General features: G+C 58.2%; 50 protein-coding genes and 2 pseudogenes (2 of these 52 cut by a window edge). 21 read left to right on the plus strand and 31 right to left on the minus strand.

Annotation, left to right across the window (positions count from 1 at the left end; translation table 11 throughout):
• Positions 1-131, plus strand: partial view of an alpha/beta fold hydrolase gene (locus CWM52_RS00875; protein WP_165785329.1) — the 3' end only. The gene continues 1,381 nt to the left of window position 1, outside the view; 131 of the gene's 1,512 nt are visible here — the last part of the coding sequence; its start codon lies off the left edge, out of view; the stop codon is at positions 129-131.
• Between the two features lie 65 nt (positions 132-196).
• A complete protein-coding gene (gene pagP / locus CWM52_RS00880) occupies positions 197-772 on the plus strand; it encodes a lipid IV(A) palmitoyltransferase PagP (RefSeq protein WP_100682468.1) in 576 nt (191 codons plus the stop codon).
• A 29-nt stretch (positions 773-801) separates the two neighbouring features.
• Here pagP and CWM52_RS00885 read toward each other — a convergent pair whose 3' ends face one another.
• The 3 genes from CWM52_RS00885 to CWM52_RS00895 are packed head-to-tail and all read right to left on the minus strand — an operon-like array spanning position 802 to position 5,911.
• On the minus strand, positions 802-1,725 hold the full coding sequence (locus CWM52_RS00885; protein WP_165785330.1) for an acyltransferase: 924 nt from the start codon (positions 1,723-1,725) through the stop codon (positions 802-804).
• A 38-nt stretch (positions 1,726-1,763) separates the two neighbouring features.
• Positions 1,764-4,826 carry an efflux RND transporter permease subunit gene (locus CWM52_RS00890; RefSeq protein ID WP_100682369.1) on the minus strand — a complete coding sequence of 1,021 codons (3,063 nt, stop codon included), beginning with the start codon at positions 4,824-4,826 and terminating at the stop codon, positions 1,764-1,766.
• Complete coding sequence (locus CWM52_RS00895; RefSeq protein ID WP_100682370.1) at positions 4,826-5,911, minus strand: efflux RND transporter periplasmic adaptor subunit; 1,086 nt, start codon at positions 5,909-5,911, stop codon at positions 4,826-4,828. Before CWM52_RS00895 ends, CWM52_RS00890 begins: the two co-directional genes overlap by 1 nt.
• Positions 5,912-6,442: 531 nt before the next feature.
• Here CWM52_RS00895 and CWM52_RS00900 point away from each other — a divergent pair.
• Positions 6,443-6,874: a universal stress protein gene (locus tag CWM52_RS00900; protein WP_100682371.1), complete on the plus strand. Its 432-nt coding sequence runs from the start codon at positions 6,443-6,445 to the stop codon at positions 6,872-6,874.
• 50 nt (positions 6,875-6,924) lie between these two features.
• The gene (locus tag CWM52_RS00905; protein WP_100682372.1) at positions 6,925-9,612 is read left to right on the plus strand and encodes a cation-transporting P-type ATPase; all 2,688 of its coding nucleotides are present in this window, start codon (positions 6,925-6,927) and stop codon (positions 9,610-9,612) included.
• 134 nt (positions 9,613-9,746) lie between these two features.
• Here the strand turns inward: CWM52_RS00905 and CWM52_RS00910 are convergent, their stop codons facing one another.
• Both CWM52_RS00910 and ldcA read right to left on the minus strand, forming a co-directional pair.
• Positions 9,747-11,480 (minus strand): potassium/proton antiporter, encoded by a 1,734-nt coding sequence (locus CWM52_RS00910; RefSeq protein ID WP_100682373.1) that lies wholly within the window; start codon positions 11,478-11,480, stop codon positions 9,747-9,749.
• A 92-nt stretch (positions 11,481-11,572) separates the two neighbouring features.
• Positions 11,573-12,487 carry a muramoyltetrapeptide carboxypeptidase gene (ldcA, locus tag CWM52_RS00915; RefSeq protein WP_100682374.1) on the minus strand — a complete coding sequence of 305 codons (915 nt, stop codon included), beginning with the start codon at positions 12,485-12,487 and terminating at the stop codon, positions 11,573-11,575.
• A 95-nt stretch (positions 12,488-12,582) separates the two neighbouring features.
• On the opposite strand from ldcA, the gene emtA reads away from it, so the two are divergent.
• Positions 12,583-13,194, plus strand: a complete 612-nt coding sequence (emtA, locus tag CWM52_RS00920) for a membrane-bound lytic murein transglycosylase EmtA (RefSeq protein WP_100682375.1) — start codon at positions 12,583-12,585, stop codon at positions 13,192-13,194.
• Between the two features lie 86 nt (positions 13,195-13,280).
• On the opposite strand, the gene CWM52_RS00925 is transcribed toward emtA, so the two are convergent.
• The 3 genes from CWM52_RS00925 to CWM52_RS00935 form a co-directional block, all read right to left on the minus strand.
• On the minus strand, positions 13,281-15,401 hold the full coding sequence (locus CWM52_RS00925; protein ID WP_100682376.1) for a TonB-dependent siderophore receptor: 2,121 nt from the start codon (positions 15,399-15,401) through the stop codon (positions 13,281-13,283).
• Positions 15,402-15,650: 249 nt separating this feature from the next.
• Positions 15,651-16,442, minus strand: coding sequence for a methyltransferase domain-containing protein (locus tag CWM52_RS00930; protein WP_100682377.1), 792 nt, complete (start codon positions 16,440-16,442; stop codon positions 15,651-15,653).
• A gap of 102 nt (positions 16,443-16,544) precedes the next feature.
• Positions 16,545-18,290, minus strand: a complete 1,746-nt coding sequence (locus tag CWM52_RS00935) for an alpha,alpha-trehalase (protein WP_100682378.1) — start codon at positions 18,288-18,290, stop codon at positions 16,545-16,547.
• A gap of 218 nt (positions 18,291-18,508) precedes the next feature.
• Here CWM52_RS00935 and CWM52_RS00940 point away from each other — a divergent pair, with 218 nt between their 5' ends.
• The 5 genes from CWM52_RS00940 to CWM52_RS00960 all read left to right on the plus strand — a co-directional run bounded on the left by CWM52_RS00940 (position 18,509) and on the right by CWM52_RS00960 (position 23,564).
• The gene (locus CWM52_RS00940) at positions 18,509-19,402 is read left to right on the plus strand and encodes an alpha/beta hydrolase (protein ID WP_100682379.1); all 894 of its coding nucleotides are present in this window, start codon (positions 18,509-18,511) and stop codon (positions 19,400-19,402) included.
• 205 nt (positions 19,403-19,607) lie between these two features.
• Positions 19,608-21,047, plus strand: coding sequence for a circularly permuted type 2 ATP-grasp protein (locus tag CWM52_RS00945; RefSeq protein WP_100682380.1), 1,440 nt, complete (start codon positions 19,608-19,610; stop codon positions 21,045-21,047).
• Positions 21,041-21,970: an alpha-E domain-containing protein gene (locus CWM52_RS00950; protein WP_100682381.1), complete on the plus strand. Its 930-nt coding sequence runs from the start codon at positions 21,041-21,043 to the stop codon at positions 21,968-21,970. The genes CWM52_RS00945 and CWM52_RS00950 overlap by 7 nt, the downstream gene beginning before the upstream one ends.
• Positions 21,967-22,782, plus strand: a complete 816-nt coding sequence (locus CWM52_RS00955; RefSeq protein ID WP_100682382.1) for a transglutaminase family protein — start codon at positions 21,967-21,969, stop codon at positions 22,780-22,782. Before CWM52_RS00950 ends, CWM52_RS00955 begins: the two co-directional genes overlap by 4 nt.
• A 17-nt stretch (positions 22,783-22,799) precedes the next feature.
• Positions 22,800-23,564 (plus strand): proteasome-type protease, encoded by a 765-nt coding sequence (locus CWM52_RS00960; protein ID WP_100682383.1) that lies wholly within the window; start codon positions 22,800-22,802, stop codon positions 23,562-23,564.
• Here the strand turns inward: CWM52_RS00960 and CWM52_RS00965 are convergent.
• Positions 23,516-24,214 (minus strand): annotated as a pseudogene (locus tag CWM52_RS00965) (AraC family transcriptional regulator); the annotation flags it as partial. The gene CWM52_RS00960 and the pseudogene CWM52_RS00965 overlap by 49 nt on opposite strands.
• A gap of 1 nt (position 24,215) precedes the next feature.
• Between CWM52_RS00965 and CWM52_RS00970 the strand changes: the two are divergent.
• Entirely contained in the window at positions 24,216-25,064 is an 849-nt protein-coding gene (locus CWM52_RS00970; protein WP_227521248.1) for an MFS transporter, read from the plus strand.
• A gap of 14 nt (positions 25,065-25,078) precedes the next feature.
• Here the strand turns inward: CWM52_RS00970 and CWM52_RS00975 are convergent, their stop codons facing one another.
• Genes CWM52_RS00975 through CWM52_RS00995 form a run of 5 tightly spaced genes read right to left on the minus strand, consistent with a single transcriptional unit; the run spans position 25,079 to position 30,110 of the window.
• Entirely contained in the window at positions 25,079-26,164 is a 1,086-nt protein-coding gene (locus CWM52_RS00975; RefSeq protein WP_100682384.1) for an ABC transporter ATP-binding protein, read from the minus strand.
• Entirely contained in the window at positions 26,151-27,113 is a 963-nt protein-coding gene (locus tag CWM52_RS00980) for a carbohydrate kinase family protein (RefSeq protein ID WP_100682385.1), read from the minus strand. The genes CWM52_RS00975 and CWM52_RS00980 overlap by 14 nt, the downstream gene beginning before the upstream one ends.
• 2 nt (positions 27,114-27,115) lie before the next feature.
• A complete protein-coding gene (locus tag CWM52_RS00985; RefSeq protein ID WP_100682386.1) occupies positions 27,116-27,955 on the minus strand; it encodes a carbohydrate ABC transporter permease in 840 nt (279 codons plus the stop codon).
• Entirely contained in the window at positions 27,945-28,853 is a 909-nt protein-coding gene (locus CWM52_RS00990) for a carbohydrate ABC transporter permease (protein WP_100682387.1), read from the minus strand. The genes CWM52_RS00985 and CWM52_RS00990 overlap by 11 nt, the downstream gene beginning before the upstream one ends.
• Positions 28,854-28,862: 9 nt before the next feature.
• Positions 28,863-30,110, minus strand: a complete 1,248-nt coding sequence (locus CWM52_RS00995) for an extracellular solute-binding protein (RefSeq protein WP_100682388.1) — start codon at positions 30,108-30,110, stop codon at positions 28,863-28,865.
• A gap of 211 nt (positions 30,111-30,321) precedes the next feature.
• Here CWM52_RS00995 and CWM52_RS01000 point away from each other — a divergent pair, with 211 nt between their 5' ends.
• The gene (locus tag CWM52_RS01000; RefSeq protein WP_100682389.1) at positions 30,322-31,494 is read left to right on the plus strand and encodes an ROK family transcriptional regulator; all 1,173 of its coding nucleotides are present in this window, start codon (positions 30,322-30,324) and stop codon (positions 31,492-31,494) included.
• Between the two features lie 73 nt (positions 31,495-31,567).
• Here the strand turns inward: CWM52_RS01000 and CWM52_RS01005 are convergent, their stop codons facing one another.
• Positions 31,568-32,011 (minus strand): 6,7-dimethyl-8-ribityllumazine synthase, encoded by a 444-nt coding sequence (locus CWM52_RS01005; protein ID WP_100682390.1) that lies wholly within the window; start codon positions 32,009-32,011, stop codon positions 31,568-31,570.
• A 580-nt stretch (positions 32,012-32,591) separates the two neighbouring features.
• On the opposite strand from CWM52_RS01005, the gene CWM52_RS01010 reads away from it, so the two are divergent.
• A complete protein-coding gene (locus tag CWM52_RS01010; protein ID WP_227521249.1) occupies positions 32,592-33,446 on the plus strand; it encodes a fatty acid desaturase in 855 nt (284 codons plus the stop codon).
• Positions 33,436-34,230: pseudogene (locus CWM52_RS01015) on the plus strand (phosphate/phosphite/phosphonate ABC transporter substrate-binding protein). Before CWM52_RS01010 ends, CWM52_RS01015 begins: the two are co-directional and overlap by 11 nt.
• Before the next feature lie 135 nt (positions 34,231-34,365).
• Here the strand turns inward: CWM52_RS01015 and CWM52_RS01020 are convergent.
• Together CWM52_RS01020 and CWM52_RS01025 are read right to left on the minus strand one after the other, a co-directional pair.
• Positions 34,366-35,064 (minus strand): RluA family pseudouridine synthase, encoded by a 699-nt coding sequence (locus tag CWM52_RS01020; protein ID WP_100682391.1) that lies wholly within the window; start codon positions 35,062-35,064, stop codon positions 34,366-34,368.
• Between the two features lie 154 nt (positions 35,065-35,218).
• Positions 35,219-36,253 carry a malate/lactate/ureidoglycolate dehydrogenase gene (locus CWM52_RS01025; protein ID WP_100682392.1) on the minus strand — a complete coding sequence of 345 codons (1,035 nt, stop codon included), beginning with the start codon at positions 36,251-36,253 and terminating at the stop codon, positions 35,219-35,221.
• Positions 36,254-36,556: 303 nt separating this feature from the next.
• Here CWM52_RS01025 and CWM52_RS01030 point away from each other — a divergent pair, with 303 nt between their 5' ends.
• Genes CWM52_RS01030 through CWM52_RS01040 form a run of 3 tightly spaced genes read left to right on the plus strand, consistent with a single transcriptional unit; the run spans position 36,557 to position 39,282 of the window.
• On the plus strand, positions 36,557-37,588 hold the full coding sequence (locus tag CWM52_RS01030; RefSeq protein WP_100682393.1) for an ABC transporter substrate-binding protein: 1,032 nt from the start codon (positions 36,557-36,559) through the stop codon (positions 37,586-37,588).
• A 1-nt stretch (position 37,589) separates the two neighbouring features.
• Complete coding sequence (locus CWM52_RS01035; RefSeq protein WP_100682394.1) at positions 37,590-38,444, plus strand: ABC transporter ATP-binding protein; 855 nt, start codon at positions 37,590-37,592, stop codon at positions 38,442-38,444.
• Positions 38,416-39,282 carry an ABC transporter permease gene (locus CWM52_RS01040; RefSeq protein WP_100682395.1) on the plus strand — a complete coding sequence of 289 codons (867 nt, stop codon included), beginning with the start codon at positions 38,416-38,418 and terminating at the stop codon, positions 39,280-39,282. Before CWM52_RS01035 ends, CWM52_RS01040 begins: the two co-directional genes overlap by 29 nt.
• 190 nt (positions 39,283-39,472) lie before the next feature.
• Here the strand turns inward: CWM52_RS01040 and gap are convergent, their stop codons facing one another.
• Together gap and CWM52_RS01050 are read right to left on the minus strand one after the other, a co-directional pair.
• On the minus strand, positions 39,473-40,483 hold the full coding sequence (gap, locus tag CWM52_RS01045; RefSeq protein ID WP_100682396.1) for a type I glyceraldehyde-3-phosphate dehydrogenase: 1,011 nt from the start codon (positions 40,481-40,483) through the stop codon (positions 39,473-39,475).
• A gap of 78 nt (positions 40,484-40,561) precedes the next feature.
• A complete protein-coding gene (locus tag CWM52_RS01050) occupies positions 40,562-41,542 on the minus strand; it encodes a GlxA family transcriptional regulator (protein ID WP_100682397.1) in 981 nt (326 codons plus the stop codon).
• Positions 41,543-42,006: 464 nt separating this feature from the next.
• Here CWM52_RS01050 and CWM52_RS01060 point away from each other — a divergent pair, with 464 nt between their 5' ends.
• The 4 genes from CWM52_RS01060 to CWM52_RS01075 all read left to right on the plus strand — a co-directional run bounded on the left by CWM52_RS01060 (position 42,007) and on the right by CWM52_RS01075 (position 46,218).
• Positions 42,007-43,248, plus strand: coding sequence for a PocR ligand-binding domain-containing protein (locus tag CWM52_RS01060; RefSeq protein ID WP_206057657.1), 1,242 nt, complete (start codon positions 42,007-42,009; stop codon positions 43,246-43,248).
• 2 nt (positions 43,249-43,250) lie between these two features.
• Positions 43,251-44,303 carry a response regulator gene (locus tag CWM52_RS01065; RefSeq protein WP_100682400.1) on the plus strand — a complete coding sequence of 351 codons (1,053 nt, stop codon included), beginning with the start codon at positions 43,251-43,253 and terminating at the stop codon, positions 44,301-44,303.
• 133 nt (positions 44,304-44,436) lie between these two features.
• Positions 44,437-45,627 carry a methionine adenosyltransferase gene (metK, locus tag CWM52_RS01070; protein ID WP_100682401.1) on the plus strand — a complete coding sequence of 397 codons (1,191 nt, stop codon included), beginning with the start codon at positions 44,437-44,439 and terminating at the stop codon, positions 45,625-45,627.
• Between the two features lie 12 nt (positions 45,628-45,639).
• Positions 45,640-46,218: a BMC domain-containing protein gene (locus CWM52_RS01075; protein WP_100682402.1), complete on the plus strand. Its 579-nt coding sequence runs from the start codon at positions 45,640-45,642 to the stop codon at positions 46,216-46,218.
• 194 nt (positions 46,219-46,412) lie between these two features.
• Here the strand turns inward: CWM52_RS01075 and CWM52_RS01080 are convergent, their stop codons facing one another.
• The 12 genes from CWM52_RS01080 to CWM52_RS01135 form a co-directional block, all read right to left on the minus strand.
• A complete protein-coding gene (locus tag CWM52_RS01080) occupies positions 46,413-47,240 on the minus strand; it encodes an MIP/aquaporin family protein (protein ID WP_100682403.1) in 828 nt (275 codons plus the stop codon).
• A gap of 94 nt (positions 47,241-47,334) precedes the next feature.
• Positions 47,335-48,252 (minus strand): glycyl-radical enzyme activating protein, encoded by a 918-nt coding sequence (locus tag CWM52_RS01085; RefSeq protein ID WP_100682404.1) that lies wholly within the window; start codon positions 48,250-48,252, stop codon positions 47,335-47,337.
• A gap of 108 nt (positions 48,253-48,360) precedes the next feature.
• Positions 48,361-50,904: a glycyl radical diol dehydratase GrpM gene (grpM, locus tag CWM52_RS01090; RefSeq protein WP_100682405.1), complete on the minus strand. Its 2,544-nt coding sequence runs from the start codon at positions 50,902-50,904 to the stop codon at positions 48,361-48,363.
• A 78-nt stretch (positions 50,905-50,982) separates the two neighbouring features.
• The gene (locus CWM52_RS01095; protein WP_100682406.1) at positions 50,983-51,558 is read right to left on the minus strand and encodes a DJ-1/PfpI family protein; all 576 of its coding nucleotides are present in this window, start codon (positions 51,556-51,558) and stop codon (positions 50,983-50,985) included.
• Positions 51,559-51,568: 10 nt separating this feature from the next.
• The gene (locus CWM52_RS01100; protein WP_100682407.1) at positions 51,569-51,868 is read right to left on the minus strand and encodes a hypothetical protein; all 300 of its coding nucleotides are present in this window, start codon (positions 51,866-51,868) and stop codon (positions 51,569-51,571) included.
• A 25-nt stretch (positions 51,869-51,893) separates the two neighbouring features.
• Complete coding sequence (locus CWM52_RS01105) at positions 51,894-53,396, minus strand: aldehyde dehydrogenase family protein (RefSeq protein WP_100682408.1); 1,503 nt, start codon at positions 53,394-53,396, stop codon at positions 51,894-51,896.
• Positions 53,397-53,437: 41 nt separating this feature from the next.
• The gene (pduB, locus tag CWM52_RS01110; RefSeq protein ID WP_100682409.1) at positions 53,438-54,223 is read right to left on the minus strand and encodes a propanediol utilization microcompartment protein PduB; all 786 of its coding nucleotides are present in this window, start codon (positions 54,221-54,223) and stop codon (positions 53,438-53,440) included.
• 21 nt (positions 54,224-54,244) lie between these two features.
• Positions 54,245-54,526 (minus strand): propanediol utilization system shell hexameric protein GrpH, encoded by a 282-nt coding sequence (gene grpH, locus CWM52_RS01115; protein ID WP_004863596.1) that lies wholly within the window; start codon positions 54,524-54,526, stop codon positions 54,245-54,247.
• Between the two features lie 203 nt (positions 54,527-54,729).
• A complete protein-coding gene (gene tdcD / locus CWM52_RS01120; RefSeq protein WP_100682410.1) occupies positions 54,730-55,941 on the minus strand; it encodes a propionate kinase in 1,212 nt (403 codons plus the stop codon).
• 27 nt (positions 55,942-55,968) lie between these two features.
• Positions 55,969-56,478, minus strand: coding sequence for a GlcG/HbpS family heme-binding protein (locus tag CWM52_RS01125; protein ID WP_100682411.1), 510 nt, complete (start codon positions 56,476-56,478; stop codon positions 55,969-55,971).
• Positions 56,479-56,495: 17 nt separating this feature from the next.
• Positions 56,496-56,768 (minus strand): EutN/CcmL family microcompartment protein, encoded by a 273-nt coding sequence (locus CWM52_RS01130; protein WP_004863583.1) that lies wholly within the window; start codon positions 56,766-56,768, stop codon positions 56,496-56,498.
• Positions 56,750-57,108, minus strand: partial view of a hypothetical protein gene (locus tag CWM52_RS01135; protein ID WP_100682412.1) — the final stretch only. Its footprint extends 397 nt past the window's final position; the window shows 359 of its 756 coding nt (coding positions 398-756); its start codon lies off the right edge, out of view; its stop codon occupies positions 56,750-56,752. The genes CWM52_RS01130 and CWM52_RS01135 overlap by 19 nt, the downstream gene beginning before the upstream one ends.

Raw genomic sequence — 57,108 nt, forward strand, 5'->3', positions numbered from 1 at the left:
CCGCAACCCTCAGCGTAGGGCTGGATACGCTGATGCGCGTGACCTCTAATCCGTTCTTTCCGTTTATGATGGCGCGTATTGAGCAACATATTCACGGCGCTTTGCCGTCTGCGCCTGAATCGGGATTATAATGCACAGGAGCTCCGTTTATTTCTCGGGCTGAATGATTAACGTTGATTTTTTTAAGGAAAAAACTATGCAACATTGTCGGCTGGTGGTGTGGGGTACCCTGATTATTTGCGCTACGGCGGTCCAGGCTGAAGATCATGTCTACGGTGAACAGCGCATCATCGGCTGGTGGGACTGGCTCCAAAATGATGTTTCGCAAACCTGGAATCAGCCGCAAAATTATGACCTGTATCTGCCGTTTCTCAGTTGGCACAACCGCTTAACCTACGATAAAGAGAAAACCGACAACTACAATGAGATGCCCTGGGGCGGCGGCTTCGGCGTCTCTCGCTATCACGATGATGGCGACTGGAGTTCGCTGTACGCCATGATGTTTAAGGATTCGCATAACAAGTGGCAGCCGATAATCGGCTACGGCTGGGAGAAGGGCTGGTATCTGGATAGCCGCCAGGATTTCCGCCTTGGTCTCGGCGTGACCGCCGGGATCACCGCCCGTGATGATTTCGCGAATTACGTCCCCTTACCGATAATTCTGCCTTTATTTTCCGCAAGCTATCAGCGGCTGAGCGTACAGTTCACCTATATTCCCGGCACCTACAATAACGGCAACGTCCTGTTTGCCTGGCTGCGCTATGGTTTTTAAACCCGGCCGCCAGGGAGGGCGCCGGTAATTTAAAGGGTGATCACTTTTTTAGCGACGGAGTGGGATAGCACCAGCATTGAAATCAATACCGAGACGACAAACGTCAGGACAATCAGCATTAATTTTGTGGTCAGCGAACCGATAGGGATAAGGGCGCTCAGCAGATGAAAAATGGAGTAATGGAGGATATAAACCCCGGTCATCGTTTTGCTGACTGCCGCCAGGATACTCTCTTTAAACTCGCTGTTTTTACGGAAACGGACGCCGTTGGCCGCAATCACCAGCGCGACCACCAGAATATAAATTTGTGAACCGGTGAGAATGAACGCATTTCTGTCGGCCTTGAACAGGGCGAAAAAGAAATGACGCTCGTAAAACCAGGTGAAAAGATAAATAAAGGGTATGGCGCACATCGTGGCTTTGATAACGCTATCGCGGTTAAGCCAGCGCACCACCAGCGGGTCGTTAAACAACTGGCCGGTTAAATAGAACAACAGCCAGGTCCACAGACGATACTGCGGTGGCAAAGTTAGCGGATGAACGTTGGGCCAAAGGACCGCCAGCAGGTCGTAGCCATAGCAGAAAAGCAGTAACACAAACACCACGCTAAAGAAGACCCTTCTGCGCAGGCTTAGCCACTCGACCAGCGGGTGGAAGGTATAAATCACGATAAAGGCGAAGACAAACCATGGCTGGATAAGATAGCCGCGCTGGTAGGGCTCAAAGAGGTAGTAAATCGTCATCCAGAAAAGAAAGACGATCACCACGCTTTTAATTTTCCCCATCTGCCAGCTCGCGTTATGTCGGGACTGAGCATCGAGATAGCCCGCCACCACAAAAAACAGCGGCGTGGCGATGGTCGAGATAAAGGTCAGAAAACCGAGGATCCAGTGATAGTCGTAATCATACCGATCCCAGGTGTTATAGATGGTAAAGAAGGTGACCGCCGTCATGCATCCCAGCGTTTTAATAATATTTAACCCGGTGGTGTTCATTGTGGTTGCCGCATATCCTTAGGGTGAAAACAGGCGTAAATAACCGGAAGAACCAGTAGCGTCAGAATGGTCGCAAAACCCAGCCCGAACATGATAACCACCGCCATACTCTGGAAGAAGACGTCCAGCAGCAGCGGCGCCAGCCCGAGCACGGTGGTAAAGGCCGTGAGCAGTATAGGGCGTAAGCGCGAGGTTGCCGCATAGATAATTGCCTCGTGCTGCGGTTTTTCCTGTTTTTGTTGTTCAATCTCTTCAACCAGCACGATGCCGTTACGGATAAGCATGCCGCTCAGGCTAAGCAAACCGATAAGCGCCATAAAGCCGAAGGGAATGCCGGTGATTAAAAAGCCCGGCGTCACGCCGATCAGCGCCAGCGGCACGGTCAGCCAGATGGCAACGGCATTTTTCAGCGAGCTGAACATCAGCACGGTGATGACGAACATCACCAGATAACCTAATGGCAGGGTGGTGAACAGCCCCTGCCGCGCTTCGCTGGAGTTCTCCGCATCGCCTCCCCACTCAATACTGTAGCCATGCGGCAGACTGAGCGCGTTAATTTGCGGCTGGACTCGCGCCAGAATATCGCCCGGGGTTTGATGGCTCAGTGGGTCGGGGTCGGTCATCACCGTGAGGACGCGGCTGCGGTCGCGGCGGAGAATTAACGGGTCTTCCCATTCGAGGTTAAAGCCGCTGACGACGTTGCTCAGCGGAATGTACTGCTGACGGCTCTGGCTCCACACCAGGACGTTTTTCAGATGGTTGGCATCCTGACGTTCGGTGGCCGGCGGGCGTACCACCACCGGCAGCAGATCGGCGCCTTCACGATACAGCCCGACGCGGCTACCGCTGAAATTCATTTGTAGCGCACTGTCGATATCTTGCTTATCCACCCCCAGCTCGCGGCCGAGGACCGGCGAATACTGCGGACGGATGGTTTTACTGCGGTTTTGCCAGTCGTTACGCACGCTGCCGACGGCCGGATCCGCCGCAAGGATCGTGCTGACCTGGCTGGCTATCAGCCGCAATCTGTCGGGATCAGGGCCTTTAATACGCACCTCGATGGCGCTATCGCTGGATGGACCAAACATCACCCGCTTGCTGCTGGCATTCACCTGCGGATAGTGGCGGGCAATATAGGCATCGACGTGGCGAGTGAGGGGGTCAATGCTGCGCTGGTCAGCCATGCGCACCATGATCTGCGCATAGTTGCTGTACTGCCGCTGGCCGCTGTAGGTAAGGATGAAGCGCATGCTGCCCTGACCGATGGTCGCCACGGTAGTGACCACGCCCGGCTGGCCGTTAATCGCGGTTTCGATATCGCTGGTCATTTTTTCGGTGGCGGCGATATCGGTGCCGTAGGGCAGCCACAGGTCAACAAAGAAGACAGGCGTATTGGATGACGGGAAAAAGTTCTGTCGTACCGAGCCAAATCCCCAGACCGCGCCGACCAGCAGCGCGGCCATCACCGTAAGGGTGACGGTTTTTTGCCGCAACAGGGCGTTGAGGATCTGCTGATAGCTGCGGTAAAAGCGTCCGCGATAAGGATCGGCCTCAGCGGCTGGCGTCGGGGATGCCGCGCCTTTAAACAGCCACCATTTGATCAACACCGGGGTAATGGTGAGCGCCGAGAACCAGCTGAGCATCAGGGAGATGAGCAGCACCTGGAACAGCGATTTACAGTATTCCCCCGTCGAGTCCTGTGACAGACCGATAGGCGCGAAGGCGAGGATGGCTATCACGGTCGCCCCCAGCAGGGGCAGGGCGGAACGACGGATAACGTAGTTGATGGCGTTCAGCAGCGTTGACCCCTGCTGGCGGGCAATCAGCACGCCTTCGACAATCACGATGGCGTTATCGACCAGCATGCTGAGGGCGATAATCAGCGCGCCTAGCGAGATCCGCTGCAGCTCAATGCCCCACAGGTACATAATCAGCAGCGTGCCCAGCACGTTGAGGGCCAGCGAAAACGCAATAATAATACCGCTGCGCACGCCCATAAAGATCAGCAGAACGCCGACGACAATGGCCAGCGCCATTAAGAAATTAGTGATAAAGCCGTTAACCGAGTGGCCGACTTCAGCCGCCTGATCGTAGAACAGATCGAGGTGAATCCCGGCGGGTTTTTCCGCCGACATTTGTGCCAGTCTGGCCTCCAGCGCGTGGCCCACATCGATGACGTTGACGCCGGGAATGAACGAGACGCCCATGGTCACCGCCTGGCGGCCGTTGGCGTGGTAGAGGCTGGTCGGGGATTCGCTCAGGCCACGCGAGATGGTGGCAATATCCCGCAGCCGGGTCGCCGCCCCGGTGCCGTGCGGGTTGATCGGCAGATCGCCCAGTTCGTCGATATTCTCAAATTCCCCGGTCGGATGCAGGCGAATGGACTCGCTACCGGATTTAATCTCCCCGGCGCTGGAAACGACGTTCAGGCGGCTGAGAATGGCGGAAAGCTGGTTTAGCGTAATGCCGCGGGCGGCCATTTTGGGTAAAGAGATATCAATATTAATCTGCTGGGGGAGTGCACCGCCGATGGCGACCTTGCCAACGCCGGGCACCAGTACCAGTTCCCGACGCAGCTGCTCGGCATAACGGACCAGCTCGGGATTGGTAAAACTGTCGCCGGAAATGGCAAAGAAAAAGCCAAACACGTCGCCGAAATCATCGTTCACGAAGGGGGTGACCACGCCCGGAGGGAACAGACGGGCCGCATCGCCCACCCTGCGCCGCAGCTCATCCCAAATTTGCGGCAGCTCGTTGGAGTGGTAATTCGAGGCGATATTCACCGTAATCTGCGAGAGCCCGTTGGACGAAATAGAGCTGACGTTATCCAGATAAGGCAGCTGTTGCAGGGCATTTTCCAGCGGCAGGGTGACCTCTTCTTCGACCTGTTGCGCCGAAGCGCCAGGATAGTGGGTAATGACCACCGCCGTTTTAATGGTAAAGGCCGGATCTTCCAGACGGCCGATATTGAGCAGGGCGAAAATACCGCCAATGCCCAGCAGCAGAATGGTTAACCAGATGCGAACGGGATTATTAATAAACTGACGAGAGATATCCATTAAAGTCCTCGTTCACGCGTCCAGATTCGAACCGGCTGTTGGGCATGCAGTTCGCTTACGCCAGCCGCCACAACGCGCTCGCCGGCGCTGAGCCCGTCGGTAATAACCACCCCCTGGGTGGTGACCTGCCCGACGCTCACTTTGCGATCCTCAAGATGCAGCTGTTCGCCATCGCCCTTAATCACCCACACGTGCGGCTCATTGCGCGGATGATTATCGGGATTGAACACCGCCTCGACCGGCACCACCAGCGCCTCGCGACCGGTGTTGGCGGGCAGATTCGCCAGATTCACCGTCACGGTCCCGCTGACGCCGCCCACCGCGGGGAAATCGGCCGGACGCGGCATGGTCAAAATCACCTGCCACGTCAGGGAATGATTGTCGCTGCTGCCGGAATGCTCTTTGTACTGAGCGGTAAACTGGCGATCCGGCAGGGCGTTGATTTTCACTAGCGGACGATACTGCGCGTTGCGAATATCAAAGGCGCTAAACAGATTTTCCGGGATGCTAAAGACCACGTCGAGCAGATCGCTACGCGTCAGGGTCACCACGGTCTGCCCGGCGGCCACCACCTGGTGATTGCGCACCGGTACGCTGGCCGCTACCCCGCTAAACGGCGCCTTTAGCGTCAACTGGTCGAGTTCTTCGCGGGCAATTTTCAGCGCGGCATTTGCCGAGTCGCGGCTGGCGCGCTGGATGTCCATTTCTGCTTTTGAAATAGCCTGGCGACCGGCGAGGGTCTGAAAGCGGTCAAACTGCCGCTGCGCGAGCGTGGCGGCAGTTTGTCGTTCATTGAAACGCTGTTGGGCTTCCCGCGCGTTGAGACGGGCGAGGACCTGTCCTTGCGTAATGTTGGCGCCCTGGCGCACATCGAGCGATTCCACCAGGCCGCCGCGTTTAAATGAGAGATCCGTAGAGTCCCCGGATTCGATGCGCGCGGGGAAAACACGCTGCTGTGAATCCCCGACCGCAGTCACCTCAGCGGCTTTCACCATCCGTGGCAGCGGTGTAACCTGCGGCGCTTTCTGGTCGCAAGCTGTTGTTATCAAAATAACAACAGGAATGAGAGAAAAATAACGGTTCACTGTATTCCCCGCAAAGCTAAAAGATTTATTTTACATATTGGTTACAACCGGCGGATTTATTCAGCCAGGGCAGAGACGACGAGATAGGTGAATAATCCTGTCGCCGTACAGGCAATGATTGCCAGGGCGATAAACAGGCTCAGGCGAACCAGACTATAGCCAAACATCGCTCCTCCTTTAGTGATGGATATATAGTAAGTAAATCCTCATATACCTAATTATGGGGTGGTTTTTGTAATCGTTACAGCTCCTGATTATGAGGATAGTCGTAGAAAAGCGGAAATGTTAAAAAGAGTAAAAATCGCCCTGATGTCGACGCTTTGGCGGCGTTTTCAGCCGAATTGACTGAAGGGGGGTATCTCAGTGATATTTTTCAATATATTAATTGGTGGCTTAATCATGTTAACCGTCCTGTGCTACGTTTAATCATACCGATTATTGTGCCAGCTTTGTTCCTGAGATTTTTTCCGCAACACGTGTCGTAGGAAGTTGTTCGCCATCTATTCTATTGGTAATAAAAGGATTGTCTGTATGTATAAAAATATTCTGGTCCCGGTTGATGTCTTTGAGATTGGCCTTGCCGACAAGGCGCTATCCCACGCTCAGTTTCTTGCGCAGAGCGCTTGCGGGAAAATTCACCTGTTGCACGTAAATCCTCTGTTTTCCCCGGTGCTGACGCGTGGATTTATTTCTGATGCGCGAAAAATGGAAGACTATCTGGTTAAAAACGCTGAGGAAAAACTTGCCGGGTTGGCCAAAAAGTCCACCCTGCCGGAAAGTGACATCCAGATTCATGTCCGTAGCGGCAATGTTCGCGATGAAGTGATCAAACTGGCTGACGAGCTGCAGGCGGATGTGGTGATTATTGGCTCGCGAAACCCCAATATTCAGACCCATTTGCTGGGTTCTGAGGCGGCAGGCATCGTTCGTTATGCCCACGTGCCGGTTTTTGTCGTGCGTTAGGGGCGGCCTGATGCTGTTCTGATTTCCGTTACAGGAGTGAGGAGATAACTATGAGTACAGACAAACCGGCTGGCCCGTTCTATAAGCTTTCCGTCGATGAAACCCTGACCCGCACCAACAGTTCCTCCGAAGGTATTAGCAGCGCAGAAGCGGCCTCGCGACTCCAGCAGTACGGCGAGAATGCGTTACCCCAAAAGCCAGGCAAACCCGCGTGGCTCCGTTTCCTGGCCCATTTCAACGATGTCCTGATTTATGTCCTGCTGGCGGCCGCGCTGCTGACTGCGGTCATGGGGCACTGGGTCGATACTCTGGTGATTCTGGGCGTCGCGGTGATCAATGCCCTGATTGGACATATTCAGGAAAGTAATGCGGAAAAATCGCTGCAGAGCATTCGTAATATGCTGGCCAGCGAGGCGGTGGTGATCCGCCAGGGGAACCATGAAACGGTAGCGACTACCGCGCTGGTGCCGGGCGATATCGTGGTGATCCGCGCGGGCGACCGAATCCCTGCCGACCTGCGGGTTATCGAAGCCCACAACCTACGCGTGGAAGAAGCGATACTCACCGGCGAGTCGACGGTGGTGGAGAAAAGCACCGAGGCGCTGAGCGGAGATCTTCCCCTCGGCGATCGCACCAACCTGCTGTTTTCCGGTACCACGGTCAGTTCCGGCGGTGGTAAAGGCCTGGTGGTGGCGACCGGCGGCGATACCGAACTGGGCCATATCAACCAGATGATGGCGGATATTGAAAAGCACCGTACGCCGCTGCTGGTACAGATGGATAAGCTCGGCAAAGCCATCTTTATTATTATTCTGGTGATGATGGCCGCGCTGTTCGTCTTCAGCCTGCTGTTCCGCGATATGCCGGTTTCAGAGCTGATGCTCTCGCTGATTAGCCTTGCGGTGGCCTCGGTGCCGGAAGGTTTGCCGGCGATTATCTCGATCATTCTCTCTTTAGGCGTGCAGACCATGGCGCGGCAGAAGGCGATCATTCGTAAGCTGCCGACCGTTGAGACCCTCGGGGCGATGACGGTAATTTGTTCGGATAAAACCGGGACGCTGACCATGAACGAGATGACGGTTAAAGCCGTCATTACGGCGGATACCGTCTATCGGGTGGAAGGCGATAGCTATGAACCGATAGGCAATATCCACCCGGTCGACGGGGCCGGGCCGGTTGTGGTGGCGCCCGGTACGCTGCTTGAGCGCTATTTGAGAACCATTGACTTATGTAATGACAGCCAGCTTATCAAGGATGAAAGCGGGTTATGGAAAATTACCGGCGGCCCGACGGAAGGGGCGCTGAAGGTGCTGGCGGCGAAAGTCGCGCTGCCGGCGGTGGCAACCGAATTGCGCAGCAAGATCCCTTTCGATTCGCAATATAAATATATGTCGACGCTCTATCGGATCGGTAATGAAGAGATGATCTTAATCACCGGCGCTCCGGATGTGCTGTTCCGGCTTTGTCAGCAGCAGCAGACGGAGGAGGGCCTGCAGCCGCTGAATCAGCCCTACTGGGAAGCAAAAATTGAAGAGTACGCGCGGGAAGGGTTGCGAATGGTCGCGGCGGCGTGGAAGCCTGCGGCCAGCGGACAAAGCGAGCTGACCCATCAGGATCTGCAGCAGGGCGTCATTCTCCTCGGTATTGCCGGGATGATGGATCCGCCGCGTCCGGAAGCAATTACGGCGATTGGCGACTGCCTGCAGGCGGGGATTCGCGTGAAGATGATCACCGGCGATCACCCGCAAACGGCGATGAGTATCGGCAAAATGCTGGGCATCGGCAACGCCAGCACGGCCATTACCGGGCGCGAGCTGGAGGTGATGGACGACCAGCAGCTCAGCGAAGCCGCGCAGAAGTTTGATATTTTCGCCCGTACCAGCCCGGAGGATAAATTCCGTCTGGTGCAGGCGCTGCAGAGTAAAAAAGAGGTCGTGGGGATGACCGGTGACGGGGTGAACGATGCTCCGGCGCTGAAGCAGGCTGATGTCGGGATCGCGATGGGCATCAAGGGAACCGAGGTGACCAAAGAGGCGGCCGACATGGTGCTGACGGATGATAACTTCGCCACCATTGCCAGCGCGGTCAGAGAAGGGCGGCGGGTGTACGATAACCTGAAGAAAACCATCCTTTTTATTATGCCGACCAACCTGGCGCAGGGGCTATTAATCATTATCGCGCTGCTGGCGGGGAACTTAATTCCTTTGACCCCGGTACTCATCTTATGGATGAACATGGCGACCTCCGCCACGCTGTCGTTCGGCCTGGCGTTTGAGGCTGGCGAGAAGAACATCATGGCGCGACCGCCGCGCGATCCTAAACTGCATGTTATGGATGGTTTCGCCATCTGGCGGGTGGTTTTTGTTGGCTCGATGATTGCCGTGAGCGCCTTTGTTCTGGAGGCCTGGCTCCAGCCGCGCGGCTATTCGCCGGAGTTTATCCGTACCGTTCTGCTGCAAACGCTGGTGACCGCCCAGTGGTTTTACATGCTCAACTGCCGCGTCTCCGACGGCTTTTCGCTGAGTAAAGGCTTACTGGCGAACAGAGGCATCTGGATCGTCAGCGGCGTTCTGCTGGCGCTGCAGCTGCTGATCATCTACGCGCCGTTTATGCAAATGCTGTTTGGCACCACCGCGCTGCCGTTCCGCTATTGGGTGATCACTTTTGTTATCGGCTTTGTGATGTTCCTGATTGTGGAGGTCGAAAAACCGTTAACCCGCAAATGGCGCACCGCCTGAGGCAAGAACGGCGTATCAATGGCCTTCAGGGCCGCTGATACGCCGTTGATTAGCTGATTCAGGCGCGATGTGGTAGGTGGTGCTGTCATCAACACCGTGCCATCATCCTTCGTCAGCGAGCGGACAGAGGCGGATCACACCGCCTCATCTTCCGCCACGCGTACCCCGACCTTCAGCACGTGGTCTTCCTCTTTCTCCGCCACCGTCCACAGCATTCCGGCAAACTCCACCTGGTCACCGACCACCGGCGCAGCGCCAAGCAGATCCTGAATCACATCCCCCAGCGATTGCTGGCGTTCGCGAAACTCTTCCCCGCCGTCAAGACCGTAAATTTGCGCCACATCGGCGAATTTAGCGTTGGCGTCGAGAATAAAGTCGCCGAAGAAGCGCTGGTCGAGCGCCACCGGCGGCGACTGGCTGAACATTTTGCCCAGCGCCGGCAGGTCGTGCTCGCGTCCGATCACGCAGAGAATATCGCCTTCGAGCAGCCGGGTGCTGCCGGTCGGGTGCAGCAGAATATTGTCGCGGAACAGAGCGGCAATGCGGGTTTCCGGAGGCATATGCAGATCGCGCAGCGCCGCGCCGACGCACCATTTATCGGCGCTCAGCTGGTAAACAAACTGCTCCCAGGGATTTTCCGGATGGATATCCAGCCCGACGCGGGAAATGGGCCAGCCCACCGGCGGAACCACCACTTTGGCTTTTTTCGCCGCCCACGAGAGGGAGGTTCCCTGCAGCAGCAGGGAGACCAGCACCACGAAGAAGGCGACGTTAAAGAACAGGCGGGCGTTATCAAGACCGGCCATCATCGGGAAGACGGCGAGAATAATCGGCACCGCGCCGCGCAGGCCAACCCAGCTGATAAACACCCGTTCGCGCAGAGTAAAGCCGCGAAACGGCAGCAGGCCGGCAAAGACCGACAGCGGGCGGGCGACGAAAATCATCCACATCGACAGCAGCAGCGCCGGGATGGCGATAGGCCACAGGTCCGATGGCGTGAGCAGCAGACCGAGCACGAGGAACATGGCGATTTGCGCCAGCCACGCCAGCCCGTCAAAGTTCTGCAGGATCCCGTGACGGTTGCGAATCGGCCGGTTGCCGAGCAGGAAGCCGCACAGATACACCGCCAGAATACCGCTGCCGTCCAGCGAGGTGGTGACGGCAAAAATCATAATCCCGCCGCTTAGCGCCAGCAGCGGATAGAGCCCCGCAGGCAACACGATGCGGTTAATCATCTGCAACAGCAGATAGCCGCCGCCGAGACCAATGACGATGCCGAGGCCGAACTGCTGCACGATATGTACGGCAAACATCCAGCTCAGGCCGGTTTGATGCTGCTGAATCATCCCGATAAGGGTAATGGTCAGGAATACCGCCATCGGATCATTGCTGCCGGATTCAATCTCCAGCGTGGCGCCCACGCGCTCGTTCAGCCCTTTACCTCCGAGCAGCGAGAAGACCGCCGCGGCATCGGTGGAGCCGACAATCGCGCCGATCAACATCCCTTCGATAAGATTGAGATGGAACAGCCATGCGGCCATTATCCCGGTCAGACCGGAGGTGATCAGGACGCCAACGGTCGCCAGTGACAGGGCGGGCCAGAGGGCGACGCGAAACGAACTCGCCTGGGTGCGCATACCGCCGTCCAGCAGGATCACCGCCAGCGCCAGGTTACTCACCATGTAGGCGAAAGGGTAGTTGTCAAAAGGGATGCCGCCGATACCATCGACGCCAGCCAGCATACCGATGGTGAGGAAAATAACCAGAATCGGGATGCCAAGGCGTGAGGAAAAGGAACTCAATAAAATGCTACAGGTTACTAATACAGAACCCAGAATAAACAGACTAATGACCGCACCGGCGTCCAAAGTTGACGTACTCCTTACTGGCATAAAGGTTTTATGAAAGTGACATTATTTTAACTACCCGCAGAGTATCCGAAAATGTGTAACCGATGTTTTTATTCGGTCAGTACCGGATGCCCGCTGAGCGTTAAGGTGGTGGTGGCCGCGTTGTTCACCAGCAGCGCGTTCGCGCCGAGGGGCAGGGTCACGGTCCGCTGCTCGTGGCCGAAGTCCAGCCCGCTGATAAGCGGAACAGCGAGCTGCGCGCGGAGATAGTCGCAGACCTGCGGTAAATCATAGCCCGCGTCGTAATCGTTAGGCCGGGCGCCGGTAAAACTGCCGAGGACAATGGCGCGCTGAGCGGCGAGGATACCACTATTAAGCAGCTGCAACAGCATCCGTTCGACGCGGAACGGATGCTCGTTAATATCTTCCAGCAGCAGAATACCGTTGCTGATTTGCGGCAGCCACGGCGTGCCAATCAGCGAGGTTATCATCGCCAGATTGCCGCCCCACAGGGTCCCCTTGGCCCGGCAATCCGGTCCGTCGCCCTGCCACTCGAGGGTAAATTCCGGGCTGCGCAGCGCCTGCCAGAAGTGCTGTTCGGTAAACGGGTCCATGACTTCGGCGCCAAAGTTACCGGCCAGCATCGGACCGCTAAAGGTGATTATGCTACCCTTGGCCAGCAGACCCATTTGAATCGCTGTAAAATCGCTGTGTCCGCAAATGATTAGCGGGTTTTGCCGCTGGCGCGCAATGAGCGCCTGCCAGTCGATGTGCGGTAGCAGGCGGCTGGCGCCGTAGCCGCCGCGTACCGCCATCACGATGCGATTAGCGCCTTCGAGGGTCGCCAGCTGGTTTATGTCGTTCAGGCGCTCATGCTCAGTTCCGGCAAACCGCTGCTGGCGGCGGGGGATGACCTCCTGGTGCAGGACCTGATGCCCGGCTTCCTGCAGACGTTGAACGCCGCGGTGCGCTGCCTCCTGGTTGACGCAGTAACCTGAAGGGGCGACCAGATAAAACTGAGACATGACAATTCCTTGCTAAGAATGAAAGGGTTATCATGCCGCCTGGAGCGATTATTGTCATCTCCAGGCGGCAAACTTCAGCCAATAAGGATAGATGTGTGAAATTGAGATGGTGTGTTTTTATCGTTGTGTTGTTGGCCGGTTGTAGCTCAAAACAGGATTACCGTAACCCGCCGTGGAACGCTGAAGTTCCGGTTAAGCGGGCGATGCAGTGGATGCCTGTCAGTGAAAAAGCCGGCGCGGCGTGGGGCGTTGACCCGCAGCTGGTGACGGCGATTATCGCCATTGAATCCGGCGGCAACCCGACGGTCATCAGTAAATCCGGAGCGGTTGGCCTGATGCAGCTGAAACCCTCGACATCCGGGCGCGATGTCTATCGGCGCATGGGCTGGCGCGGCGAACCATCGGTCAGCGAGCTGAAAAATCCCGAACGTAATATTTCGATGGGCGCGGCCTATCTGAGTATCCTTGAAAATGGCCCGCTTGCCGGGATTAAAAATCCGCAGGTGATGCGCTATGCGGTAGTGGTCTCTTATGCTAACGGCGCCGGGGCGCTGCTGCGCACCTTCTCCGCGAATCGTCAGAATGCGATTGACGAGATCAACACTCTGGATGCCGATGAGTTCTTTGAGCACGTGGTGAAAAAGCATCCGGCTCCGCAGGCCCCACGCTATATCTGGAAGCTGCAGAAGGCGCTCGACGCTATGTAATCGCCTCCGCTCGCGCTGCGTTAACCGGGACACGCCCGGTGTTATCCGCAGAGCACAGCGCGAGCGGAACATTTTTCAGACAATTCTCAGAAGTCGTAGCCGACGGTGGCGATCACGCTGCGCCCGGCTCCCCAGTAGCAGTTGCCAGTTCCGTAGCAGCCGGAGAGAAACGCCCGATCGCCGAGGTTATTGGCATTAACCTGCACAAAAGCCCCTTTCAATGATGGCGACCAGACGCCGAGGTCGGCGCGCACCATCGCATCCAGTAAGGTGACCGACGGCAAGCGCTCGGTATTGGCGTCATCCGCCCACTGTTTCCCGATATAGCGAACGCCAGCCCCAACGCTGATCCCCGTCGGGAACTGATAGCGCGCCCAGAACGAGGCCATCTGATCCGGCGTCAGCTGCGGCGTGTTGGCGTTGGTTCCATCTTTGGTGTCCTGGAACTGCAGGCGGTTCCAGGTGTAGGAGGCAAGGGTGCTCAGCTCAGGCGTAATCTGGTTGCGCATCTCCAGCTCCACGCCCTGGGAATGGACTTTTCCCGCCGGAATAAAGGTCGCGGTGGCGATATTCGGGTCGCGCGTCGCCACATCTTTTTGCGTCAAATCGTAGATGGCAATGCTGTACATATCGGCGCTGCCCGGCGGCTGGAATTTCAGCCCCGCTTCCACCTGCTCTGCGGTCGTGGGCTTGAGCAGCGTTCCGTTGGCACCCGGCAACATGGCTGGCGTAATCGCCTGGCTATAGCTCAGATACGGCGAAAGGCCGTTTTCCAATGCATACAGCAGAGATGCCCGGCCGCTGATATGGCTATCGGCGCGGCGGCTGGAGGTGCCGAAGGTATCGCTGACCTGTTGCGAAACCAGGCGATCGTAACGGCCGGATACATCCAGGTGCCAGCGCGCCCAGACCATTTCGTCCTGCAGATAGAGCCCGGTCTGGTAGTAGCGGCGGTTATTGTTATCGCTGTAGGTCACGGTATGCCCGCTCTGCGCGGTATAGCCGCTGAACGGGTCGAAGGGTGATGCGCTGCCAGCGCCGGTCCACAGATCGTTGCGGAAACGGTGATACTCCCCGCCGACGATCAGCGTATGGGCCAGCTCGCCGGTGGTGAAATCGGCGCGCAGGCGGTTATCGGTAGACCAGGCATCCAGCGAGCCGCGCGAGCCGCTGTAGCCGCGCGCCAGCATATCGCTGTCATCAATCCAGCCGACCTGATACACCTGATCCAGCGAGACGTTGGTGTGGGTATAGCTCCCGGCGGAGTAGGCCGACCAGACGTCATTGAACTGATGAGTAAACTCGTAGCTGTAGATCTGCTCGCGGCGCCGATACCCGTCTGACGGGTCACCTTCATTGGTACCGGTGGCGAGCTTACGCCCATTGTGGGCATAGCGGGTGCCGTCCAGCGGCAGCGAACCGTGATAACCGCCCGACGGATCTTTTTGCAGGTAGGCGCGCAGCAGCAGCGAGGTATCGGTATCCGGTTGCCAGAGCAGGGAAGGCGAAATGGCATAGCGCTCTTCGCGGGTATTATCGTATTGAGTGTCGCTGGTGCGCGTCATACCGATAACCCGGTAAGCCCATTGATCGTTGAGGGCATCGGTATAATCGAAGGCGGCCCCTTTGGTGTTCTGCGTCCCGCCGCTGAGACGGAAATGGCCTTCCGGGGCAAACTGCGGACGTTTCGACGTCATATTCACCACCCCGCCCGGCACGCTCTGACCGTACAGCGCCGAAGAGGGGCCGCGGATGACGTCAACCCGTTCAATAAACCACGGATCGATTTGCAGGACGTTGTGGCTACCGCCATCGCTCATCAGGCGCATGCCGTCGAGAAACAGGTTATCAACATCGCCGCCGTGGTAGCCGCGCAACGACACCGTATCAAAGCGGGTTGCGCCGCCGCCGAAGCTGGAGTAAACCCCCGGGGTATATTCCAGCGCCTGACTGAGGGTATTGGCTCCCCGATCCGTCATCTGCTGACGGGTGATGACCGAGACCGACTGCGCGGTGGTAATCAGCGGCCGATCGGTTTTTGTCGCGCCGGTGGAGGTTCTGGCGCTATAGCCCTGCGTTGGCGAGACCGCCGAGTCGACGGGTTGCGCGGTGACGATAACCGTCTCTTCCGCCAGGCTGGCAAGCGGGAAGGCGGCGGCCAGCGCGTATAACAGCGCCGGGCGTTTGCAGATGACGCGAGCGGTCATGACATAATCCTGAGTTGACGTAGCCTGGTACTCCTGTACGCCGCTACGCAGTAAAAACGAAAGTGTCATCTTTCGTAAAAGTGTAATGCGAATTATTATCGCTTACTTTCTCGAGAACAAGCCGGTTTTTGTCACGCCCGCTGGAGAAAACCATGATAAATATCAGGATGATGCTACGTAATGGGCCCTTTATGCGCCCCGGGGAAAAGAGGGGGAGCCCGCGCCGGTGAATTCAGGTGGGGAACATGTTCAGCGACGGCAACTCCAGCCGATCAGCGCCCAGTCCCGGGCATCAACCTGAATGGTCTGCGGGTTTTGCTGCGGATACCACCGTGCGAGACGTTCCCGCTCGGCCGGGCTGAGCGCGCCGAACGCCGCCACCACGTTGCGCTCAAACAGCGGATAGCTGCTGTTATCCTGAGGGTCACCATCAATAAAGTCGACGCTGGCATGAATCCCCATTTGATACAGCACGTTCACGGCATACATATAGTTCGGCAGCGTCGCGCTGTCTCGTCCCAGCACGCGCAGGATAGTCGACGAGGCAAACCCAGGGTTAACCAGATGAGTGGTGTAGACCCGCAGTCGCGCCTGACGATCGAGCTTTTGCATCGCATCGCGCATATTCGCCACCAGGGTGGAACGGGAGGCCACGGCGATATCGCAGCGCGGCAGCCCCTCCCAGCTCTCTTCCCATGCCCGCTGGTGCCAGACCGCGTGGCGAACGCCTTGCGCCGTAGCCCGACGAGCGGCGACATCGAGCATTCCCTGGCTGTAATCGACGCCGCAGATCTCGTTGAGCTGGCTGGCCAGCGCCAGCGCGACGGTTCCCGGCCCGCAGCCCATATCAAACAGACTGCTGGCGCCGTGCAAATCGATTTTTGCCAGCAGTTGCCGCAGATAGCTGTCGATGACCGGGGCATCGACGATGGCGATGTTTTCCGCCCGGGCATCCCAGTGGGCGGGCGGTTTCTCTTTTCGCCCCGCCAGAGCGAGCTGCTGTTGGTAGAGGCGGGCAAAATCGATATCGTCAATCAACATAAGAGTCTTCCATCAACGCGGGTGACCTGAAAACAGCAGACTAACGCGATTGGGGCCTGGAGGGGAGAAATAAACGCGGCGGAGGGCCCGCCGCGGGGAGTGTTACGGCGCCGATTTTTTAGCGGGTTCGGCGACAGCATCGTTGGCGGCTGGCTGAGTGCTGACGGCGGCAACGGGTTTTTCCACCTTATCGAGCGGGCGCGAGGCCGGCAGTGAATCGCACGGTTTCTCCTGCGGGCAGACAAGATCCAGCATTTTCAGCGTCACGCCGTTGGTCCAGCCGAAACCGTCCTGCAACGGATATTCACCGCCGCCGCCGCCGGTGCCCGTCGAGCTGACATCATACTTTTCGACCAGCTTTTGTTGACTGTCGTAGGTATGCTGGACATTGCTGAGAAAGCGCCAGCTCACCTCCATCGCCATTTTCTGCTGGCCGTAGTTTTGCAGCCCCTGGGCGGCAACCCACTGCAGCGGCGCCCAGCCGTTCGGCGCGTCCCACTGCTGACCGCTGTGCACGGTGGTGGTGGTTAATCCTCCGGGTTTTAGCAACTGCGATTGCACCGCACTGGCAACCTTCGCCGCCCGCTCGCGGGAAGCGGCGTTGACATACAGCGGGAACAGGGCCGCGGCGGTTAGCTGATTACGCACCTTATGGCTCTTGAGGTCATAATCGGCGTACCAGCCCGTTTTATCGTTCCACAGATATTTTTCCATGGCCTTCTGGCGGTCGTTGGCCAGGGCATCGTACTGCGCCGCTTTGGCGTTGTCGCCGTCGGCTTTGCTGGCGCGCGCGAGGGTTTTCTCCAGATGGAACATCAGGGCGTTGAGATCGACCGGTACGATGCTGGTGGTGCGGATGGTCCCCAGTTTTTGCGGATCATCCATCCAGCGCGAGCTGAAATCCCAGCCTGAGGCGGCGGCAGAACGCAGATCGCGATAGATCTCGGTTGCCGGACGATTTGGGTTGTTCTTCGCGGTGGTGACATCATCGAGCCACGATTCCGGACGCGGCGTATCGTTATCATCCCAGTAGCGGTTCAGCAGCGCGCCGTCTTCCATACGCACCACCCGCTGGTTGGCTTTTCCCGGTTCCAGCGTATCGGCGCCTTTCATCCAGTACTGGTACTCTTTTTCCAGCTGCGGCCGCCAGGTTTTCAACACCCGATCGCCATCATGGGTCGCGAGGAGCTCCACCATAAACGAGAAAAACGGCGGCTGCGAGCGGCTGAGATAGTAGCTGCGGTTGCCATTGGGGATGTGGCCCCAGGCATCGATCTCCGCCGCGAAATTGGTCACCATATCCTCAATTTTATCCCAGTGTCCGCTCTCCGCCAGGCCCAGCATGGTGAAGTAGCTATCCCAGTAATACACTTCACGGAAGCGACCGCCTGGCACCACGTAGGGTTTGGGCAGCGGCAGCAAAGAGTCCCACTTTTCGACCTCAACGGTACTGCGGGTCAGCACCGGCCACAGGCCGTCGATATGTTGACGCAGCGTCTGGCCCTTTGGCGGAACGTAGCGATCGTTGTCTTGCGGCAGGCTGAAGTTCAGCTCGACGAAATGGCGCAGGTCGAAGCTGGTCTGGTTTTTTTGCATGCGATAGTCGGCGAGGATCATCAGCGGGTCGCTATTGGGGATCGCATCGGCAAAGGTTTTCTGGTCGGGGAAGAGCCTGGCGCTTTGCACATCATTAAACAGCGGGCCGAGCATCACATCCGGGGATGGCGGCACGGGTCTGGTTTCCGCGGCCTGGGCGGTCAGCATCGATAAAGCGAAGATCGCGCCGCCGATCGCCAGATGTAAAGCGTAAGGCAATGTTGCGGGGCGACGTGAAACCGATCTCGTCATGGGGAATTCTCCTTATCATTTCAGACGGTCTTGCCACTGCGTTTGACCATCAGAAAACCTTAGACGAATATCCGTCATCCGGGGTGTTTCAGGTAACATTTTGCGTGAAAACAGACAATTTACCTGCTTGCACGGGCAGGCAAAGGCGAATAAAAGAGCCGTGGAAAGCGCCAGGTTAACGCGCTGCGCGGTTGAGCAAAGTTTGAGGAGAACGATGGGTGAATCGACGTCATTTTCTGCTGTTCAGCGTGGCATCGCTGTGGGCGGCGACACGTGTTGAGGCCAGCGGCCTGCGGGAGGAGGTGCTCCGTTTATGGCCAGAAGAACCGCCGGGCGGCGGCGGGCCTTCGGGAGCGCCGTGGCGCTCTGCGCGCGGCGCGCTCAGCCATATTGCCCGGCCGCAGCTGGCGGTGTGGCGACCGGCGGTACCTCGCGGTCATGGCGTGCTGGTTGCCGCCGGAGGCGGCTACCGACGCATCGAAATGGCGAAAGAGGCCTGGCCTGCCGCGCGCTGGCTGACGGCCCGCGGCTATACCGCCTACATCCTGAGCTACCGGCTTCCCGGCGAAGGGTGGGGCGCCGGGGCGCTGGCGCCGTTGCAAGACGCCCAGCGGGCGCTGCGGCTGATTCGCGCGCGGGAGAAACAGGTCAGTGTACTGGGGTTTTCCGCCGGTGGACATCTGCTGGGGATGGCCGCCTGCCGGGCCGATTTTGCTGCTTATTCGCCGCAGGATGCCCTCGATGACCACCCGGCGCGAGCCGATAAAGCCGCGCTGATTTATCCGATTATTTCGCTGATGTCGCCCTACAGCCATACCGCGACGCACCGGATGCTGGCGGGAGTCCACGCCTCACAGGCGGTTGACCGTGCCTGGTCGGTGCAGACCTATGTCAATTCGCAGACGCCGCCCTGCTTTCTGGCCCAGGCGGAGGACGATACGGTGTCCGATCCGCATAACACCCTGATCATGGCCGCCGCCTGTCGGCAGCATCAGGTCCCGGTTAGTCTCTATCGCTATGCCCGCGGCGGGCACGGTTTTGCCATGGGGCGCCCCGGTACCCCGACCGTCGAGTGGCCGGCGCATTACGCGCGCTGGCTGGACGGGATCTAACCCTGATGGCGCAGGCGCCCGGCATTTGCTTCATGGTGGTGCAAACCGGGCGTGGTACCGGCTATTGCGGGGATTATTTTTTTGCACAATAAAGCGGCGCGTTGCGCAGAATTGCACTCGTCTCTCGCCATCAGCTACCTGGCATAATAAATGCTTATCTCTTTGCGGGGTTACCCCAACGTGAGTATAACCGGAGGAGACGGCCATGATAAAAATAACGCTTCCTGACGGGCATTATTATGACGAGATGCTGACCGCGCAGGGACAGCAGCGTCACCACTATAACGCCTGGTGGCAATGGTTTCACAACACCGATCAATTCTCTATCCGGCAAAAGAAAGAGCAGGCGGAGCTGCTTTTTCACCGCATCGGCATCACCTTTAATGTGTATGGGGAAGATGAAGGTACCGAGCGCTTGATTCCGTTTGATAGCGTCCCGCGCATTATTCCCGGCGGAGAGTGGAAAAAGATCGATCGCGGTATTCGTCAGCGGGTCAAAGCGCTGAACGCTTTTTTGTACGATATCTACCACGAGCAAAACATCCTGCGCGCTGGCCTGATTCCGGCGGAGCAGGTACTGGCCAATGAACAATATCAGCCCTGCATGCAGGGAATAAACCTGCCCAATAATACCTATGCCCACATTACCGGCGTCGACATGGTGCGCAACAGCGACGGCCAGTATTACGTGCTGGAGGATAACCTGCGAACCCCATCAGGGGTCTCGTATATGCTGGAAAACCGCAAAATGATGATGCGTCTCTATCCGGAGATGTTTGAAAATCACCATATTGCGCCGGTCGAGCGCTATCCGGGCTATCTGCTGCAAACCCTGCGTGAAAGCTCCCCGGTGGACGATCCCTGCGTGGTGGTGATGACGCCGGGGCGTTTCAACAGCGCCTATTTCGAACACAGCTTCCTCGCCCAGCAGATGGGGGTTGAGCTGGTGGAAAGCGCCGATTTGTTTATTAAATCGGGCGCGGTCTACATGCGCACTACCGAAGGGCCGCGGCGGGTGGATGTGATTTACCGACGGGTTGATGACGCCTATCTCGACCCGCTGGCTTTTCGCGCCGACTCGATGCTCGGCGTGCCTGGCCTGCTGTCGGTGTATCGCGCCGGCGGCGTGGTACTGGCTAACGCGATTGGCACCGGCGTGGCGGACGATAAGTCGATCTACCCCTTCGTGCCGGAGATGATCCGTTTCTATCTTGGCGAGCAGCCGATACTGAACAACATTCCCACCTGGCAGTGTCGCAAGCCGGAGGATTTGCAGTACGTGCTGGGGAATCTGGAGAGGATGGTGGTCAAGGAAGTTCATGGCGCCGGGGGATACGGCATGCTGGTGGGGCCGCGCTCAACCAAAGAAGAGCGGGAGATGTTTCGCCAGCGTCTGTTGACCAATCCGGCTAACTATATCGGACAGGAGACCCTGGCGCTGTCAACCTGTCCGACTTTCGTGGAAGGGGGGCTGGCGCCGAGGCATATCGATTTACGTCCGTTTGTGCTCTCCGGCCAGGAGATTCGCCTGGTGCCCGGCGGCCTGACGCGGGTGGCGCTCACCGAAGGCTCGCTGGTGGTGAACTCATCGCAGGGCGGGGGCACCAAAGATACCTGGGTGATGGAGGATGATGAATCATGCTGAGTCGGACTGCGAGTGAACTTTTCTGGATGGCGCGCTACCTCGAGCGCGCGGAAAGCTATGCCCGGGTGCTTGATGTGACGTGGAAACTGTCGATGATTCCGCGGCACAGCCAGCAGTCGCGGGACCTGGCCTTGCCGCTCAATCTGTCCTTAACCCACGAACTGTTTCAGGCGCGACATGCGCGCTTCACCATGAGCAATTTGCTCAATTTCTTTGCGCTCGACGGCAACAACCCCTACAGCATATACAGCTGCGTGGAGATGGCCTGGAACAATGCGCATGCGGTTCGCGGTAGCCTGTCCGCCGAGGTGTGGGAGTGCATCAACGCCACGCGAATTGAACTGCGCCAGCTCCGCCAGCGGGGGATTAGCGAACTGGGCACCGACGGCTTTTTCGACTGGGTGAAGGAGCGGGTGCATCTGTTTCGCGGCGCGGTGCTGGGGACGCTGCTGCGCAATGACGCCCTGAGTTTTATCGGTATCGGCACCCTGATTGAACGGGCCTACGCCACCACGCAACTGCTGTTGATCAAGGATCAGCAGCTGAGTAACGATCCGGATTCGGTACGCGAATACTATCGGCTGGACACCTTGCTGAACGCGGTCAGCGCCCGCGAGGCCTACAACAGTATTTTTCGCCAGCCGGTGACCCGGGAGACGGTGATGGAACTGCTGATTTTGCGCAACGACGTGCCGCGCTCCCTGCGCGCCTGCATCTCCGATCTGGTTGGTCAACTGGAGCACATCGCCAACGACCGCTCGCACCTGCCGCTGCGCCTGGCACATCAGCTGAATGTCGATCTGCGTTTCAGCACCCGCGACGATCTGGCGGGCGCCGATTTACAAAGTTATCTCAACGGACTGCTGGCGCGTATTAATGCGCTGTCCGACAGCATCAGACAAACTTATCTGGAGGCGCTATGAAACTGGTCATCGATCACCTGACCCGCTATGGCTACGATGAAGAAGTGAAGTTTTCCACCCAGTACCTGCGCCTGACGCCGCGTAGCACCGGGCGGCAAATCATTACCTCCTGGACGCTGACCTTACCGGAGGGCGCGGCGGTGACGACCACCGACGCGTGGGGCAATGTCCTGCATGTGTTAACGCTCGACAATCCCCACAAAGAGATTGCCATCCGTGCCAGCGGGATCGTGGATATTGCCGAGGACAGCGAACAGAGCGATGTGGCGGAAGAGGAGCTGCTCTCGCCGCTGGTCTATTTACGCTGTACGCCGCTGACTCGCGCCGACGATCGGATCCGCGAGTTTGCCCATCGCCTGTATCGCCACGACGAGCCGGAGGAGAGCCTGAATCAATTGATGGCGGACCTGCTGCTGAGAATGCCATACTCACCGGGAGCCACGCAGGTGCAGGACTGCGCCGCAGACGCCTTTGCCAGGGCAAAAGGCGTCTGCCAGGATCACACGCACGTCTTCCTCGCCTGCTGTCGCGCGCTGGATATCCCGGCACGCTATGTCAGCGGCTATGTTTACAGCGATAATGCCCGGCATGTCGCGATGCACGCATGGGCAGAGGTGTGGGTGAATGGACGCTGGCAATCTTTTGATATCACCAATAATACCCGTCACCTGAACCAGCATCTGCGGCTGGCGACCGGGCTGGACTATCTTGACGCCTGCCCGGTACGCGGTACCCGGCTGGGCGGCGGCGGGGAAATAATGCTAACCAACGCTGAAGTGCGCGACCATTCGCAACAGGCACAACAGCAATAGAGCAGGAACAAATAACGATGACCTACTGTGTGGCCATGTGTTTAGCGGACGGACTCGTTTTCGCCTCAGACTCCCGTACCAACGCGGGAGTAGATCATATTGCGACCTTTAAAAAGCTCCATGTCTTCGCCGAGGAGGGGAAGCGCGTGATGGTGCTGCAGTCCGCGGGCAATCTGGCTACCACCCAGAGCGTCATAAGCCTGCTGAGTTCGCGGATTGCGACTCAGCAGGAGCCTAATCTGATGCAGGTCAGCTCGTTGTATGACGCGGCGATGCTGATCGGTAAAACGCTGCAGGAGGTGATTCAGCGCGACAGCAGCAATCAGCAGCACTGCGGCAACACCAATTTCAACTGCAACCTGCTGCTCGGCGGGCAGATTGCGGGGGAAACGCATCGCCTTTTCCATATCTACCCGGAAGGCAATTTTATTGAAGCCTCGTACGATACCCCTTATTTCCAGATTGGCGAGAGCAAATACGGCAAGCCGATTATCGACCGGGTGCTCAACCGGGAGACGCCGCTGGAGCAGGCGATGTGCTGCGCGCTGATCTCGATTGACTCCACGCTGCGCAGCAATCTCTCCGTTGGCCTGCCGCTGGACACGCTGCTGTACCGCAGCGGGAGTTTGAGCGGCGCCGGCCAGCATCGCATCACCGAAAGCGACCCGTACTTCAATACCATTCGCAAGGCGTGGTCGGAAGGGCTGCAAAACACATTCCTGACCCTGCCGCCCTATGCGCCGGGCAGCGAGCGCTCAGGTGCGGTCAGCGGTGAAAAATAGCGCCCCGGCGTCATGCCGGTCATGGTGCGGAAAAAGTAGATAAAGGCGCTGTCGCTGGCGAAATCCAGCGCCTGCGCGGTAGCGGTAATGCGCTCCCCGGTGGCCAGCAACTCCACCGCCTTCATCAGGCGCCACTGCTGCCGCCACTGCTGATAAGTCATGCCGGTATCGCGCCGAAAAATCCGGCTGATGGTCTTTTCGCTGGCTCCGCTGCGGGCGGCAAGCTGCTGCAGCATCGGCGGCAGCGCGTCGTCGGCGAGCGGCGCCAGACGCTTATCCTGAGGCAGGGCCAGCATCATTGGCTCCTGCGCCGCGCTGCATATTTCCGCCTCGCAAAGCGCGGCGAGGTGCCAGCCGGTCCCGGTCCGCCAGTCACTTTCCCACGGGCTGGCGGCGATTCGCTCCAGCAGTTCGCGCAGCAGCGGGCCAACGTTAAGGATCGCCGAATGCCGCGGGAGGGCAGGATAGTGGGTCGGGTGAAACCACACCGAGCGATAGTCGACGATGCTTTTCATCTGCGCACGATGGTCCATACCGGCCGGTATCCAGGCCGCCCGGGTAGGCGGCAGCAGGCACAGCAGCGTGCCGTTGTCGAGAGTCAGTCGCACGCAGCCCTGACGAGTAAACAGTAGCTGGCCCATCTGGTGCCGGATGCTGTCGGCGTTCGGTGCGGCAACGGGATCGGTGGTGAGCCAGACGATACTGCGGGACCGGTTTAACGGTCGCCAGCTTGCCGCGCTTTTCTCAATGGCGGGCCTCGCGCTGGCGGTCAGCCCGGCGGCAGGCATTTACCTCGGCGGAGCCATCGTCGCCAGCTGGGGAATGCACGGTGTGTTGACGGCCCTCGCGCTGCTGGCCGCGGTGTTACTGTTGCTGTGTTGTTGGCTGCTGCCGGAAACTCGTCCGCCGCAGCCTGTTCACACCGCCTTTTTACCGCTGTTACGCCGGATGGCGACGGATAAGCAACTGGCCCTGGCGGTTTTGCTGGTGACGGCCTTCAACGTCAGCCTGTTCAGCTATTACAGCCTGGCGCCGTTCATCTTCGCGCAACTGCGTCAGGGGAGCGTGATTTTTGGTTACAGCGGTCTGGCGCTGGCCATCGGGTCGTTGGCCGGGGCATTGTGCAATCGCTGGCTGCTGCGCAAAGCCATCGCGGAAGCGGCAATATTGCTGTTCGCCTGCCTGATACAGTTGATAAGCAGCATCGCGCTGTTTTGCCTGCGGGACACGCTGCTGTTTCTGTTGCCGATGATCGGCATCACCTTCGCCTACGCCATGGCTATCCCGCTGGTGCTCGGCACGGCGCTGAGCGCCTATGGTCACTGTCGGGGAACCGCCGGGGCTATCTTCGGCCTCGCTTATTATGTGCTGATTGGCCTCGGGCTGGCGGCGGTGGGATGGGGGCAATCGCTGGCGGGGGCGCTGATGGCGTGCGCCTGCGTAAGCGGCATCGCCGGGTTACGCTACCGCTGCTGTTTGCGCGACATGCGGGCGGACTAACCCGCCCGCATGGCTTAGCGCGTTGACGCCAGTCGTTCGCCGCTGACGGCATCGAAGAGATGGATTTTCTCGCGTCGTACCGCCAGCGGCAAGGGCTGACGGAGAGTCGCCTCGAGACGCCCGGCGACCTGGACGTGGATCGGGAAACCCTGCCAGTCGAGATGCAGCAGCGTAGACTCGCCGGTGACCTCGACAATATTGACGATCCCCGGCAGCCCTTCGCCAGCAGGCTGAATATCTTGCGGACGCAGACCAACAATCACCGGCGCCTGACCCTGCTGCATCGCCGCCGGATACCAGCGTTCAGGCAGGGCCAGCCACAGTTCGCCGCACTGCACGCCGGGCTGACCATCGCGCTGCTGAATCTTCCCCTCCAGCAGATTCATCGGCGGGGAGCCGATAAAACGCGCCACGAAGGTGTTGCAGGGGCTATCGTATATCTCCAGCGGCGCCCCCTGCTGCACGATCACGCCATCGCGCATCACCACTATCTGGTCGGCAAGCGTCATGGCTTCCACCTGATCGTGGGTGACGTAAATCATGGTGGTGTTAAAGCGCTGGTGCAGGGATTTGATCTCGGCCCGCAGTTCCATACGTAGCTGGGCATCGAGGTTGGAGAGCGGCTCATCGAACAGAAAGACCTGCGGATTACGCACCATCGCCCGACCCATGGCCACGCGCTGACGCTGGCCGCCGGAGAGCGCGCGCGGATAGCGGCCGAGCAGCTTATCGATCCCCAGCATACTGGCGATGTGCTGAACCTTGTTTTTCTGCGTCGTCTTGTCGACTTTTTTGACCTGCATATGGAAGGCGAGGTTTTCCGCCACCGTCAGATGGGGGTAGAGCGCGTAGCTCTGAAAAACCATGGCGACATCGCGGTCCGCGGGATCGAGATCGTTGATCGGGCGGTTGTTCATCAATATCGTTCCCGCGGACAGGCTTTCCAGCCCGGCCAGCAGGCGCAGCAGCGTTGATTTCCCGCAGCCGGATGGCCCCACCAGCACCGTAAAGCTGCCGTCCGGAATGGTCAAGTCCAGCGGATGCAGCACCGTCTGTTTACCGTACTGTTTGGCGACGTTTAGCAGTTCAACGCTGGCCATAGTCGACCTCCTCGATGTGGTGTTGCAAGGTTCGCCAGTCCGGATAGCGACGCGGGGATGAACCGATCGCGTACGCGGCCACGGCGTTGCCCCAACGTAACGCCTGTGAGACCGACTGGCCGTTTAACAAACCGGCAAGAAACCCGGCATTAAAACTGTCTCCGGCGCCGATGGTGTCGATGACCTCGACCGGTTTCACCGGCGCGTGATGCCCCTGGTCTGCCGTCCACCACCAGGCGCCCCCGGCACCGCATTTGACAATACAGCCGCCCCGGCCGCTGAGACGCGCCGCCAGGCTGCGGGCCGCTGCCGGGAGAGCGTCCTGGTTCGCAAGGCCAAGCGTTTCGACCTCATTGAGCAGCAGCCAGTCGCAATCGCCGAGCCAGCGGTGGGTCGCCTCACGCAGCGCGCGGTCCCAGTTGTGCGGCGGCCAGCCGGTATCGACCGCCACCTGAAAACCGCGTTCGCGCAGGGTCGCCAGCAGACGCGGATAGTCCGGCAGCAGCGCGGTGCATAAGAAGGTGCCGCAGAGCAGCAGAATATCGCCGGGCGTCGCCCTGGTCGGGAGCTGAGCCAGAATATCCTCGGCGGACAGGCGGGTGATATGTCCGTAGTTGCTGAGAAACGAACGTTCTTTGTCGGGATGGGTCACCGCCACCGTCAGCGAAGTCTCGCAGGGATACTGCGGCCAGCGTTCGGCGCTACCGGGAAAGCGGGCCGCCAGCCAGGCGCTAAAGGCATCGTCTCCCTGGCAGCCGACGGCGCAGTGGGGGATCTGCATGGCCGCGGCCGCCAGCGCGCAGTTGCCCGCGGAACCACCGGGGCGCAGCGCGCTGTGTTCCAGCATCACCTCGGTGCCGGGAGCTGGCCAGTGCGCAAGGGTCCCCATAATGAGGTCAATATTGTAATTACCTGCGATATAGAGCACAGGCGCGGTGAGCGTTTGCATAGTTATCCCTTACTTCCACCGTGAGTGAGGCCGCTGACCAGCGTTTTTTGTAGCCAGATGGCGATAAACAGCGGCGGGACCGAGGCGAAGATGCCGACTGCCGCCACCAGTCCATCGTCAGTGGCGCGCCCGGCGGTAAATCCGGCAATGGTGACCGGCAGCGTCTGGGCGGCAATGTTGCTGGTAAACAGCAGCGCATAGAAAAACTCATCCCACGCCAGCAGCCAGCCGAACAGCGCCGATGCTCCCAGCATCGGTTTTGCCAGTGGCAGAGTGATACGCAGCAGCACCTGCCAGACCCGCAGACCGTCGAGCCTGGCGGCCTGCTCAATGTCCTGCGGCAGCGCGTCGAACTGATTTTTCACCATCCAGGTGAGAAACGGCATAATCAGAGAACAGTAAACCAGTACCAGCCCGCTGCGGGTATTCAGCAGCCCGAAGTGTTCGAGGATAAAATAGAGCGGCAGTACGAAGGCCACCGGCGGCACCATATAGATACCGAGCCCGGCATACAGCCAGCCGTCGCGCCCGGGGTAGCGCGAGAAGCTGAAGGCGGCGGGCACCGCTAGCAGCAGCGACACCAGCGTCGCCCCCGCGGCAACCAGCAGGCTGTTGCGCAGGGCGGGGAGAAACAGCGCGCCGGGCTCGCCGGGCTGCAATGACAGCAGACGGGCGTAGCGGCTGAAGTCCCACTGACGCGGCAGCCACTCCAGCGGCACCCGGGTCAGATCGGCCGTGGCGCTGACGCTCATCAAAAAGAGCCACGCCATCGGGGCCAGTATCGACAGCGCGACCAGCAGGGCCGCCAGGTAGCGCAGCAGAATACGCAGTTTACGCTTCATAATCAGTGCTCCGGCGGCGCTGACGAAGCAGCATAAACAGATACAGGACGATCAGCAGGGCGCACATCAGGGTCATCAGGATGGCGTACGCTGCGCCGCTGCCCGCCCGCAGATAGCTAAAGGACTCCTGGTAGACGAAGAAACTCAGCGTGCGGGTACTGTCCAGCGGCCCGCCGCGGGTCATCACATAGATAATATCGAAGACCTTAAACGCGTCGATGGTGCGCAGGATCAGGGCCACGCCGAGCGGGGCGGCGATTGCCGGGAAGGTAATGGCGCGAAACCGCCGCCACGACGAAGCGCCGTCAAGGCGGGCTGCTTCGTATAAATCCTCCGGAATGGATTGCAGCGCGGCCAGCACCAGCAGGGTCACCAGCGGATAGTTCTTCCAGATGTCCGCCAGCATCACCGCATTGAGTGCCGAGTCCGGCGACCCCAGCCAGCTGCGATAACCGTCGATAATGCCCCATTGACTGAGCAAAGCGTTAATACTGCCGTAGTCCGGGTTGAAGTTGAGCCGCCACATCATCGCGTTAACGATAGTCGGCAGCGCCCAGGGCAAAATGACCAGCACCCGCAGGAGAGTGCGTCCGACAAATTGCTGATTGAGCAACAGCGCCACCAACACGCCGATAACCCCTTCAATGGCGACGGAGACCACGGTGAAATAGAGCGTGCGGGCGAAGGCGGCGCGAAAATCCGGGTCGGTTAACGCATACAGATAGTTATCCAGCCAGAGGTAATTGGTCGCATCGCCATTGCCCACCAGCGCGGTGTCGGTAAAACTCAGCCACAGGGTGCGCGCCAGTGGCCAGGCCGTCAGCAGGAACATCACGATCAGCATGGGTGCCAGCAGCACCCATGCCTGACGCTGTTCGCGTTGTTGCAAACTCAGCATCAAATGTCCTTAACGCAGGCGCGCCGCGCTTTTGTCGACGGCTTGCATCGCGGCGTCCGGGGCGGCTTTACCTTGCAAGACCGCCTGAAGCTGCTGCTGTAACGCGTTGGAGAGTCGCGAGTAGTCCGCGGTTTCCGGGCGCGAAAGCATTACGTTCAGCGATTTATCCGCTGCGGCGATCAGGCTCTCCTGGCCTTTCGCCACGGCCGGGTCCTGGTAGGAGGATTTCCACACCGGCAGGCTCAGCTTCGCGTATTTATCCTGCACCGGTTGCGAGGTCAGATAGTGGATATACTGCCACGCCTGCTCCGGATGCTGGCTGGCTTTGGCAATACCTAACCCCATTGACCCGTTCACCGCCCCGGGTTTGTCCGGCGTATCGCCGGGTGCCGGCATAATGCCGACATCGCCCGCCACCTTACTTTGTTTCGGGTCGTTGGCCATGTTGTACATATAGGTCCAGTTCAGGGCAAATGCCGCGTCGCCGTTGGAGAAGGCCTTGCGCACATCCTCTTCCAGATATTCGCGCGAGGCCGGATTGCTCAACCCGTCATCCAGCGATTTCTTCATCAGCGTGACCGCTTTCAACGACGCCGGGGTGGAAAAATCCAGTTTGCCATTCTGATAAAACTGTCCGCCAAATCCGGAGACGAGGGTGGTGTAGTCGCACACCAGCGCTTCTGCCTGCGACCAGCTCCACACCAGCGGGTATTTAACGATGCCTTTATCCTTGATGATTCTGGCGTCATCCAGCACCTGTTGCCAGGTGGTCGGCAGCTGCTTGATCCCGGCTTTGTCCAGCATCGCTTTGTTGTAGTAAAGATACTTGGTGTCGAGGATCCACGGCATACCCAGCGTTTTACCTTTGTAAACCACGGTATTCATGGCGCCGGGGAAGATTTTCTCCCGTTCGGCGGCGGGAATACGTGCCGAGACATCCTGCAGCAGATCGAAGTGGCTAAATTCGGCAGGCCAGATGGCATCGAACAGCACCACGTCGTAGCCGTTGCCGCCGGCGCCACGCGCAGCAACGATTTTGTCATGCAACGCTTCGTAGGGGACGAACTCAAGGTTGATTTTGATATCCGGGTTTTGTTTTTCGAAGTCGGTGGTCATGGCACGAATGTCATTTTCGCTGTACGCCGCCTGGGTCATAAACAGGGCGTTAACCTGAGTGGTGGCTGCCGCCGCACTCCCGCTGATGACCAGCATAGCCAGCAGACCGGCTTTAACCCGCAATGCACTGTAGTCGTTCATGTTGCTCTCCGCGGTACTAAAAAGAGGAATATGATTTATTAAATCAATTTGATTGATTTAATCGGGGCGACAATACATCCCAAACGTCATTCGTGGCCCTTAGCCTAAGCGTAGCAAAGCTTGTGCCACCCGAAAGGTGGGAGGAGAATGTCGTTGCGCGAATTGTGACGCGGGCTAGAATTGCAGCATGATGCGACCAGGAAGGGACAGAATGAAAACCTCGGGAACCAACCTTGAACATGCGCGTGTACACAACCGGCGGGTGGTGATTGAGGCCGTGCGTCTGCACGGTACATTAACCCGGGCGGAGCTGGCGCGAATTACCGCGCTGACGCCGCAAACGGTCTCCAATATTGTCGCCGAGCTACAGCAGATGGCGCTGCTCACCAGTCATGAACCGCGCCGCGCGGCAGGGCGCGGTCAGCCGGCGGTGCCGGTGAGTCTTAACCCCGCCAGCGCATGGTCAATCGGGATCCATCTTGACCATCAAACCTTAATCATCGTGCTGGTGGATCTCACCGGCGAGATCCATTTCCGTCGGCTCATTCTGGTGCAAAAGCCCCAACCTGGTGCCACCTTTGCCCGCATTGCCGGGGTGGTGCAGGAGATGAAAGCGCTACCCGGGCTCGACTGGAGCCGGGTGCTGGGCATTGGCGTGGTGATGCCGGGGCCGTTTGGCGTGGAGGGCATTTCATCGACCGGGCCGACCACTCTCAACGGCTGGGAAGGGGTGGATGTGGCGTCGGAACTGGAGCGGATAAGCGGTCTGCCGGTCACTCTGGAAAATGACGCCACGGTAGCGGCTATCGGCGAGCGCTTCCACGGCGTGGCGCGCCAGCTGCATTCGTTTGTTTATCTGTATATCGGCACCGGGCTCGGCGCCGGGATTTTCGCCGACGGCCATATTTATACCGGCCACGCCCACAATGCCGGAGAGGTCGGGCATATCGTGGTGCAACCGGGAGGACGTCCCTGTTACTGCGGCAACCAGGGCTGCCTTGAACGCTACGTTTCCCTACAGGCGGCCTATGAGTTTTGCGGCCTCGACCCCTACCGGGCGCTGCCCGAGGATCTGCTGGCGGTGGAGGCGTCGCTGTTCGATAGCTGGGTGGAGACGGCGTTACCGCCGCTGCGCCAGGCCATTAATATGCTGGAGTGCGTGTTCGATGCGCAAACGGTGGTGGTCGGCGGGATGATGCCCGCGCCGCTGCTGGAGAAAGTGCTGGCCCGTCTGCCGCCGCTGTATCAGTCGGTGCGCGGGCGCTATCTCCCGGCCATGCGGGTGAAAATGGGGATGACGGGCACCGACACCGCCGCCCTCGGCGCTGCCGCACTGCCGATCTTCGATGAGTTTAACCCGCAGTTTCAGGCCTTGATGAAGTAGGCCCACCGCGGACATGCAAAAGAGCGTCGGCGGGGGCTCATCGTTAGCGGACAACGCGCTTAAAGGCGTTGATTCACGCTTTCGCCAGCGGCAGGTTGTGGATCTGCAGCACCGCTCTGGCGGCTTCCTGGCCCTTTTTGACGAAATGCTGGCTGTAAAAATCGATGAACTCGTCGGCAGGCTGGAAGTTGTGCGGCGTCAGGGAGACGGAGAACATCGGGACTTCTGTCGCCAGCTGGGCCTGCATCAGACCGCTGACCACGGCCTGGGCGACGAAGTCATGGCGATAGATGCCGCCATCGACCACCAGCGCGGCGCACACGATGGCATCATAGCGTCCGCTTTTTGCCAGCTTCTGAGCCAGAAGCGGCATTTCAAATGCGCCAGGGACATCCCAGCTGTCGAGTGAATAATCAACCTGCTGACGCTCCAGCTCTTGCTGAAAACCGCTCTGCGCCTGGCTGACGATGTCACTGTGCCAGTTGGCTTTGATAAAGGCGACGTTTAACGATGACATGACATACTCCTGTAAAATGACCGCATCAGGCGAGTCTAATTATGTTGACCTTCAGGTCTTATACTCCGCGAGCAATTTCAGGCGCCCACCGGGCGATACTGTCAATCGGTCGGTTCATGCGCGTTTGCACGGAGCTCAGGTCCGATCTCATCAGCCAAAAGCGCTGCCGCATTCAGCAGCGGTTCGGCGGTGATCCGGCCGTTAACATTATACTGTAATGTCATGAGACGATAGCCGTTTTTATCCGCCGCGCGCAGCGGAACATGCCGTCACGGGCCTGCGGGCGGCGCGTCCATAGCATGCGGGCAGCTCGCGCGACTCTGCCGGGTGGAAAAATAGCCGCATCGCCATTTTCTGGCAAAGCTAAGTGATTTAAATACTTTGTGATTTTCCGCGTTTTCTCACATCTTCTGGAGGAAAAAGTGACGCGGAGAGAGTACCGGTAGCGATGACACAGCACTCGTCGAAGTATCTGCATCAGCAGCAGCGGGAGCTGATTCGCCAGCTTTCCCGCCGCTGGCTGTGGCGCAGCGAATTACCCACCTGACTAGTCATTATTGCGGTTTACAGCGGCTGGTTTATGACCCTGGCCTACTGGCGGACGCTGGGGCTGTTTCCGGCGACCGTGCTGCTTATCTGGTTTACCGCCTGGTATATGTCGTTGCAGCATGAGCTGATCCACGACCACCCGACGCCCTGGCGGTGGTGTAATCAGCTGCTGGGCACGCTACCGCTGGCGGTGTGGTATCCCTACGGGCTGTATCGCGACTCGCACCTGGCGCACCACCATAACGACCGGCTGACGCTGCCGGTGGATGACCCCGAATCGTACTATTTTAGCGCCGAAAGCTGGCGCCGTTTCTCGCCCTGGCAGCGTAAAGTGATACATCTGCGCAATACGTTTTTCGGCCGTCTGCTGCTGGCACCGCTGCTGGATATTGTGCAGACGCTGGTCAGCGCGGTGAACGCCTTTCGCCAGCGGCAGGGGAGAGCGATGGTGATGTGGCTGGTGCACGGCGGGTTGCTGGCCGCGCTCCTGACGTGGATGGCGCACTGTGATTTTTCGCCGCTCTATTTCGTGGTGGTCATCAGCTACCCGGCGCTGGCGCTGACCAAAATTCGCGCCTTCTTCGAACATCGGGCCGCTGACGAGCCGCTGGCGCGATCGGTGATCAATGAGGCCGGGCTGCTGTGGCGAGTGCTGTTTCTGAATCTTAACTACCACTCCGTGCATCATGATCTGCCCGGCGTGCCGTGGTACGGTCTGAGAAAAATCTATCTGCTGGAGCGGGGACGCTACCAGCAGCGTAACCACGGGTTCGTGGTGCGCGGCTATGGCGAGTGGCTGCGTGCCTTTTTCTTCAGCGCGGTGGCGGTTAATGCCCATCCGGGGATCGGGAAGGCCCCGCAGGCAGGAAAGCGTGATGAGTCATAGCGTGAATTTGCCGATGTATGCGGTTCACCCGCTGGAGAATCAGGCGTTAGAAGCCGCGGTGCGGGAGCTGTTGCTCGCCCGGGGCATTGCCGTGAGTTCGCCATTGACGCCGTCGGGGGACTTACTCTCGCACTGGCGTCAGCCGGATCTGCTGCTGAGCCAGACCTGCGGCTATCCGCTGGTGACTTTGCTGCCGCAGGTGCAGACGGTAGGCTGTTTTCACTATTCGGCACCCGGTTGCGCAGGGATTGAGTACCGTAGCCTGCTGGTGGCCCGTGCGGCGGATAATGCGCGGCAGCTCGCCGATTTTCGCGGACGGCGGGCAATCTGCAATGCGTCCGATTCGCAGTCCGGCTACAACGTCTTCCTGAAAATGGTGGCGCCGCTGGCTCACGAGGGACGTTTTTTTGCCGCGGTCAATTTTAGCGGCAGCCACCGGCAGTCGCTGATCGGCTTACAGCAGGGGGCGGGCGATATTGCCGCCATTGATTGCGTGAGCTGGGCGCTGCTGGCGCGTCACGAGCCTGCCGTGCTCGACGGCTTGCGCGTTATCGGCCAGACGCCATCGGCGCCGGGGCTGCCGCTGATTACCGGTCCGCAAACGTCAGCGCAAACCCTGGCCGGTTTGCGCGCGGCGCTGCGACAGCTGGTCAGCGACGCACGATATCGGGAGCGCTGCGAGGCGTAGTTTATCTGCGGTTTCAGCCCGGTGTCCCGGGATCCCTATTCCCGGCTGCTGGCGTGGCGCGAAGAGGCGCGCCAACAGGGCGTGACGCAACTCTGAAACACCGGACCGGACAAGGCGGCGCGTGCGTTGCCGATCCGCAGCGCGGTGCGAATGCCGTCCAACCCTGCCTCCGATGATCCGGCCTGTACCAGCAGCGGATGGCCCTGCGGCACCCGTTCGCCGGCGTGAGATTCAGAACGGACTGTCGTTACGTGCGGTGACGGGCTCGCCGCTAACAGGATGGACAAAATGCAGTTCGCTGGCATGCAACATGAGCCGCGGTGCGTGCGCGCTGCCCGGCCACGTCAGACCGCCGTAGAGATCGCAGCCCAGAATCGGGTGCCCCAGTAACTGGCAGTGGATACGCAACTGATGGGTGCGCCCGGTTTCCGGGAACAGCTGTACCCGGCTCAGCGGCAGCAGAGTCCCCTCTGCGCCTTCGCGGGAGAGACGCTCAGTCACCCGGTAGCGGGAGCGGGCGGGCTTGCCGTTGATGGCGCAAATCGTCATCCGCGGAAAGCGCGCCGGATCTTTGGCAATGGGGGCATCGATCTCGCCTTCATCCTCACGCAGATGCCCGCACAGCAGGGCGCTGTAAACCTTAGTCACCGAACGCTGGCTGAACTGATGACTCAGCGCTGCATTGATCGCTTTATTTTTTGCCACCACCATCAGCCCGGAGGTGCCAAAATCCAGGCGGTGAACGAGGGTACAGCCGGGAAATTGCTGCGCCAGCCGATAATGCACCGAGTCGAGATTCTGCGGATTTTTCCCCGACAGGCTGAGCAGCCCGGCGGGCTTATTGATCAGCAGCAGGTGCTCGTCCTGATAAATGATCCCGATAGGTTGGTGACAGGGCGGAGCAATAAACGTATCGACGATGGTGGACATGAGCAGGCGTCTGAAAAGGGTGGGGGCGGATGATAGCGAATTTTCCGCCCGCTGGCGATCGCGGCGATGCGCAGGAGGAGGAATATCGGGGCTGCTCCTGCTGTATCGCGTAATGAACGCCGTCTTCACCGACGCGCGCTACGGCTTTATTGGCTCAAGAGTGCGGCGGAGATAAGGCGCCTTCCAGCGCTTTGAACTGCTGCCAGCTGACCTCATCAATTTCAATACCGTGCTGCAGACGAAATTGCCGCTGCCGTTGCTCCGCCTCGCCGGGCAGCAGCAGCTCGTCGTCGTCACGCGATGTGCGGGTCCATGCCAGCATGTCGGCCACCGCCTCGGCGTAGCGCTCGCCCGCGCCGAGCAGGGACGGCTCGAAGACGATCGACAGCATATTGTTGATGATACCGGGCCCGGCGGGGGGCGGGGCGCTTTCGCTTTCGCCGCCGGTCAACGCCGCGCCGAGCAGGCTGCAAATGAGCGCCAGGCCGGAACCTTTATGGCCACCGAAGGCCAGCAGCGCGCCGAGAGGCTCCTGCATCAGCCAGCGCGGATCGCGGGTCGGGTTGCCAGCGCTATCCACGGCGCAGCCCGGCGGCAGCTCCCGTCCCGTGTTCCAGGCGATCCGCGCTTTGTTGCCGGCTATGGTACTGGTCGCGAAATCAAGCACCAAAGGCGGCCTGCCGGCGACAGGAATACCGACGCAGAAAGGGTTGGTGCCCAGGCGCGGACGCCGACCGTTGAACGGCAGCACCACCGAGCGGGTGCCGACGTTAGCGAAGTGTAAGGATACCAGTCCCGCCGCCGCCGCTTGTTCCGCCCAGGCGCCGATACGCCCGAGATGATGGGTCTGCGCCAGTCCCATAATGCACACGCCAAACTGTCGCACCCGCAAAATGGCCTGTTCCATCGCCAGTCGACCGGTCAGTTGACCAAAACCGTTGCCGCCGTGAAACGAGATGACTGGCCCGGCATCGCGCAGCAGCTGCGGGGTGGCCTGCGGATCGAGTTCTCCGGCGCGAATGGCCTCGATATAGCGGGGAATAAGCGTCACCCCATGTGAGTCATGGCCTTGCAGCGACGACTCGACAAGATTATCCGCTACTTCATCGGCAACCGCTGTTGCTACCCCGGCGTCCTGCAGGCGCTGGCGTAAATAGCGACGCAGCTCATCATGATTAAAAACCGGCATCACCGCTCCCTGTTTTTTCCACTCAATAATATGAGCGGCAAACTATAGCGCCGTTTATTTCTTAACATAACGACAGAAACTGACTTTATATATCTGGAAAACGCATAGTGATAACCGGGTGTTAATTCCTGACATAAAAATAGAGTTGAATGTCATTTTACTGTTATCAGCAGACGTGCGGGAATAATATATAGCAATAAATAATTTATTAATCCCTGGAAATGACGGCAGGATAAATCGTCTTTTTAAATACGCCTCAGAACCAGATGGCGAACGGTGGATTGATTATTGACGGGAGCTTAAATGAATTTACGGCAAGGCAGCAGGAACGCTTATCGAGGGAAACGGTCGGCAACGGCTTTATTCCTGTTCAGTACCCTGCTGGCGGCGACCGCTGCCAGGGCAGAGGGCACCATCGGTATTGCCCAGCAATATGGCATTGGCTATCTGATTCTCGATGTGGTGAGAGATAATCAGCTCATCGAAAAGCAGGGTAAGGCGCAAGGGCTGGATATCAAAGTCGAGTGGCGAACGCTTTCCGGGGCCACCGGACTTAATGAGGGGCTGCTTTCCGGCGCGCTGGACGTGGTGGCCGCTGGCGTTCCGCCCGCGCTGACGCTGTGGGACCGCACCCGCGGCAAGCAGAATGTGAAAGCGATTGCGGCTCTGGGATCGATGCCGAACTACCTGCTGAGTAACAATCCGGCGGTGCACAGCGTCAAGGATCTGAGCAGCAAAGACCGTATCGCGGTTCCTGCCGCCGGCGTGGGTTTTCAGTCGCGGACCCTGCAGATAGAGACCGCGCGACTGTTTGGCAACGCTGACTATAAGCGCTTCGATACTATTACGGTTAGTCTCCCGCATCCGGACGCCAGCGCGGCGTTAATCGGCGGGAAATCGGAAATTAGCGCCCATTTCTCCAGTCCACCTTTTCAGTATCAGGCGCTTGAACATGCCGGTATTCATAAAATATTAAGTTCTTATGATGTATTAGGCGGGCCGGGAACCTTTAATTTGCTCTATACCACGCAAAAGTTTCATGATGATAATCCCAAAACCTATCGCGCTTTTTTCGCCGCCTTAGCGGAAGCGGAGACAATCATAAAAGCAGATAAGGCCGGAGCCGCCCAATCCTATATTCGGGTGGAGCAGTCTAAGCTCCCGGCGGCGTTTATCGAAAAAATGATCGCGGACCCGGAAAATAACTTTACCATTACCCCCCAGCGGACGTTTGTCTATGCCGACAAGTTGTATCAGCTGGGAATACTGAAACACAAAGCCGAATCCTGGAAAGATTATTTCTTCAGCGAAGCGCATACCCTGCCGGGGAGTTGATATGTCTGAACTATCCGCCGCATTACCGTCGCCTCTGCTGCGCGTTGAGGGCGTTAATCTGCAATACCGCACCCGCGAGCGGCTGGTGCAGGCCACCCATGACGTCAGTTTTGAGGTCTGGCCAGGTGACCGGTTTGTGCTGCTTGGGCCGTCCGGCTGCGGCAAATCCAGTTTACTGAAAGCCATCGGCGGTTTTTTACCCCCGGTCTCCGGGGCGATCCGCCTGGCGGGAGAAACGGTGAATCGTCCCGGCCCCGACCGGATGATGGTTTTTCAGGAGTTTGACCAACTGCCGCCGTGGAAAACGGTGGCAGAAAACATTGCCTTCCCGCTGATCGCCAGCCGTCGGGCGGGGCGAGCGGAGGCGATGGAGCGTGCGGAATACTTTCTGCATAAGGTGGGGCTCGGCGCGTTTCGCCATGCCTATCCCAATACGCTCTCCGGAGGGATGAAGCAGCGGGTCGCCATTGCGCGTGCGCTGGCGCTGCATCCCCAGGTTTTGCTGATGGACGAACCCTTTGCCGCCCTCGATGCGCTGACCCGGCGCAAAATGCAGGAGGAGCTGTTGAGCCTGTGGGAAGAGGTGCGGTTTACGCTGCTCTTTGTCACCCATTCCATCGAAGAGGCGCTGATCGTCGGCAGCCGGGTGCTGCTGCTGTCGCCGCATCCCGGGCGGGTGAAGGCTGAGCTGAACTGTCATCAGTACACTCTGGCGGACGCCGGTGGGGAAGGGTTCCAGGCCGACGTCGCGCGGATCCACGATCTGTTATTTCCGTCCCCGGCATCACCCGAGGTCGGCGCAAAGCATCATCACTCAGGGAGTCAGTATGAGCAACCTACCTCCTGTCCGGCCTGAATATCAGCGCGAGCTGCCGCCGCTGGAGAATTTCACGCTGGCCGAACCGCTGCCGCTGCTCGCGCGTCTGGGAAATCAGGCGTGGCTGCGTAAATCCCTGCTGCTGGTGGTGCTGATCGCCCTATGGGAAGGGGCGGCGCGCTGGCAAAACAATGACCTGATGTTCCCCGGTTTCTGGCAAACCTTTACCGCTCTGCAGGAGGATATCGCGAGCGGCGAGCTGCTCCGCCGGGCGTGGTTGTCAATCTCCCTGCTGCTAAAAGGCTATCTGCTGGGCACGCTTCTGGCGCTGCTTATCAGCGCGCTGGCTATCTCGACGCGTATCGGGCGGGATTTACTCAGCACCCTGACGGCGATGTTTAACCCGCTTCCCGCCATCGCGCTGCTGCCGCTGTCGCTGCTGTGGTTTGGCCTGGGCAACGCCAGCCTGGTGTTTGTGATAGTTCATTCGGTTATCTGGCCCATGGCGCTGAATACCTGGTCTGGCTTTATGAGCGTGCCGGAGACGCTGAAAATGACCGGGCGTAATTATGGATTAACAGGATGGCGCTACGTGCTGTGGATCCTGATCCCCGCCGCGCTGCCGGCGCTGCTCTCGGGGCTGAAAATCGGCTGGGCCTTTGCCTGGCGGACGCTGATTGCGGCGGAGCTGGTGTTTGGCGCGTCGAGCGGCAGCGGCGGGCTCGGGTGGTACATTTTTCAGAACCGCAATGAGATGTATACCGACCGGGTGTTTGCCGGGCTGGTAATGGTCACCGCCATTGGCCTGCTGGTTGAAGGACTGGTGTTTGCGACCGTGGAAAGGCTAACGACCAAACGCTGGGGCATGCAGAACTAGTGCCGGAATAAGAGGGAGAAGAACGCGAATGGTGGCGATGAAAGTGCCGGAAAATTATCTGCAGCAAGGCGGGGGCGATTGCCAAAGAGGGGAATAGGTTGCGCCGCGTGCCCGTCGGGTATTGCTGGCGGCCCTCAACCGCCGCTGACGGTGAACGCCCGCGTGGGGCGGGCGTTCACCGCGGGCAGGGTTAGCGCTCGCGGCGGGCCATAAACTGCGCCAAATCGACCAGGCGGTTTGAGAAGCCCCATTCGTTGTCATACCACGCGAGGATCTTGACCATATTGCCGCCAATCACCAGCGTTGACAGGCCATCGATAATAGAAGAGCGCGGGTCGCCCTGATAGTCGCTGGAGACCAGCGGTTCGTCGCTGTAGCCCAGAATACCCTGTAGCGGACCCGCCGCCGCCGCCTGGCGGAATGCCTCGTTCACCTCTTCCGCCGTCACCGCGCGCTCCAGCGTAACGGTAAGGTCGACAATCGACACCACCGGCACCGGAACGCGCAGCGAGTAGCCGGTCAGACGACCATCGAGCGCCGGAATCACTTTACCCAACGCTTTGGCCGCGCCGCTGGAGTAGGGAACGATGGATAACGCTGCCGCCCGGGCGCCGCGCAGATCTTTTTCCGGCTGGTCGTGTAGCGCCTGGCTGTTGGTGTAGGCGTGGGTGGTGTTCATCAGGCCATGCTGGATCCCGAAATGCTGATGCAGAACCTGGGCGGCCGGGGCCAGACCGTTGGTGGTGCAGCTTCCGTTGCTGACCACCGCATGCTGCAGCGGATCGTAAAGCTCGTGGTTCACCCCCATCACGATGGTTAAATCATCATTCTTGCCGGGCGCCGAGATGATCACCCGTTTCGCGCCGCCGCTGTGAATGTGGACCGCCGCTTTTTCACGTTCGGTGAAGAACCCGGTGGCTTCGATAACGATGTCCACCTCGGCGTCTCGCCACGGAATACGCGCCGGGTCGCGTTCGCTGTAAACGATGATCGGTTGACCATCAACGCTGAGCTTTCCGTCGGCGGCCTCCACGGCCACCGGCAGGGTGCCCAGCAGCGAGTCATATTTCAACAGGTGGGCCAGCGTTTTGCTGTCCGTCAGATCGTTGATTGCCACAATCTGGATGTCCGGATTGCCCAGCGCCGCGCGCAGGACGTTACGCCCGATTCTGCCGAAACCATTAATACCGACCTTAACCATGATCAACTCCTTATTTGTTGTCTCTGGTGGTACTTTAGGTGGTCGGCATTTTGGCGTAAATGACGAATAACGATCACTTTACGCCATTTTGCGGCAGTGAAAGCGCTGGCGATATTCTCCCGGCGTCAGGTGCAGCTGCTTTTCAAAGATGCGTCGCAGGTTGATGGCGCTACCCAATCCCGTTTGCTCCGCGACGCGTTCCAGCGTGTCGTTACTCTGTTCGAGCCGTTCTCTGGCGGCGGCGAGCCGTGCTTCGGCGACGTAGCGCGCCGGAGAGATTCCGGTTTCGCGGGTAAACACGCGGCTGAAATTGCGCGGGCTCATGGCGACCTTTTCCGCCAGCTTCTCCACGCACAGGTCGCCGGTAAGGTTGTCGAGAATCCACTTCAGCAGCTCGCCAAGCGGCCCCGGGCCGTTGATTTGCTGGAGGTTATAGCGGCTAAACTGCAGCTGGCCGCCGGGGCGACGCAGATACATCACCATATCCTGGGCGATATCGCGGGCGAGGCTAAAGCCGTAATCCTCCTCCACCAGCGCCAGCGTCAGGTCGAAACCAGAGCTGACGCCGCCGGATGTCCAGATGGCGCCATCCTGGATATACAGCGGCCCGCCTTCGACGCGAATCTCGGGAAAGGTCGCCTGCATCGACTCCAGCAGTTTCCAGTGGGTGGTGGCCCGTCGGCCATTGAGCAGGCCGCTTTGCGCCAGCAAAAGCGCGCCGCCGCAGATAGAAGCGATACGGCGTGCGTGGGGAGCGGCGAGACGTAGCCAGTCGACAACGGCGGTGCCTTCCTGCTCGTTTTGCCCTTTGCCGGTGATGATGATGGTATCGAGAGGCTCGCGCGGATCCACTTCGTGAAGGCGGTGGTCAGCAAGCAGGTTCAACCCGGACTGACCGTGGACCACCTGATGAGGCTGGGGGGTGGCGACGGCGACGCGATAACGCGGCGCCTGAGCGCCGTCGGCATGCAGTCGGTTTGCCTGCATCAGAATGTCGGCAATACCGGCGGACTCAAACAGCATGCCGCCATCGGGGACGATAATCAGTATTTTCTTCATGTCCTGAAAAGTAAACCTTTGACAAAATAAGTCAACAGGGAAGATGGCGGCGTTGCGCAAGACGATGCGGGCGTTTGAACTCAGTCATCATCACCTTCTCCGGATTTAAGTCAGGAACGTGTCAACGCTATTCAGGACGGAGCAAATAAAAGCCCACGGCGGGGTTTTTACGGCCATAGAGAGCGAATATTTGCAAAAGATTAATTTCATTGTTCGGTTTAATTTAATTGGCAGAACAGAAACCGGTTACTGCGCGTCTCTGAGTTATTAATTCATCATGGTGTTGGATGATATTATCACTCGCAAAAATAATGTTAATTAATATAATAAAAAGCACAGGCATTACGGTCATTAAATTAACATTTATCATACAACTCATTTTTTTGTTTGTGAGCGGTTTCATCATTTTAAAACGGTAACCAGGGTATGGTTTAGCGGCATTTTGATCTGACCTGGTGGATATCATGAAAAATAACTACAAATTACACGAATTCCTTGATGTTGACCGGTTGCAAACGTTACAGGACAATTTTAGTCAATCAATGATGATTGCGCTGGTGGTGGTCGATCAGGACGGTATTCCGGTCACCCAGGCGAGCGGATTCTCTGATTTTTGCGCCCGCTCGAGAATGAATGCCACCCTGGCCCGCCACTGCTATGACAGCGACAGCGCCGGGGGGCGGGCGGCGATGCTTGCCGGCGAACCGGTGGTCTACCGCTGTTACTGTGGTTTTGTCGAATTTGCCGTGCCCATTATGATCAATAATCATTATCTCGGCGCCTTCATCTCCGGGCAGGTCAAAGTCGAAGCGGAGAAAGAGCAAACCATTCCCTATATCCTCAACAATAATCATCTGTGGCAAGACAATCCCTGGCTTATCAATCTGCATGAGAATACGCCGCGCATCCCCTACGATCGCTTTGAATCGACGGCCTACACGCTGCTGCACGTGGCCTCCTATCTGGTCGAGCAGGCTCATGCCAACAACATCCAGCGTGAACTGCGGCAAAAAGAGCAGGAGCTAACCTGCGAACTGCGTAAACGCGTGGCGATCGAACGTTCATTGCATGAGGCCGAGTTCAAAGCGCTCTCTTATCAGATTAACCCTCACTTTTTGTTTAACGTGCTGAATACAATAGGTCGTCTGGCGTTTCTCGAAGATGCCAGCCGTACGGAAACAATGGTGCATGACTTTTCCGATATGATGCGCTATTTGCTGCGTAAGAATAACAATGGTCTGATTACCCTTGGCCGCGAAATGAATTATGTCAATTGCTATATGTCAATTCAAAAAGTCAGGATGAATGAGCGCTTTGACTATATTTGCGACATTCCTGAAAAATATAATGAAACGGTTTGTCCTTTTTTAATTCTCCAGCCGCTGGTGGAGAACTTTTTTAATTATGTTGTCGAACCGCGTGAAACCAAAAGTCACATTATTCTGCGTGCTACCGATGATGGTAAAGATGTGATTATCGAGATAACCGATAACGGGGATGGTATTTCACCCGAGGATATTGAGCATATTCTCTCCGGCAACCAGAATCGACAGAAAGGCGGGATCGGCATTAATAATATCAACAACCGCCTGCAGCTGTTATTTGGTGAACACTATGGTTTGCAGATAGCCAGTCCCCATAAGCCGATGCTCGGCACCACGGTCAAACTCCGGTTTCCGCTGGCGCCGACTGAATCTGGAGTGTGAGAATGTATAGCATTGTTATTGTCGAAGATGAGTATATTGAGTCGGAGTCGCTCAAGCGCATCGTCTCGCGCTGCGTGGAGAACGCTGTCATTCATGAAGCGGCGACGGGGAAAAAGGCCATTCAGCTTATCGATGAACTTAATCAAATCGATATGATGCTGGTGGATATCAACATTCCGTTACCCAATGGCAATCAGGTTATTGAGTATCTCAAGCAGAAAAACACGCAAACCAAAGTCATTGTCACCACGGCGAATGATGACTTTGATATTGTGCGTCATATGCTGAGCCTGAAAGTGGATGACTATCTGCTAAAACCGGTTAAGCAGAGTATTCTCAGCGATACGATTCGTAAAACCTTGCTGGTGGATGAGCAGGGGGCTGTCGCGACGCGGGAGCAGCGGCAGACGATAAACGACCTGATGAGCGATTGTGATTATCCCGGCTGGCACACCTGGTTATTCGCTATTCTGGATGCGGCCTGCGCGCAACAGACGCCTGATAACGAAGGCGTGAAGAGGCTGACCAACGTGCTGGAATTGCTCCAGCAGCACCTTGCCGGGTTCGGCGATAAATATACCCCGTGTCGGTATCAGATTACCGATCTGATTCAGAGCATTCATCAGCACGGTCTGGCCGCCGGTCGCTACTGGCAGGTGATGGTGGGGTTGTTAAATCTCAGTCGCGCTATCTTCGAGCTGCTGTTTAAAAGCGCCAGCGGCGGCATGGATTTTGTCGCCAGAGCACGCTTCCATATTGAAAAAAACATGCTTAACAACATGACGCTGGATGATATCGCCGCGGAGTCCTTCGTCAGCCCGTGCTATCTGAGCCGGGCGTTTAAAAAGAGTACCGGTAGCGGGTTCTCCAGTTACATTACCAGCCGCAAAATCAACATCGCCAAATCTCTTCTGCAATTCAGCGATTTAAAAGTGAACACCATCGCGCTGGAGCTCTCCTGGCAGGATGCGAACTATTTTTGTCGGATCTTCAAGAAAGAGACCGGCATTGCGCCATCCGATTATCGCCGCATCGCTTCGCCCGAGGCGGGCTGATCGCCACCCGGTCTTTTTTGCGCTTGCCCCAGCGTAAGCGCAAGAAAGTCCGCTATCCCGGCAAGATTGTTTACTCGCCGCCGCGCCGCGCGCCGCTAAGATGGAACACCCTTCTTTATACAGTGGCCCTGCCATGGATGAATACCTCTTTACCTCCGAATCCGTTGCCGAAGGGCACCCGGATAAGATGGCGGACCAGATTTCTGACGCCATTCTCGATGCCTGTTTACTCAGCGATCCGTGGGCCAAAGTGGCCTGCGAGTGCCTGGTCAAAACCGGGGCGGTGATTGTGGCCGGAGAGATATCGACCGATGCCAGTATCGACCTTGAGCAGATTGTGCGGGCGACGGTGAAGTCTGTCGGCTACGACCACTCGTCGAAAGGTTTTGACGCCGCAACTTGTGCGGTGATCAGCCTGCTGGGCAGGCAATCTGCTGATATTGCTAACGGGATCCGCGCCCGCGATCCGACCTCACTGGGGGCCGGCGATCAGGGAATCACCTTCGGCTATGCCTGCGATGAAACGCCACAGCTGATGCCTGCTCCCGTTCTCTACGCTCACCGGCTGATGGCGCGTCAGGCGCAGCTGCGTAAAACACGCCAGCTGGATGGGTTATTACCGGATGCCAAGAGCCAGGTGACGCTGCATTATCGTGACGGACGGGTCGATCATGCTGACACCATCGTGGTTTCCACGCAGCATCGCGCCGATCTTCCGCTGGCGACACTGCGTGAAGCGGTGCTGGAAGAGGTCATTAAACCGGTTATTCCGGCGCGCTGGCTGATTCCCGCCACGCGGCTACTGATTAATCCTGCGGGGCCGTTTATCAACGGTGGACCCGCTGCGGATTGCGGCCTGACCGGACGCAAAATTATTGTCGATACCTATGGCGGCGCAGCGCGCCACGGCGGCGGGGCGTTTTCCGGTAAAGATCCTTCGAAGGTCGATCGTTCTGCGGCCTATGCTGCGCGCTACGTGGCGAAAAATATCGTTGCGGCGGGGCTCGCCACGCGATGCGAAGTCCAGCTGGCCTGGGCCATTGGCCTTTCCCGACCGGTTTCGGTGGCCATCAATACATTTGGGACTTCCCGCCTGTCGGCAAAGCAGCTGACGCAGTTGGTCGACCGTCATTTTGACCTCAGCGTGTATGGCATCATCCGCGAGCTTGATTTGCTGGCGCCGCGCTATCGCCAGACGGCCTGCTACGGCCATTTTGGTCGGGAAGTCTTCCCCTGGGAAAGCACGGATAAGGCGCCGCGGTTGCGTGACGATGCCGCCGGCCAGCTGCGCGCGTCGGTGTGTGCCCCCTTGCATGAAAAATAACAGGAGAGAGATATGTCCGGGCAGAGCTTAGGCTTAATTGAAACCGTTGGCTTAACGGCGGCGGTAGAGGCCGCCGATGCGGCAATAAAATCGGCGAATGTCGAACTGGTCGGATACGAGCTGACGAAGGGCGGCGGGCTGGTGACCATCAAATTAACCGGTGAGGTTGGCGCCATGAACGCCGCCGTGTCCGCCGGGGTTGCCGCCGCCAGCCGGGTCGGGCAGGTCTACGCCTGGAAAGTGATTGCGCGTACCGCTGCCGGGATCGACACTCTGATTGCCTCATCGCAAACGTGCGGCGCGCTTCCTGAACCGGCAGCGCCTGTCGCCGAATGCCTCCCGGCGGCAGAGAACGGCCCTGATGCGACGATTGCGGTGGTCAATATTGCCTCTTGCGCAGAGGTCGCCTCCTGCCTGGCCTTCGAGGAGAGCCCGGAGGTTGCGTCGGCAGAATCACCCGCGGCGGAGAGTGACCCGGCGCGGGTTCAGCCGGTGGGTAAAGAGGCTGAACCTCAGCCTGCACCCGCGGCGCAGACGAGCCCGGAGGAGAAAAAAACGGCGCGAACCCGGGCGAAGAACACCCGGCGCTAACTTACATCGTTTCAGTTGAGCCACCTGCGGGTGGCTTTTTTGTCGTTGCGCATCAGGAAAACGGCGGCGAGAGGGGGTGAGCAGTGTTTGAACCATCGGAATTAAGCGTCGCATGGCGCCAGGGGAGAGGGGGCGGAGCTGAAAAGGGGGGAGCACTCCGCAGCGCGTTGCGGAGTGCCGGCGCGTCAGGTTAATCAGGACAGCGGATGATTCGCCGTCTCCCCGGCGGCTTTGGCGGCAGGGAGGTTGCGCCCGATACCGAAGCGATAGATAGCCGCGCCGAGGATCCCGCCGATGACCGGCGCAATCAAAGGCACGAGGAAGTAGGGGATCTCTCTGCCGCCGGTCATGGCAACGGAGCCCCAGCCGTTCAGAAAGGTGAACAGTTTTGGGCCAAAATCACGAGCCGGGTTCATGGCAAATCCGGTTAGCGGCGCGGTCGCCGCACCGATGACCGCCACCAGCAGGCCAATCAGCAGCGGTGCCAGCGGCCCTTTCGGCACGCCGTTGCCATCGTCGGTCAGCGCCATGATCAAGCCAATCAGCATCGAGGTAATGACAATTTCCACCAGCGCCGCAAGCCAGACGCTGATGCTGGCCGCCGGATAGGTCGAAAAGATGCTGGCCAGATACAGGCTGTCCTGACTGCCGCGCACCATCTGGTGGGCCTGTTCATAATCAGCGAACAGATTGTGGTACAGCAGATAGGTCAGGGCGGCGCCGCAAAATGCGCCAGCCATCTGCGCCAGGATATAAGGCGCGACTTTTTTCGCCTCAAAGCGGGCGAACATCCATAACGCGATGGTGACCGCCGGGTTAAGATGAGCCCCGGAGATCCCCGCCGTCAGGTACACCGCCAGCGCAATCCCCAGCCCCCACACAATGCAGATTTCCCAAAGACCGAAGCTGGCGCCAGCCAGTTTTGCCGCACACAGTACGCTGGTGCCGAAAAACAGAAACAATCCGGTCCCCAGAAATTCTGCAATACACTGTCCGGTTACTGATTCACGAGAGTCACTCATAGTTTTTTCCTGTATTAAGCGATGCGCTACGCCATCTCTTAACGATTGGGGTACAAAGGATAAGAGCGCGAAATCATTTTTTGCGTTGTCAGGATTAGCCGCCGATATGGCAATGAAATCCCATCGATTCAACGAGTTTTTTCAGGTTGGCCATTTTGACTTCGGAGTGCGAGCCGACATCCCCCATGGGATAAATGCGGCCCAGCAGGGTATATTTATTTTCGCCAAAGGTGTGATAAGGCAGGAGATGAATGGTGTCTACCCCGGACATCAGGCGGGCAAATTCAGCAATGCTGCGAATCTCCTCCGGGCTGTCGTTAACGTCGGGAATCACCGGGATGCGCACAATAACGTGAGTGATAAAGGAGATGCGAATCAGGTTTTCCAGAATCGTACGGTTATCAACCCCCGTATTGAGTTGATGAAGCGTCGGGTTAACGGCTTTTATATCCGTCAATGCCAGATCGACCCACGGAAAGACCTCCTCAATCACCGCTTTGCGGGTCATTCCCGTCGTTTCCATCGCCGTATGCCAACCCTTGGCTTTACAGGCTTTCAGAAGCTCGCGGGCAAACTCCGGTTGCGCCAGCGGTTCACCGCCGGAGAGGGTAATCCCGCCGCCGGAGCGCCGAAATAAGTTTTCCTCTTTCTGCAGCTCACGCATCACCTCGCTGACGGTCATGCGTTTGCCTTTCATTTCCAGCGCCTGGGTCGGGCAAACCGCGGTGCATTGGCCGCACTGAATACAGCGTTCGCGGTCGATAAAGAACGGATTGCCAGGGGAGAGCGCCCGCTGTTGACAGACCTCCACGCATTTTCCGCAGCGAATACAGTCGCTTTTTTTATAGATTAACTCGGGCTGCGGGCGCTGAGATTCCGGGTTGCTGCACCACTTGCAGGCCAGCGGACAGCCTTTAAAAAAGGGGATCGTGCGGATGCCGGGGCCATCATGCAGGGAGTAGCGTTGAATATTGAATAACACGCCTTCGGTATCGTATTCGACTCTGTTCATAACATCACTCGTCAAAAAAGCGACCACAGGCAACAGCAAGTCAGCCGCTAAAATCGGGTCTGATAAAGGGCCATACGTCGCCGTATGGCCCTGGCAGGTCAGGCAAAATCAGAATTGCTGTTCGGTACGGCTGATGATGTCATCCTGGACTTCTTTCGCCAGCACCACGAACTGCGCGCTATAGCCCGCAACGCGAACCACCAGGTCCTGGTGCTGCTGCGGATTTTTCTGTGCTTCCAGCAAGGTGTTGCGATCGATAACGTTAAACTGTACGTGCATCCCTTTCTTATCGAAGTAGTTGCGCACCAGACCGCCAAAGTTTCGCAGACCCTTTTCCCCCGCCAGCGAGGAGGGCAGGAATTTCTGGTTGTAGAGCGTACCGTTCGAAGCGATAAAGTGATCCAGTTTGGCTACCGAGTTGGCGGCGGCGGTCGGGCCGAGGGTATCTTTCCCCTGGCGCGGCGATACGCCGTCGGCAAGCGGTTCTTTCGCCAGGCGACCGTCCGGCAGGGCGCTCACGTCTTTACCAAACAGCACGTTTGCCGACACCGGATAGATACCGGCCTGGAAACGTCCGCCGCGTGGGTTGGTGTACTTCTCCACTTCCTGGCAGTAGATCAGCGCGCACTGGCGGGCGACAAGATCCACGTCGTCGATGTCGTTACCAAAACACGGCGTATTTTCCAGAATATGGCGAATCTCTTCATAACGCGGATTTGCCGCCGACGGGGCCGGACTGGTGCTGGCGAGCTGACGATAGACTTCGTCTTTAATCTCTGCCGGATTCAGCGAACCGTGCCGGTCGATAATACGTTTGACCACTTCGTAAATATCCTGCTCGCCGAGAGAGGATTTTGCCGCCGCGCTATGCGGGTGGCCACCGACCGGGTAGCCGAAGTTGGCGTCCAGCGCGCCCTTCAGTTCCTGAAGCGTCAGGCGACGATCTTCAAACACCTGTTTTTGGATGGCGTAGACGGAGTCGCCGGTATCGGCAATACCGAACGCCTGCGGGCCGGTAAAGTTGTAAATCGCGCCGCCTTCCTGCAGGGATTTACCGCGGCCAATGCAGTCATCCACCAGCGCGGAGAGGAACGGCAGCGGGCAGCGTTCGCCGTGGGCAATGTCGACGCTGTTGCACGCCTCGACCAACTGGTGCACAAAGTGCGCCATCTGTTTTTTGAAGGCGGCGAAGAAGTCGTCCATACCGGTGTACTGGGTCATTTCGCCGGTCATCGGCCCCAGCTGTTTGTTTCCTGAGCGGCCGTTGTTAAGGGTGATCTCCAGGACCTTCGCGACGTTGAAGAACGCCGCGTCGTGCCAGCCTTCGGTGCGATGAGGCGCCTGCGGCTCCACGCAGCCGATGATGCAGTAGTCGCGGGCGTCATGCAGCGAGACGCCGCGGTTTTGCAGCGCCGGGATGATCACCTCATCGTTGTACATGGCCGGTACGCCAAGCCCCAGACGGACCAGCTCGCAGGCGCGATACAGAAACTCATCCGGCGTGCCTTGCCAGACGCGAATCGAGAAAGAGGGCTGCGGTAAACGCACGTGGGCCGTGGCTTCCATGCACATGTAGGTTAGTGGGTTGGTGGCGTCGCGACCATCTTCCGTCTGACCGCCCACGCACAGGTTCTGGAACACGGCGTAGCCGGCGAAGGCCTGGGCAGAAATCTCATCGCGGGTTTTGTTGATATCGTTAAGCTTGATCCAGCAGCAGTCCACCAGCTCCTGGGCAAATTCGCTGCCGATGGCGGTATCCGCCGCCAGATACGGATACATGTACTGGTCGAAGCGGCCGGGGGAAATCGAGTGGCCGCTGGATTCAATCTGCAGCATGCTCTGAATAAACCAGAAGGTCTGGCAGGCTTCCCAGAAGGTTGTCGCGCCGTATTCCGGCACGCGGGTACAGTTGCTGGCAATCTGTTCCAGCTCGCGCTGGCGGATAGGGTCGCGTTCTTCACGGGCAAGGCGCGAGGCTTCCTGCGCGTAGCGATGGGCGAAGTTGATTGCTGCCTGATAGCTCAGAATAACGGCGTTGTAGAACTGCTCTTTTTTGATGTAATCAGAAGTGCGGCGGTCGAGATTCTCCAGCGCGCGGGTGACTTCATCGATGATCCCACGAAAGCCGATTTTCAGTACCTTGCCATAGTCGACGCTGACGTGTCCGACACCGCCAAAGAAGTAGTTGCCGACGGTGAAGACGCCGTTGCTCATGCTCTCTTTCGTCCCTTCGGACATATAGGCGGCGGCGAGCGAACTGGTGGTTTTACCCGGCCAGTATTTAAAAGCCTGGTGGAGCTCATCGGCGGTTTTTTTCTCAATAATAAACGGGTCGGCAACACGCTGTGCCATGGTGTCGAACTCTTTTTCGACCCACTCATAAGAAAACTCAGGGCAAATTTCTGTTGAACGCGGATTAATCGTGACGGCGCCGACGATTAACTCGTCAGGGCGAATAGTGACCGGCAGTTCGTTAAATATTTTCTCAACGACTTTTGCCCGACGCATAATAGCGGGAAGCTGTTCATTCTCTTTATATGCCTCGGTTGCCAGCACCGCACGTTCAGATTCTACATATGGTTTAGCATGCAGGATCATATTTTTAAGTCTTACTACACGATCGGTCGGATGAGTAAAGCCTTTCTCTAACATACAATAACTCCCGAAATGATATAAGCGTGGGGTATTACCACACCTGAGTTTTTTTACCTGACGGTAGTGCCGGGTACGCTAGCTAATAGTATTGCTGCCGATTAAACTAATAAATTGACGTAATATTTCCGGGTGCGCCATCCAGGTCGTCGCGGTGACAAGATTGCCGTCATGTACCGCCTCGTGGTCTGCGGCGCTCACCCATATGCCGCCAGCCATTTCAACTTCAGGCTTCAAAGTGAAATATCCCGTCAGCGTTTTACCTTTTAATATCCCGGCGGCAACCAGAATTTGTGGTCCATGACATATCGCGGCAATCGGTAGCGAAATATTATTCGCACAGTGGATGATATTTAATACCATCCGGTTGAGGCGTAAATATTCCGGAGCGCGGCCGCCGGCAAGATATATCCCACAATATTCCTGCACTCTGACCTCATCAAAAGAGGCGGTTAAGCGGAACAGGTGGCCAGGCTTTTCGCTATAGGTTTGATCGCCCTCAAAATCATGAATCGCGGTCTTGATATATTCCCCGCTGCGTTTTCCAGGGCACACCACATCCACTCTGAAACCTAACATGCTTAATGCCTGCCACGGCACCATGACTTCATAGTCTTCAGAGAAATCGCCTGCCAGTAGCAAAATTCTTTTCATAAGCGAACTCTCAGAACGGACTGTCATCATCCTCAATAATACGCATGGCTTCATTCACTGCGGCGATCTCGCCGAACAGCGCCAGCGTCGTGATATGCTGCGGACAGCTGCCAAAGATCTCCGATACCGCAACATGTGCGCTTTTACTTGCCAGATCGGCGTAAAAGTACAGATCGGGTACTGGCAACATCATCAACCCGATAGCGTCAATGCGGATGCTTTCCAGCCGGTTGCGAGCTTCCGAAGGCATCCGCCTTTTCAGCATGGCGAGCGTTTCCGCCGTCGGCGCGTTGATAATGCGTTTTTTCATGATCGGGTCAGCCATCCTGCTTCAGTCAACGAATATTGAGCGCTTCAACCATTATGCAACGGCGGTGCCTGGCGTAGGAGCGTGCCGAGGTCAGGCCTTCACCGGTCGGACCGGCGATGGTAAATGTGGAGTGTCCTTCGCCGCCGACGCCTAACCCGGCATACGACGGGCCATTTTTCACAAAAATAGTGGTCTGGATCAGCCGCGCCATTTTGGTCAGTTTATCGACGTTGGTAGAGTGCATCATCGCCGTGTGACGATGACCATGTTCCACCTTCACCGCCAGATCGATCGCTTCATCGACGTTTTCCACTCTGACCACCGGCAAAATCGGCATCATCAGTTCGTGCACCACGAAGGGATGGTCACGCTCGGTTTCAATCAGAATAACTTTGATCTCCTCCGGCACGCTGATACCGATTTGCTGCAGAATGTAGCGCGCATCTTTCCCCACCATTGCGGTACTCGGACCGTTCCCTTTTTCATTCAGCACCAGCGCCTGTAAACGCTGAATATGTTGCTTGTCGCACAGCAGCCAGGCGCCGCTTTTTTTCATGCAGTGGATGAGATAGTCCGCCACTTCATTGACGACAATGGCCTCTTTTTCCGCCACGCAGGGGAGGTTGTTATCGAAGCTGCAGCCGTTGATGATATCGCGGGCGGCTTTCTCGATATTGGCGGTTTCATCAACAACGACGGGAGGGTTGCCCGCGCCGGCGCCAATCGCTTTCTTACCGGATGACATCACGGTTTTGACTATCGCCGGCCCGCCGGTGGCGACCAGCATATTGATACGCGCGTCGCCGATTAAGGCATTGGTGTTGTCAATTGACGGGCTGGCGACCGTGACGACCAGACTGGCGGGGGCGCCAAGCCGGGCCAGCTGTTGATTGATGAGCGTGATGCAGTGTAACGACACCTGACGCGAACGCGGATGCGGGCTAAAGACCACGGCGTTGCCTGCGGCCAACATACCGAGGGTATTGTTGATAATGGTCTCGGTCGGATTGGTGGTCGGCGTGATTGAACCAATGACGCCATAGGCGGAGTATTCGGTCAGCGTCAGGCCGCCATCGCCGCTGGTTGCCGCGGTGATGAGATCTTCAACCCCTGGGGTTTTTTGCGCGGCAACGCGGTTTTTCACCATCTTATCGGCATAGTTTCCCATCCCGGTCTCTTCCACCGCCATGGTCGAGAGCGTGTGCAAAATTTCTTCCTGCAGGAAAAACTGGCGAATGCCTTCAACAAAGCGGGCGCGATCCTGCATTGAGCAGTGGCGATACTGGATGTATGCCTGCTGCGCCGCCGCAATCGCGGCATCCATGGTGGCAAACACCCCGTCACCGGCGCTACCGTCGACAGCGGTTACGGTCTGGCTTGCCAGTACGCTGGCGACAATCGCGTCGATGCTGCCGCGATCGAGCGCTGTGGTGGCTGCCGGCGCGTGCTGTTCGGGCGCTGGTGCCGTCGTTTTGGTATATTTACTCAGCACGCGGGAGACGGCCTGAGTAATATCAAGATCGTTCATGCTGTATCTTCCTTACTTCGCTTCGCTCGTGGGTGCCACCATCAAATGTACGGCGTCGTGGTCGATTTGATGGGCGCCGGATCGAGCGTCGCCAGCAGCTGTTTCCCGACGTCTCTGGCGGCGATGACCGCCTGGCGTACCGCGCCGGAATCACCGGCAAACGTGAAGATCACTTCGTTACTGAAGCTGGTGCCGTGCGCCGGACTGGCGTAACCCACCGGTTCGATGACGGCGGCTTTTGCCGCGGCGTCGGCGACCACTACGCCAATCGCCGCCGGGGAAGCGCAGGTCAGGCCAAAAGATTTACCCAGCGGGGCGCCGAAGGCTTTATTGAGCGCGCTGCTGGCGCGGGCGGTGTACTGGAACTCCAGATGACCGGCCGGGGAGCCATAAACATCGCCCATGGTGCGTTGAATTTCGCCCAGCGCGACTTCAACCGCGCGGCGCACATCGGAGACATCGGCAGCGCCGAAAATGATCAGGCAACCATGCCCACCGCCGCCCTCGGTATCGCGAGCCAGCTCAATGGAGAGAATTTCACTGTTGGTGGCTTTAATGGCCTCATCCGCGGCAAATATATGCGGTCCGGCCCCGGTCCGGGCGCCAAGAATACCGATGGAGCGATATTTCTTGTCGATATTCATGACTTCATGTAATTGATGATCAACATTGGCAATAACTAATCCAATGGTATGCCCGAGGGCTGTGCCGACAAATTCAGTTAAACCGCAACCGATAAAGCTGGCCAGCGTTTTATTATTTGCGCGATCATCAGTCTGTTTGTGCATTACTTCAGATATAATCTGCTCAACAAGATTATCTCTCATGGTCGGTATCCTCTGGCTTTATTAACTGACAGCTTTCGGCAGGATTTTTTCCACTTCAATATGTGGGCGCGGAATCACATGTACGGAGACCAGTTCACCGACTTTACCTGCCGCCGCTGAGCCGGCGTCCGTTGCCGCTTTGACTGCGCCGACGTCGCCGCGAACCATGACGGTAACCAACCCGGAACCAATTTTTTCATAACCCACCAGCGTGACGTTAGCGGATTTCACCATGGTATCTGCGGCTTCGATTGCGGAAACCAGACCTTTTGTTTCAACCATACCTAATGCTTCTTGTTGCATAACGACCTCAATATTTCCAGGTGAGAGTAAAAGCAAGTTATGAATTAACCGACGAAGGTTGAGTTCATAGACTTAATAAATTCATGCACTACGATGTTATGGTGCCAGAGACAAAATGTTTTGCCCGGCAGAGAGACTTTCTTGTTTTCCCGTTTTCAGCTGGACAATAAAATCCTCCCCGAATGACTACCTTGAGGATGCGCTCAGGCGGCCCCTTCCAGCAAAGGGGCAAGCGCAGCCGCATCTTCGGCAATCATCCGCTCTTCATTGGTGGCAATGACCGCCACAAGCGGTGAGCCGGGGTGTGAGATAATGCCCTCCCGGCCGGCGACCATTTGCGCATTGCGCGCGGTGTCGAGCTGCACGCCAAATATTGCCAGCCGTTCGGCGGTAAGCTCCCGGACCAGCGCCGAGTTCTCCCCGATGCCGCCGGTAAAGATCAGCGCATCAAAGCGATGTAGCGAAGCGAGATGGGCGCCAAGGTGGCGGGCCAGTCGGTGTACCATGACATCAATCGCGAGAGTGGCCCGGGGATCGCCGTGGCTGCGCGCCTCTTGCAGGGTGCGGCAATCGCTGGACAGACCCGACAGACCGAACAATCCCGCCTCGCTATTGACCATCTTGTAAAGTGATTCAATCGTCTGTCCGGTACAGCGGGCAATATAGACCGCAGCGCCAAAATCCAGATCGCCGCAGCGCGTGCCTATCACCAGCCCTTCAAGCGGCGTCATGCCCATCGAGGTGTCGACGCTCTGCCCGTTTTTCACCGCGCAGACCGACGAGCCATTGCCGAGATGGGCAATCAGTATGCCGTGGTTGGCGGGGTTGAGGCCCAGACGTGCGACGGCTGCAGCGGCGATAAAGCGATGGGAGGTGCCATGAAAGCCATAACGTCGGACCTGATGCTGGTGTAAATACTCCAGCGGGATGGCGTAGGTATAGGCTGCCGGCGGTAGCGTCTGATGAAAGGCGGTATCAAACACCGCCACCTGCGGCAGCTCGGGTAACAGCGCCATGGCGGCTTCAATGCCAGTCAGGTTGGCGGGATTGTGCAGCGGGGCCAGCGCCGATAATTCCCGGATACGCTCGATGACCGGCGCCGTGAGCCGCACCGAATGTTTGAAGTCATTCCCGCCGTGCGCCACCCGATGACCGATGGCGCACACCTGCGGCAGTAGCGCCTGCCCGGCGAGCCGGGCGAACAGCGCCTTTAGCGCACAGGTATGGCTGGCACCGTCAGGCAACCCGCTGGTCGTCTTCCCTTGCGCATCGTTGAACGTGATGCAGGCGTCGCGAAGCCCCAGCTTTTCGGCCAGTCCGCAGAGCACCGGGGTCTCCTGGTGGCGCGGGATGACGGAAAACTTGAGGGAAGATGAACCACAGTTAATAACCAGAATCAGTGATGCTGACGACATGATGACCCCTGTCTGTATCCGTTTTCTTTAGAGAGACTCATTGCATGGTGTGAGCGAAAAACGCTCGCGGCTGAAGCGCGCCAGAGTTTGCGTGGCGATCGCGATATCTTCCTCGACGCTCCCGCCGCTGATGCCGATAGCGCCGAGCAGCACGCCGGCGGACCAGCAGGGGAGCCCGCCGCCAAAGCAGCAAAGCCCTTGCGTATGCGACAAGCCGTACAGGCTGGCGCCAGGCAATACGTCGGCCGCGAGCCGGTGGGTCGGCATCCTGAGCGCCACGGCGGTCCAGGCCTTTTGCATGGCCAGCGTATGGCTGATAAGCAGGGCGTTATCCTGACTAAAGAAGTAGCGCTGCAGACCGTGGGCATCCACCAGGCTAAAAACAATGGGCACCTTCGCGCTGTTCGCCGCATCGATGGCATAGTGCGCCAGCGATGCCGCATCCGTCAGCGTCAGCGAGGCCGGAAGCGGCGCTAACTGACGCGCAATGGCATCGTTGATACGGCGATCCAGTTCAGCATTCAACGTGGTGTGCATACTTTCCTCCGTGGCGCTTACTGGCCGTTAAGATCGAGCGAGTCGACAATGCCGACTACGGCAGCATCAATCACCGAATGTTCTTTGCTGGTGGTCATCCGCGCGGAGCTACCGGTGGTGACGATGACCGTTTCCCCGTTTCCGGCGCCGACAAAGTCGACGGCGACCTGTGCCGTGCCGGTGGGCTGATAGTGTTCATCCAGGCGGGCGACAATCAGCAGCTTTGCACCATTGAGCGAAGCATGCTTGGTCGTCGACACCAGGGCTCCGGTTACTTTTGCCAGATACATATTTCCTCCTGGTGACCCTGCACCATGACAATACCGCGGTCGCGAATTTCATCGCGAGCGGCGGGAGTGATGAGCGTCCGCGGCCCAACGGACAGTACCGCGCCAGTGGGGTGCTGGCGCACATCGCTGAGGGTGATCAGCGGCTTACCAACGCGCGTTGCCGGCCTCTGTGCCGGGTTCGCCGTGGGGCGGCCGATAATCGTGATGCCATACTCCCCGAGGGTGGCGACGTAACGGGTCAGCTGTGCCCGCAATGCCGGGGGGAGCTGGCTGGCGGCGGTGTCCCGGCATTCGGCATTGAGCGTGACGATGATGGGGATGTTCAGACTCAGGGCGTGAA

The organism is Raoultella sp. T31 (assembly GCF_002806725.1).
GTDB classification, from domain to species: Bacteria; Pseudomonadota; Gammaproteobacteria; order Enterobacterales; family Enterobacteriaceae; genus Klebsiella; species Klebsiella electrica.

What these genes read in the sequence shown, in the direction of transcription:
- pagP (WP_100682468.1), top strand. Translation starts at nt 197, where the DNA reads ATGCAACATTGTCGGCTGGTGGTGTGGGGTACCCTGATTATTTGCGCT.
- CWM52_RS00885 (WP_165785330.1), bottom strand. Translation starts at nt 1,725, where the DNA reads ATGACGGCGGTCACCTTCTTTACCATCTATAACACCTGGGATCGGTAT.
- CWM52_RS00890 (WP_100682369.1), bottom strand. Translation starts at nt 4,826, where the DNA reads ATGGATATCTCTCGTCAGTTTATTAATAATCCCGTTCGCATCTGGTTA.
- CWM52_RS00900 (WP_100682371.1), top strand. Translation starts at nt 6,443, where the DNA reads ATGTATAAAAATATTCTGGTCCCGGTTGATGTCTTTGAGATTGGCCTT.
- CWM52_RS00905 (WP_100682372.1), top strand. Translation starts at nt 6,925, where the DNA reads ATGAGTACAGACAAACCGGCTGGCCCGTTCTATAAGCTTTCCGTCGAT.
- ldcA (WP_100682374.1), bottom strand. Translation starts at nt 12,487, where the DNA reads ATGTCTCAGTTTTATCTGGTCGCCCCTTCAGGTTACTGCGTCAACCAG.
- CWM52_RS00925 (WP_100682376.1), bottom strand. Translation starts at nt 15,401, where the DNA reads ATGACCGCTCGCGTCATCTGCAAACGCCCGGCGCTGTTATACGCGCTG.
- CWM52_RS00930 (WP_100682377.1), bottom strand. Translation starts at nt 16,442, where the DNA reads ATGTTGATTGACGATATCGATTTTGCCCGCCTCTACCAACAGCAGCTC.
- CWM52_RS00935 (WP_100682378.1), bottom strand. Translation starts at nt 18,290, where the DNA reads ATGACGAGATCGGTTTCACGTCGCCCCGCAACATTGCCTTACGCTTTA.
- CWM52_RS00945 (WP_100682380.1), top strand. Translation starts at nt 19,608, where the DNA reads ATGATAAAAATAACGCTTCCTGACGGGCATTATTATGACGAGATGCTG.
- CWM52_RS00950 (WP_100682381.1), top strand. Translation starts at nt 21,041, where the DNA reads ATGCTGAGTCGGACTGCGAGTGAACTTTTCTGGATGGCGCGCTACCTC.
- CWM52_RS00955 (WP_100682382.1), top strand. Translation starts at nt 21,967, where the DNA reads ATGAAACTGGTCATCGATCACCTGACCCGCTATGGCTACGATGAAGAA.
- CWM52_RS00960 (WP_100682383.1), top strand. Translation starts at nt 22,800, where the DNA reads ATGACCTACTGTGTGGCCATGTGTTTAGCGGACGGACTCGTTTTCGCC.
- CWM52_RS00970 (WP_227521248.1), top strand. Translation starts at nt 24,216, where the DNA reads ATGCTGTCGGCGTTCGGTGCGGCAACGGGATCGGTGGTGAGCCAGACG.
- CWM52_RS00975 (WP_100682384.1), bottom strand. Translation starts at nt 26,164, where the DNA reads ATGGCCAGCGTTGAACTGCTAAACGTCGCCAAACAGTACGGTAAACAG.
- CWM52_RS00980 (WP_100682385.1), bottom strand. Translation starts at nt 27,113, where the DNA reads ATGCAAACGCTCACCGCGCCTGTGCTCTATATCGCAGGTAATTACAAT.
- CWM52_RS00985 (WP_100682386.1), bottom strand. Translation starts at nt 27,955, where the DNA reads ATGAAGCGTAAACTGCGTATTCTGCTGCGCTACCTGGCGGCCCTGCTG.
- CWM52_RS00990 (WP_100682387.1), bottom strand. Translation starts at nt 28,853, where the DNA reads ATGCTGAGTTTGCAACAACGCGAACAGCGTCAGGCATGGGTGCTGCTG.
- CWM52_RS00995 (WP_100682388.1), bottom strand. Translation starts at nt 30,110, where the DNA reads ATGAACGACTACAGTGCATTGCGGGTTAAAGCCGGTCTGCTGGCTATG.
- CWM52_RS01000 (WP_100682389.1), top strand. Translation starts at nt 30,322, where the DNA reads ATGAAAACCTCGGGAACCAACCTTGAACATGCGCGTGTACACAACCGG.
- CWM52_RS01005 (WP_100682390.1), bottom strand. Translation starts at nt 32,011, where the DNA reads ATGTCATCGTTAAACGTCGCCTTTATCAAAGCCAACTGGCACAGTGAC.
- CWM52_RS01010 (WP_227521249.1), top strand. Translation starts at nt 32,592, where the DNA reads ATGACCCTGGCCTACTGGCGGACGCTGGGGCTGTTTCCGGCGACCGTG.
- CWM52_RS01020 (WP_100682391.1), bottom strand. Translation starts at nt 35,064, where the DNA reads ATGTCCACCATCGTCGATACGTTTATTGCTCCGCCCTGTCACCAACCT.
- CWM52_RS01025 (WP_100682392.1), bottom strand. Translation starts at nt 36,253, where the DNA reads ATGCCGGTTTTTAATCATGATGAGCTGCGTCGCTATTTACGCCAGCGC.
- CWM52_RS01030 (WP_100682393.1), top strand. Translation starts at nt 36,557, where the DNA reads ATGAATTTACGGCAAGGCAGCAGGAACGCTTATCGAGGGAAACGGTCG.
- CWM52_RS01035 (WP_100682394.1), top strand. Translation starts at nt 37,590, where the DNA reads ATGTCTGAACTATCCGCCGCATTACCGTCGCCTCTGCTGCGCGTTGAG.
- CWM52_RS01040 (WP_100682395.1), top strand. Translation starts at nt 38,416, where the DNA reads ATGAGCAACCTACCTCCTGTCCGGCCTGAATATCAGCGCGAGCTGCCG.
- gap (WP_100682396.1), bottom strand. Translation starts at nt 40,483, where the DNA reads ATGGTTAAGGTCGGTATTAATGGTTTCGGCAGAATCGGGCGTAACGTC.
- CWM52_RS01050 (WP_100682397.1), bottom strand. Translation starts at nt 41,542, where the DNA reads ATGAAGAAAATACTGATTATCGTCCCCGATGGCGGCATGCTGTTTGAG.
- CWM52_RS01060 (WP_206057657.1), top strand. Translation starts at nt 42,007, where the DNA reads ATGAAAAATAACTACAAATTACACGAATTCCTTGATGTTGACCGGTTG.
- CWM52_RS01065 (WP_100682400.1), top strand. Translation starts at nt 43,251, where the DNA reads ATGTATAGCATTGTTATTGTCGAAGATGAGTATATTGAGTCGGAGTCG.
- metK (WP_100682401.1), top strand. Translation starts at nt 44,437, where the DNA reads ATGGATGAATACCTCTTTACCTCCGAATCCGTTGCCGAAGGGCACCCG.
- CWM52_RS01075 (WP_100682402.1), top strand. Translation starts at nt 45,640, where the DNA reads ATGTCCGGGCAGAGCTTAGGCTTAATTGAAACCGTTGGCTTAACGGCG.
- CWM52_RS01080 (WP_100682403.1), bottom strand. Translation starts at nt 47,240, where the DNA reads ATGAGTGACTCTCGTGAATCAGTAACCGGACAGTGTATTGCAGAATTT.
- CWM52_RS01085 (WP_100682404.1), bottom strand. Translation starts at nt 48,252, where the DNA reads ATGAACAGAGTCGAATACGATACCGAAGGCGTGTTATTCAATATTCAA.
- grpM (WP_100682405.1), bottom strand. Translation starts at nt 50,904, where the DNA reads ATGTTAGAGAAAGGCTTTACTCATCCGACCGATCGTGTAGTAAGACTT.
- CWM52_RS01095 (WP_100682406.1), bottom strand. Translation starts at nt 51,558, where the DNA reads ATGAAAAGAATTTTGCTACTGGCAGGCGATTTCTCTGAAGACTATGAA.
- CWM52_RS01100 (WP_100682407.1), bottom strand. Translation starts at nt 51,868, where the DNA reads ATGAAAAAACGCATTATCAACGCGCCGACGGCGGAAACGCTCGCCATG.
- CWM52_RS01105 (WP_100682408.1), bottom strand. Translation starts at nt 53,396, where the DNA reads ATGAACGATCTTGATATTACTCAGGCCGTCTCCCGCGTGCTGAGTAAA.
- pduB (WP_100682409.1), bottom strand. Translation starts at nt 54,223, where the DNA reads ATGAGAGATAATCTTGTTGAGCAGATTATATCTGAAGTAATGCACAAA.
- grpH (WP_004863596.1), bottom strand. Translation starts at nt 54,526, where the DNA reads ATGCAACAAGAAGCATTAGGTATGGTTGAAACAAAAGGTCTGGTTTCC.
- tdcD (WP_100682410.1), bottom strand. Translation starts at nt 55,941, where the DNA reads ATGTCGTCAGCATCACTGATTCTGGTTATTAACTGTGGTTCATCTTCC.
- CWM52_RS01125 (WP_100682411.1), bottom strand. Translation starts at nt 56,478, where the DNA reads ATGCACACCACGTTGAATGCTGAACTGGATCGCCGTATCAACGATGCC.
- CWM52_RS01130 (WP_004863583.1), bottom strand. Translation starts at nt 56,768, where the DNA reads ATGTATCTGGCAAAAGTAACCGGAGCCCTGGTGTCGACGACCAAGCAT.